Raw genomic sequence first — 57,671 nt, forward strand, 5'->3', positions numbered from 1 at the left:
TTTTTAGCACCGGCATTATGTTGATGGGCTTTGACCGATGTCGAATCAATGCTCAAGTTTTCAAAGTCAGGTTCGACCTGAAGAGTTTGGAAGATCGCGACAAGCAGTCCGGTATCTCGCCACTTGCAAAAGCGACTGTAGACCGTTTTCCATGGACCATAGCGTTCTCCGGTAAATCGAGCCAAGCAGCACCACTTCGAGCGATCCATAGAAAAGCGTTAAACATGGTTCGTTCACTTAATTTTGACGGACGTCCTGTTCGGTAGAGTGGAAACATCCCCTTAATTTGATCCCACTGTTCATCGCTTATTTCGTACCGTCTTTGAATCATACTTGACGCTCCATTCATTTTTCCCAAATCTTACCATGTTATTTAGTTTTCAGACACATTCTAATCACCTCTGCATGTATTTTAGTGTTACCGCTCGATTATAGAAAGGACAGGAAGAATTTCTTCCCGATTGCTGATTATCCCGCACTGTTGACCGGGCTCGAGCGAACTTACTGCAGGCGGCTTATTGAAATTGGTCCGGGTGAGGAGTAACCTAAAAGAAAGACGGAATCAAGAGAATTACAATCCGCACGAGTACTATGCCATCTCTTTTTACACAAATTCTGTATGCTGAAGATAACAACGATCAGAGGGGTGAAATGAATGCCTAACATTTGGATGCATCTGGAGTATGGGCAACAGCTAGCGGAAGAGTTCAGCGGTGAGTTCCCTTTTCTTGCGGAGATGAAGTCCCGTCCTGAGCTGTACCAGCTTGGCTGCCAGGGACCGGATTTCCTGCTGTACCACAGCTTTCTGCCCTGGAAAAAAGATACCCGGGCGCTTCAGCTCGGCGATCTCATGCATACGGAGAATTGCGGTCCGGTGCTGGTCGAATTCTGGCAGAGAGCCCGGGCGCTTCCCGCCGCCGAGCTGAAGGAGGCGCAGCAATATTTTCTCGGCTTCCTTACCCACCATCTGCTGGACCGTAACCTTCATCCCTACATCAACTGGAAAGCGGGCTACAAGCACCGTAATCACCAGCGTTTTGAGATTGTCCTCGACACCTTATTCATGAAGCGGCTGAGACAGTTGGATACATGGCGGCATGCCGCCTGGAAAAAAATCAATGTGGGCTCCCATTTGCCTATCCCCATCCACACGATTCTGCATGAAACCGCAGCTGACTGGTATCCCGAAACCCGGCGACTTCCCGCTGAAATCTGGCATGAAGCGTACCTGGACATGATTTTGGCGCATAAATGCTTATTCGATCCCAAGGGCTGGAAGAAATCCCTGCTGAGAGGCAAAGCCCGCCGCCTGTTTTCACAACAGCTGTCCCCTGCCGAGGAGAAGCTCGATTATCTGAACGAAAAACACGGGGAGTGGCGGCATTCGGCGCTCTACTCCGAAGTCCGGACCGAAAGTGTCTGGGACCTGTGGGAGGAGGCGCTTGCTGAAGGACGGACGGTGCTGCGGGCTCTGGCTTCGTGGCTGAACAGCACGGTGCCGGCTGAAGGCGCCCGGGCGCTGGAGCAGTTCAAGCTGGTGCTGGGTGACCGTTCTTATGATACCGGCAAAGAGTGCAGCAGCAATCTTAAGAACAGGTATGCCGAACCGATCTGGGAAGCAGGAATTATTTCCTGAAAATCAAAGCAGCCTCCGATTTCCTTAAGGCATATCCCCGGAGAGCAAAGCAGCGCTTCTTCTATTAAAGAAAAGCTGCTTTGCTTTTTTGGTTTGTTTATCCAAACTAAAACCCGTCCCATTCACCTTACACCATTCATCCTGCCTCTTCATGCTCTATAACCACGCATGCTCCACCTCCGGGTGTGTTGCTCAACCGGATCTCGCCGCCCAGCTTCGCGGCCAGCTGCTTTGCAATATACAGACCAAGCCCGGAATGCCCGTCCCTGCTGCCCCTGGCATCATCCCCCCGGTAGAATTTCTGAACAGCCTTCTCCAGGTCTCTCCGGCTAAATCCAGGCCCGGTATCACAGATCTCGTAAGAAATGCGGCTGCCTTGCACGGTAACCGAAACAGAAATGGTGCCACCGCCAGGCGTATATTCCAGACTGTTCATCACCACATTGTCGAGAATACGCTCCAGAAGCTCCGGGTCGGTGTGCAAAGATACCCCTGCCGCCTCCCCCATCCTCAGAACGATTTCAACACCCTTCCGGCCAGCCTCCAACGAGTAAGCCGTGATTTTGCGATCCAGAAATGGTACCAGCTCAAATGTCTCTGGATGGACTACGGAACCCGCCTTTTCCATATCCGATGTATACTGCATCTGCCGCACCCGTTCGCTGCTTTTGTCCGCATTCTCCCGGATCACGCCAAGATAGCGAAGAAGCTTCCCGTCTTTCGGGTCCCCCGAGTCGATTAATGCTTCGGCATAGCTTCGAATGATGGAGAGCGGAGCCTTGAGATCATGTGCCAGCGCTTCGACCATCTCCACCCGTTCCTGCTCCATCCGCCATTGTGCCGACAGGGAGCTCGCAAGCTCCGTTTTCATCTCGGCAAAAGCACTGCTGAGCTGGCCCAGCTCATTATCCGAATGATAGCTGATTTCGAAGTCGAGATCCTTCTCTTTAATCTTGCGGGCGGCCTCCATCAGCAGGCGCAGCGGCTTATTGATATTGCCGGCAACAAGGCGCGAGAATAACAGCGAGAATAAGAGAATATAGAGAAATGGCGACACTAATGCACCGATAAAAATCACCGTCATCCACATGTTGCCGGATTCATTCACATAAGTAGGCTTCAGCGCGTAGGACAGCAGTACCGCACCTTTGACTGCGCCTTCCGTATCGATGACCGGCACCGTGTGCACATATCTGCTTTGGATACCCGTGGTAGTATTCAACAGCTTGTACAGTTCCGTTCGGCCGTGAATTTGCACATTATCCAGTGTGCCATATAAGATGTGTGCATTCCCGTCCACCACCTGGTAAGTGATGCCCTCACCCGGAATCGCCGCTTCCAGCGCCGGTCTGGCGGATAAGGCAAGCAGCGCTGTTTGTTCCTGCAGAATATAGCTTTCGATGGCAGGCAAGCGCTTCTCATAATGATTGGCGGGATACACCAGCTTATTCTCCACCCGCATAAAGAGCAGCACAGCCAGAGCATAAGTGATCACCGTCGCTACCACGCTGGACAGGATAATATAGGTGAAAGCCAGTTGAAACTGGGTCTTAAGCGGTTTTTTATTCATATGGCAGCTCCTAGCTTAGTGAATGGTCCATTTGTAGCCGATTCCCCATACGGTAGAGATATAATCGCCGGAAGGATCGGCCGCGGCCAGCTTGGCCCGAATCTTCTTGATATGCTCAACTACGGTCGATGCATCTCCTTCGGCATCATAACCCCAGACTTTCTCATAAATATGCTCGCGTGAAAAAACCTGGCCGCCATGCAGCGCCAGCAGCTCAGTGATATCATATTCCCGCCGCGTCAGTGTGAGAGGCTCCCCTGCTACGCTGACCAGCCGTTCCTTCAGACTCAGCTCCAGCTTGCCAAACCGCAGCCGGTTGTACTGCTGCGGCTTTTGCCGTGACCGTTCTTCCCTCCGCAGATTGCCCTCGATCCGGGCCATCAGCTCGCGGAGGCCAAACGGCTTGATCACATAATCATCTCCGCCCAGCGTCAGCCCGCGGACCCGGTCCGCTTCCGACTGCCTGGCACTCAGGAAGATAATCGGACAGCTTACCTGGTCGCGGATGCTGCGGCAGACTTCAAAACCATTCATCTCCGGCATCATAATGTCGAGAATAATTAGATCCGGTTCACGCTCCACCAGCCGGACGCCTTCGATTCCGTCAGCAGCGGACAGCACCTCATGCCCCTTGGCCTCCAGCTCATCTGTGAGCAGTTGAACCAAGGCCTCTTCATCATCAATGATCAAAATTCTGCTCAATTTATCCCTCCTGCCCTTCGCTATTCGTAGCTGTCACGGCCTTCCCATCTACAAAACCATAGTATACTACAAGCGGTCACAAGCATGAACACCATACAGGCTGGAACGAGACCCCGAACCAGATTGTCCCGCAGGAATCCGGATAACTGGAAGCCATCCGGCAGTGATACCCCTTGCATAGCGAGGCCAGGAAGACCGGCAAGCCGGGCAGGCCAGGACCAGGGTACGAAGGGCCATATGGCATCACCTATGGAAGTGGTGCCTATGATGGCAGCAACCAGCAGACCCGCTCCCCCTGCTCCAACAGAAGCGCCCAGCCCGAAAGCCAGCGCCAGGTACAGATGCAGTGCGCACAAGGCCAGGCTGCCCGCAAGCGCAAGCAGACCGCTGAGCAGGAAGATTCCTGCTCCAGGATGCTCCAATTGAAGAATATACCGCATCCCGGGGAGCATCACCAGCATGGAACCAAAAAGGAATGCTGCAACCAGCAGAATCAGCTGCAGCAGCTTGCCAAGATAGATCAGCGTTCTGGGCGCACTCTGCCCCAGCAGGCCGTTGAAATGGCCGGCATTCTCCTCCTGGGCAGCAAGCAGTCCGGCCAACAAACCTATACCGACAGGCAGAACTATACTAGCCGACTGAAAAAAGGCGTGGTGGATCTCATATGGAAGCCCCGCTGTACGGACAGGACGGGCGAAGTACCATAATAGAAGCGCAGGATAGCCCAGAACTGCCATCCCTGTCAACCAGCGGACTGGTGTCCGCTTTGTTTTGAGCCAATCCGAGGCCATTAATCGCAGCAGCATTTCTATTTCACCTCTTTCCGGTCAAACCATACTCCTGTTAGCCAGGAACTGGCCGCAAAAAATAGCAGTGAAACGGCAATCCCTGCTGGAATAACCGAGGTGTCCAGCAGGGGGTCCCCGGTTTCAAGTGGGACGCCGTTTGGATGAACTCCGGCTACCGGACACATCAGCCGCAGTGCCCAGCTCCAGGGCACATAGAGCCAATGGGGACCAGGTGCGGCAAGGACACCAGCGAACATGCCTGCAACACCCAGCCCGATAGATGCGGCCATTCCTTTCCAGGCAGCAGCCATGAGCTGCAAAGGAATCAGGCTTAATGAGACCAGCCAAGTGAGCAGGCTGGCATACACTACCTTTTCCACAGGAAGGGTTCCATCCGTTATCAGCAGACCTGCAAGCAGAGCAGCAGCAATGGTTCCCAATGATGACAGGAGCATATAGTAAGCAAGCACCATGATTTTGCCGATCCACAGTAATCCGGGACGGATATTGTGCAGGCGTAAGCCGCGGTAATGGCCGGCCTTACGTTCCCTAACCTCGGCCAGTGCACAGAGCAGCGCCGTGCCGAGCGGCACGAAAATAAACGGCCACCAGTTGAAAACCATACTGAGGAACAGCTCCCCTGGTAAGCTCTGTCCTTTGGGAATGTACAGTAAGGCAATGAGCGCGAACAGTACAAAGAACGACGGGGCAGCCCAAACCAGCTTCAACGAAAAGCTGCGTTTGTATTTCAAATGCTCTGATTGAAGGATACTAAACATGCTGCACACCACCTGCCTGTTCCCGGTTTCGGGCAACGACCTGCATAAACAGCGCTTCCAGATCCTCGCCTGTATGGATTTCGCTCTCATAGCCCAGCCGTCCACCGCTAATAATGCCGATATGATCGGCGATCTGCTCCACCTCAGACAGAATGTGGCTGGAGAGAATCACGGTGATACCCTGCCCAGGGAAGGAACGGATCAGTTCCCTGAGCTCTTGAATGCCCAGCGGGTCGAGTCCGTTCGTCGGTTCATCCAGAATCAGCAGCTCCGGCTGGTTCAGCAGGGCAATCGCTATACCGAGTCTTTGTTTCATCCCGAGCGAGAACTGGGACGCCTTTTTGGAGCGTGTCTCCTGCAGATCCACTGTGCGCAGCACCTCTTCGATCCTTTGCGCAGGCAGTCTCAACAGCATCGCATGAACCATCAAGTTCTCCCTTGCCGTAAGGTTGCCGTACAGCGCAGGAGCTTCAATCAGAGCCCCGATCCGCTCCAGATGCCGTCTCTCCCAAGGCTTCCCCCCAACCAGAATCTCCCCTTCACTTGGACGCAGAAGTCCTGTAATCATTTTTAGTGTAGTCGTTTTACCTGCCCCATTGGGTCCAAGAAGTCCGTATACTGTGCCTTTCGGTATCTTCAGCGACACATCTGCCACGGCCTGCTGCCGCTTGAACCGTTTACTTAAATGTCTTGTTTCCAGAATATATGGCCCCATCTAATCCCTTCCTCTCGTTACTGTGTGGAGACAGATTAACAAGAGAAAATAAAGATTTGATAATGTTTACCCGAATACTATTTGTCCGCTGTTATTGTTTAACCTCCGGTTAACTCCCTTGTAATATTCGGCTGTTACGATCAGGGCAAGAAGACCATAGGGAGGGATTCCATGCGCCTGGCCTTATTTACGGACACGTTTCTTCCGCAAACCAACGGTGTCGCCCGCACGCTTGGCCGGTTGACCAGTCACCTGAACCGCCGGGGGATTGAGCATCTGCTGTTTACACCCAAATCCGCCATTGAAGGCAGCTACCCCGATCCGGTTCGTCCTGTCGCCAGCATTCCTTTTTTTCTGTATCCGGAGTGCAGGCTGGCTCTGCCCAGCATGTCGTCGATTCAGAGCCAGCTGAATTCCTTCCAGCCAGATCTGCTGCATATGGCCACCCCGTTCAACATTGGCCTCTGCGGCCTCCGTTATGCGCATAGGCAAGGCCTTCCTCATGTTGCCTCCTACCATACCCATTTCGACCGTTACCTGGAATACTACCGGGTACGCCGAATTGTCCCCCTTTATTGGAAATACATGAAATGGTTCCACCGCTCTTGCGATGCTACGTTTGCCCCATCCCGGGAAACGATACGCACACTGCAGGAGCAAGGCTTCGAGCGGCTGCAGCTCTGGTCGAGAGGCATTGATTACCGCCAGTATTCTCCGGACAAACGCAATGCCGCTGAAGTACGGGAGCGTTATGGAATCACCGAACCGCTGATACTGCTCTATGTAGGCCGGATTGCTCCGGAAAAAGATATCTCCACCCTCCTGCAAGCTGTACGGCATCTCCCCGAATCTGTTGCTGCCGGGGTTCACCTGCTAGTGGTCGGTGACGGCCCCTTGCTGCCCGAACTGCGGTCCCAGGCACCCCGGAATGTGACCTTCACCGGTGTGAAGCACGGCGAGGAACTCGCAGAGCTATACGCTTCTGCCGATCTGTTCGTGTTCCCTTCCTGCACGGAAACCTTTGGCAACGTGGTACTGGAGGCTATGGCCTCAGGGTTGCCTGTCATTGCCGCCGGTGCAGGCGGGTCTATGGAACTGGTGATGCCCGGGATTAACGGCGAGCTGTTTCAGCCGAATGATCCGGGAGCGCTGGTTGAGGAGATATGCCGCATGGCCAACAATTCGATTCTGCGGGACATCATGGGGATGGAAGGACGGAGACAGGCGCTTGGCCGTTCCTGGGAACACATTTTTGACGGCCTGATCCGCGATTATGAAGAAGTGATCGACAGCAGACGCATCAAAACCAGGGCGAAGATAATCACAGCCTGAGGGAGCAACGGAAGAATCCTGCCCCGGTTCCACTAGGAGATGTAACGAATGTATGTCTGCTGTAAGGTTTTATGTGTATCACGCATGTAGAAACGGCTGCGCCGTCCTTCACTGGACAGCACAGCCGTTTTGGATTGGGGATACCGGGGTACATGGCTTTTCCCGTCCGGCGGGTAAACCGGTGCTTCCCCTATCATCCATTCCTCCTTGAACCGTATGGCAGAGGCAGACCTAAGCGGAAAAAGTGAATTTAGATCTTAGGCTCACGCTCTCCCGAAAGCGCTAGTTGGAGAAAGTAGACTTAAATAGGCCTATTTTCCTCCTTACAGCGGAATTCGCTTCGTTTAAGTCTACTAATTCCCACTAACACCTCTGCAGCAGGCTTTGAGCATATTTAAGTTCACTAATTCCACTTCACTCCCCTCAGTACTAGAGTCCCATGCGGTCCTGCGGAGCCAGCTGTCCTTGCTCCAGTAAGTCATATTTGGACAGCTTCATATTCACAATGGCAAAAGCCCGGTCCAGCTCCTGCTGTTGACGCACCAGATCCTGCTTGTATTCCCGTAAAATGACCGTACGCTGCGGAATCGTCGAATCGCCCTGAAGCGTAAGGTCTACCATTTGCTTCAATGTGGCCACCGGTAAACCGGTTACCCGAAAACAGTTCAGGAGCGAGATAGACTCCAGATCCTTTTCCTCAAATATCCGATTCCCGTATTCGTCCCGCTGAAGCGCTGGAAGCAGCCCTTCCTTTTCATAATAGCGGATGGTATGCGGAGCCAGCCCCAGCTTCTCCGAAGCCTCTTTGATGGAGATTCCCAAGTAAGCCACTTCCCTCTGACCACTACAGTGATCCAGTTTCCCCCTAGTATACGGTGTAAAGTATACTTTACGTCAAGTCGGCTCAGATATTGAACTTCACTCCGGTCATCTGCTCACTGAGCACCCACAGCCGCCCGGCAGACTCCCGGTCAACGGCCCACGGCCAGACTCCCGAGCCCTGCACACTGTCTGCCGGAACAGCTTCGGCAATATCGGCATCCTCGCAGTAGACGCCTCCCAGGCCATCAAGTTGTTCACTAACCGCACACCATACGCTGGTTGCAGCTCCCTGCTCTGTAGTCTTCATGAAATCAGGCTGCTTCATGCCAGATGACAGTTTCTCCTCCTCTTTGGCGGGTTGAGCAGTCTGAATCGGCTTCACACCCCCCTCCTCTGACTCCAGGAAACGGCCAATTCCCGAGGAAGGAATGAGGCCCGGATGGACAGCGAAAGCCCGGACTCCGTACGCTTTGGCTTTATCATCCAGAGCTACTGCAAACAGTACGTTCGCACTTTTGGACTGGGCATAAGCTTTCCATTTGTCATATTCCCGCCGTTCAAAGCTCGGATCACTGAGATCAACACCACCCAGGCGATGCGCCCGGGAGGAGACCGAGATGACCCGGGCCAGACCCGCCTGTTTCAATGCAGGCCAGAGACGGGCCGTTAGCTGAAAATGCCCCAGATGATTGGTAGCGAATTGCGACTCATAGCCGCGCGTATCACGTGCCAGGGGTGCAGCCATTATGCCTGCACTGTTGATGAGATAGTGAAGCGGCCGGCCTGAAAGGATGAACCGCTGGGCGAAGCCGTCAATAGAAGCGGGGTCCATCAAATCAAGGGCTTCCAGCTCCAGACCGGGAATGCCGGATACTGCAGCTTTAGCCTTTTCCGGTGTCCGCGCCGGCACAATTACAGTGGCTCCCGCTTCGGCTAACACACGTGAGGTTTCCAGGCCAATTCCGGAATATCCGCCCGTAACTATTGCTACTTTACCAGTCAGGTTCAGACCGCCGATTACTTCTTTGGCTGTTGTCTGGACGTCGAATCCCGTTGCTAGCGGTGCTTGTAATGTTCGATGATGATGTTTTTGTGCTTCCATGTATTATCCCTCCATTTCGTTTGTTCGGGATCATCATATTCCTTAAAGTTCACTTTAAGGCAAGCCATAATTTTATTAATAACGGATTCAGCTTCCTCACATAACAAAAGCACATGAATTCTCCAAGGAGAACGTTCATGTGCTTTTGTTATTCTCAATGTAATTTTCCGCTTAGACGGGCAATCAATCGATATCACGCTGAATGGTGCGCTGCGACACTTCGAATTTCTCAGCCAGCACCGGGCACTGACTGTTTCCCGGTTCAGCAGATAGATTACAATCCCCAGCAGACGGCCCCTTTTCATCCCGCTATGCCTGCTGCTTGTCCGAAGCCGCCTGCTGGATGCTTAGCCATTCGCTTCCAAGCAGACCGTAGGCATAGGTATCATGATAGAGCGGATGTCCTTCAATATCGTTTTTGAAGTACCCCGTCTGAAGCAAATGCCCTTCCCGGCGCAGCTGCAGCCGCTCCAGCAATTGCCAGGAGGGATGGTTGCGGGGATCACAGTGAGCAGTTACTCTGCGGATCTGCAAGTCACTGAATGCATATTCCAGCAGCCTTAGGCACGCCTCTGTTGCATAGCCCTGGCCCTGGAATCCACTCCCGAAGACATAGCCGAGCTCCCAAGTCTGGAACGCCTGCGGCTCTTGCTGCTGAAAATAGAGATTGCCTATCATTTTACCGGACTCCTTCAGGCATACCGCCCAAAAAGCATGGTCCGTAGAGCGTCTAAGCGCCTCCGCCTTACTCGCCTCCTCATCAAAAACCCCATAAGGCTCGTACCTCACCACCTCTTCCCGGGACAGATAATCATGCAAATCCTCCCAGTCTTCCGGTTTGAAGCCTCTCATCGTTAACCGCTGTGTTTCCAAAACTCCCATAGTTTTGTCCCCTTCATCCTACTTCACCGTATTAGAACTCCCCACAATAGTAGCAATGGCGATCCAATATATTCAATATATTTTCTTTCTAAATCCATATTTTACCGAAACATTCCCGCGGAGGAGCCGTCTATATGAACAATTGCACACGCTGAAGCCAGTTCCCCACCTTATTCAACCATTTTTTTGAAAGGAGAACATCATATATGGCCAGAAAAATGCTTCTACCCGCCGCAATTGCCTTACTGCTGTTATCGGGTGCATCCCCTTCTCCGGCATCCGCCCAAAAAGCTGCAACCGTGCAAGTCGTGCTGACCTTCACCAATCAATCCACACTCGCAAGCGGCGAGACAGGGGATGGACAAATCAAGAATGGTGTCACCTATATGCCAGCTTCTATAATCACGCCTGCAGGATTTGCACTCAAGTGGGACAATTCCAGTAAACAAGCTGTTTTCAGCGGCTGGGAGAAAAGCTTCACCGTTCAGGTTGGCAGCCGCACCGGTGTGCTCGATGGCAAAAGAATCGACACCGGCGGCACTCCTTACCTCTTCAATCATCAGTTGTATGTGCCTGTAAAATTCATCGTATCCGCTCTTGAGGGTAAATCCGTCCGCTGGAATCCACAAACACAGCAACTCCTGGCAGACGGACTCCATATGTACCGTGCCTACTCCGAAAGCCACGCAGGTTCCGTTTATACCGTATCCCTCGATACCGGCGAACTATTCATCACCACTGGAGGCAGACCCAAGCGCAAACTTGCTTCACTGGGTAGCGGGCTGGATCTGGTCCACTTCAAATTTGAACAGACACCGGCTGGACTTACCATGCTGCGCATCAGCAATAGTTACGGGGAGCCTCATATTTATCGGGAATATTTCACCTACCTCCTCAAGAACGCTGCCCTTATCCGCCAGGCCCATACAGATTTCCATTCCACCTTCAGCGAGCCAGCCGTATGGTCCGGAGGCAATCTGCTGCTGAACGACGGCCGCTCCTTGCGGCTCATCGAGGATGGGACAGGGGATGTAATTGAAACCGTAGATCTGGCCCGGCTGATGGGCATAAGTAAAAACAGCCCTCCTACCGTCTACTATAACGTCGAAGGCTGGTATTCGGATGTGGCGGTAATCCGTCCTGGTGATACAGCATTCCTGACATTGGTGAACCGCAGCACCGGTGTACAAACCCCGCTCTACAAAGTGCTGGTGGATGCAGACCGGCAGCGGGTACTGGAGCAGGGCGATTCGATGTTCCCGGGAGACAATATCTTCCTGACCGGACGGACTGGCAACACCCTAACCTTTACCGGATATATTAACGGCGGCAAGGGTGAAGTGTATACCTACACCCTTCCGGGCGGAGAGTAACCGGATAGAAATCGGCAATCGCATATCCATTACCACAGCTCCATTCTGCAGCCTTGAACTCTTATGACCCGATATCAACAAAAACCACGGCAAGCGTCCGATACGCCTGCCGTGGTTCCCTTTAATTCCGTCACGCATTCCAACATTGATTCCGTACCGGATCAGGGTACAGTACTTCTCCCAAGCTTAAGCTCAGCGAAGTTTGTGCAGCCCGGCCAGAGGGGCTCCCTGTGCAAAAAAGCGTTCAATATTCCGCTCCACCGCCGCATCCGGGATCAGTGGAGGCGCTTGATGCGGCTTCACACGGGCGTCAATGATCACATTATCGCAGAACCAGTGTTTGTTCTCTACACCACTGTTCACCCCATAGATATCATGTGAGGGATTGCTGCGCGTAAAGGTTGCCCAGAGGAAGTTGTTTAACGTTTCACTCATGAAAGTACTATCGTCACACAGGATGATCATCGGGCAGCTATCAAGTACACCTTGTTCCTGAATCGCGATACTCAGCCTGTCTGTTTCCTCCCGCGCTGCCGCATAATCAATAAACTTCGGTCCCTGCAATGCCACGATTCCCGGTATAATCATTTTTGCTTGTCCGAACGTCTGCAGATTCTTCAGAATCCCCGGTACCTCCGTACACAAGGTTCGCTTCTGCTCCCCCACCGCTGCAAAAACCACTTTGCTGCCGCTGTTAATCCCCGTTCCGGAATAATCCAGAGTGTCTATCGTAGTATTGGTCTGAAAATGAATGTCCCGGTGCAAATTGATCCGCTCCAGAATATAGATCAGGAAATCCCCGATCTTGTGTGTGCTGACCGGCCGGTCTTCTTCCGCCGTAATGAACAGATACTTCGCCAGACTGAGCTGTCCTGTCCCAAGTATCCGGTTCGCGATGGTAAGCAGCTCCGCAGGCTGCTTCAGCTGCTGGTATGGGGTATAACGCTCGCTTCCTATGGCGAACAGCAGCGGATGCACACCAGCTGCATCGACCGCATGCACCTCTTTGACTCCAGGCACCTCCTGCTTCACAGCCCCGCCAGTCAGCTCATGGATCAATTCTCCGAAGGCTGTATCCTCCTGCGGCGGGCGTCCTACAACAGTAAACGGGAAGATGGCCCCTTTTTTGGCATAGACCTTATGCACTTTCATCACAGGGAACGGATGGGTCAGACTGTAGTAGCCCAAGTGGTCGCCAAAAGGCCCCTCCGGTCTGGTCTCCCCGGGATGAATCTCGCCGGTAATGACAAAGTCTGCATCACTGCTGATGCAGAAACCGTCTGCATAGCTGTAGCGGAAGTGGCGCCCCGCCAGAAGCCCTGCAAAGGTCATTTCGCTTAAGCCCTCGGGCAAGGGCATGACCGCAGATAAGGTATGTGCGGGAGGTCCCCCGATGAAGCAGCTAACCTTGAGCGGCTGGCCTTTCTTCGTTGCCTTGGTCTGGTGAATGCCGATGCCCCGGTGAATCTGGTAATGCACGCCGACTTCCTTATTGATCTCATACTCATTGCCGCTAAGCTGAATACGGTACATGCCAAGATTGGAATTCATAATGCCGGGCTTGTCCGGGTCCTCGGAATAGACCTGAGGCAGGGTGATGAACGCGCCGCCGTCCCCAGGCCAATGCTTAATTTGCGGCAGGTCGGATATTCGGATCTCCTCGAAGCCCGCCGGAACGCCACTCCCTTTTTTCAGCGGCAGGGCTTTTCTGGCCGCCAGCCCTGTGCCTACATATTTGAGCGGCTGCTTGAGCGCCTTCATCGGATCACTGCGCAGAGCAATCACATCCTGGGACGACTCCCAGGTATCGCGGAATATAAATTTACTGCGTTCTATCGTGCCGAACAGATTCGACACTGCGCGGTATTTCGAGCCTTTGACCTTCTCGAAGAGCAGGGCGGGACCGCCCGCTTCGTAGACCTTCAGATGAATCGCCGCCATCTCAAGGTTCGGGTCGACTTCCTCAGGAATACGGACCAGATGTCCATGTTTTTCCAAATCGGTAATACATTCTTCCATATTGCGGTATCTCATGGTCTTACTCCAATCTCCAGAAGAAATGTGAACTTCTTTTATTATCAATGAGGGGAGGCGTGAGGTCAACGCCAAGCGGTGTTCTGACAGGCGCTGATGTTCGAAATCAAAGGCAGAAATACCTTTGATTCCGCTCTCGCAGCGCTGGCCCACGAAATCAAAAAGAAGGCTCCTCCTCGCAGAACATTCTGCGGGAAGACAGCCTCCTACTGTAAAAATATACACTTGCGGTTTATCAGTCTTATCAGTCCAAAGTTTTCAAGGGCCACACTCCGGTAAATTCAACCTCATGATAGGCGTAAAAGGCACTCAGAATTTCCTCGCGGTCATCGGTGAACAGCTGATCGGCCACCCCGGCCACTAGCTTCGGTACCGCATTCTTCATGCCGGAGATGGCGGATGCCGACAGGCCGCAGCTGGCAAGCGCGGAATAGTTGAAGACGAACAGTCCGTGTACAAGCTGGCGTCCCTCTTCCGCACGGGGCTGGAGCGCAAAGCCCGGGCTCAGATACGGGTGCGCATCCAGCAGCGCATTCGCCTCTCCAGACGGTGCTTCGTAACGGTCGCTCCAGCGGGCGATATGGCTCTCAATCAATCGTAACTCCGGACGCAGGCCCGGATCGCTGAGCAGACCGGTGCTGACTATGAGAAAGTCAAAGGAAAATTCACCTTTCGGCGTGGTCACTACTGCCTTGTCGCCAATAGCTTCCACCTTCAGCCACGGCGAACCCAGATGAAGCTGGAAGCCCGGCCAAGCCGCTGCACGGGCAAAGGTATCATTCGTCGGCGGCTGATTGAATTTGAAGAAATGCGATATCACTGCATATTTCTCCGGGTCAGACAACGTATGGTACCGTTCAATCATACCTGAGACTTCCATCTGGCGGATCGGATTGACATTCGGAAGCTGCTCGCGGCGGACAAACACATGGGCTTCCGCTGCTCCCCCGGAGAGCAGATAATTCGCGTTGTCGAACGCTGAGGCTCCGCCGCCGAGAATGGCGATTCTTTTTCCCCGGAGGAACGTATAGTCCATATCCTCTGAGGTATGGGCATACATGGCTTTCGGCAGATGATCAGCTACCATCGGGGGAACATGCCATTCGCCTCCCCCCTGGATACCTGTAGCCAACACTACCTTACGCGCCAGCAATGGCTCCTTCGGCGCTCCAGCACCTGAGATATGCAGGCGGTGAATTCCATCGTCACCAGGTTCTATCAGCTCTAGCCGGACTTCATTGACCACGGGCAGGTCCAGAACCCTCCGGTACCAGCGCAGATAATCCATCCAGTCGCCGCGCGGGATTTTATCGACGGCCTCCCAGCTCTCAGCCCCGTTCTGCGCCTCCCACCAGGATCGGAAGGTTAATGAAGGAATCCCCAGATCAACCGAGGTTAAATGTTTCGGTGTTCGCAGCGTGACCATCCGGGCGTAAGTTTCCCAAGGTCCTTCCAGCCCTTCACTGTTCTCATCGATCAGCAGAATGTTCGATATCCGTTCACGGAGCAGTCCAAAAGCCGCTCCGAGGCCGCTTTGCCCACCGCCCACAATTACAACATCATATACATGGCCTGCCGGATGGCTCAGCGGCCGTACCCAGTCTGGGCCTCCATAGGCAAGATAGGAAAGATCCGTTTTCACTCGTTCATTTAAGGTTTCCAGGCTCATTCTTCCTCAGACCTTTCGGGTAGCATCTTTAGGCCATATTATAACGTGTAAGCCCCGTCTTTTGAATGGTTATGTCAGGTTTATTGTCATTGCATCCAAAATCCCTGAACCGGATTGTATCCAATCACTAACATTTGGAGTCTAACCCTACTATAATATTGACAAAAGTATAAATTTTGCTACCGAATGGTATCCGTGTTGGATTTCCCGCCACTGGCTGGACTGTTTCATTGTTCACTTACAACTCCGCTCTGATAAACTCCAGCAGCCTTTGCTTCTCTTCCTCGACGATAGAATCAACGTCCAATTTACGTGCAGCGAGCGGAACCAGCCACTGTTCCACCTCACGGTAAGCAATCCCCGTCAGCCGTTCGTATTCTTCGCTGAATACCCGGATGATATGTTCTCTTACGGAGTCAAAAAATTCCAGCACATCCGCAGGCAGACCCGGCGGCAGAACCGAATAGCGGATCATGATGATGTATTCACCGAGATCTGCTTCGGGGTTACCGGTCGAAGCATTCATCCAGTCGATTACTACAGGTTCACCATTCCGTATCAGGATATTTCCTGGGTTGGGATCTCCATGACAGAGCTGGTACTTCAAAGGCAGACGATCCAGCCGCTCAACGACCCGCTTCTTCTCATCTGAAGTCAGATAACGGGCTGAATGGATATTCCATTTCAGCGCTTCGCGCTGCGGTGGCATCGAAGGGATCCTCTGACTATGAATGTGGCTTAGGCTGCGGGCGGTGATGCGGATATTCTCATCGTCACTGTCCGTCCATTTCCTGTCTGCAGACACCTGCATGAACAGCTGTATGAACCGTTCCATTAGCGACTCCCCATAGATGCGCTCTGTCACCATCCCCTGACGGCCATCGACTTCGGTTAATTCGTAGGGGCGCGGCACAGTCAGTCCTTTTTTCCAAGCCGCTTGCGAATTGCTGAACTCTCTAGCCAGGGCATCCGTTCCGGTATTGCTCTTGGCAAGCTTAATAACCTTTGACGTATCTTCCCACTCGTAAATTTCCGCACACCCGCCTTCGCCAAGCTTCATTCCCAGTAATCCATTCACCGCTCAGATTCCTCCTTATTTGAAAAAGCGGTCTCACCGGATGAGTGCTCCACTATACGCCTGAGCTGCTCCTGTACATTCTCCGTACACAGCCCGCCATGATAGCAGACAATTTGGTCAATGTCGTAATCCAGCAATTTATTCAGGGAGTTGAACGCCGCCGGCAGGTCAGGTGTAGTTTGATTGGTTGGAGTTTGCAGATCCCCGTTTACAGAAGGCAATGCGTCTCCGGCAATCAGTATCCTGCTTGTCTGCAAATACAAACTGATATGTCCCGGGGTGTGTCCAGGAGTACAAATCACTTCTACACCACCACAAAAATCAAGCACATCCCCGTCATATAGCGTATGATTTACCTTTACATGATAAGGAAGGTCGAACATATGCTGAAGTTGTGGAGGCAATTCTCTTTTTAATAGCGGAACCGCCCCTTCGATGAAAGGCTGATCCAGCACGTGGGCATACACCGTCAGCGGTCTATCCGTTAATTCCATTAGGTCCTGCACACCGCCAATATGATCAATATCCTGATGGGTCAAAATCACGGCAGATAACCGCTCAGCAGCTACGCCGGCCCGCCTCATACCTTCAACTATCTGTGAGCCATGCCCGTAAAAACCCGCATCGATCAGGATCGCCCTGTGTTCGTCCCACACCAAAGTGGAATTCAAAATGATGCCCTCGATTTCTAACGGGATGATGGCTACGCCTTCTGCTATATTCATTTTTAGTTCCTCCTTACCGTTTGAAGGCCCTTTCAAGTTTAGAATGAGTAAAATACTTCTTTGCCTGCAATAAAATCCTTGCATAGGGTATCACAAAGCTTTGCCGCACTCTCTCTAATCCAGTTATTACGTGTGGAGTCATGGATAAAGAAAAGATAGCTGATAAAAGTATCCATAAATATCTGCCCCTCAATATACCTTATTTGCTCCCATGAAAAATCTGCTGCTGAAGCATAGCCCTGTAAAAAAAGCTGACGCAGCTCACCCGGAAGAACAGTCCCCGCGCTGCCCAGATCAAACAGATAATAGCCATACCCGCAAAAACCAAAGTCTATCAAACAAGGCCCGCTTTCGGTGATAATTACATTCCCAAGCTGCACATCCGCGTGTACAAGCCCCCATTGACCTGGAAGGGTCTCCAGCACTTGGAGCTGCCTTTTGATAATTCCGAGAACCTGGACAATGATCTCATATTGTTCTTGACTGTACAGATCGGACTCTACGCCGTATTTCAATTCTTCAACCGCAGTATCAATCCTTTCTGCATCATACACCGGTCGTTGAAGACCAGGAAGCTCAGTATGACGGGAGAAATGATGAAATGCCGCGAGCTTTTCCCCCAGCTGATAAGCGATTTGCTCCATATTGTCTTCATGTAAGGTGAGTGTAGCCCCCTCTATCCATTCCAGCAGGGTAGCATAACAAACATCGTTGCCATCGTTTACATATTCGGTTACCAGCCCTCCGGTCCGGTTGGCTACCGGCTTCTGCACATGAAGTGCCTGGTCCTTGGACAGTTCCTGCAGGATGTACATTTCTGATTCCAAGCCCTGCCGCGTATGCTGAATCCCGAGCAGGCCTGCTGTTGACGGACTATGAATACGCAGCAAGTATAGCTTGCCTTCCTTTAGATCCGTAACCTTAAACGTCATATTTTCATTATGTCTGATAAATTCAACCGCCGGCTCCTGAAGCGTATAGAATGAGAGCACTTCTTCTGCAGCTTGTATACTCAACGTGAACACCTCTCTTCTATTTTCTTCTTATCTATTTCACCCAGCATATATCTGGCAAAAGCGGTCAGTGAACCGGACTGCACCTGCCTATTTTCCGAAACTCCATTATATTGATTCAAACAAACCTGCACGAGTTCCCTGAACTCCGATGGCAAGTTCGCTATTCCCCATTCGCCGCCTTCCCGTTTCGAAGCGATCTGGCCTCCTTCTATGTAGTACAGCACCCGGCACAAATTCAATGTCATGTACATCGGCTTCTCCAAAATATCCGTTGCCGCATCCGCGATGTCGTGCAGAATAGAGGACAGGTAGACGCTATTGTTCACCCGGGGATAGTGCGTGGCAAGAGGTTCACCGTATAACGTCCTCCCCTTGTAATAAGCGACTGCAATTTGTGAGGCGAGGTCTTCATCCTCATAACCTCCGCATATATAATTCTCATCCGTGCGGTACCGCTCCAGGTGGTGATCGGAGAAATGCAGTTCACATGGTGTTGGGTAGCTCACGGGTGTGAGCGCAGCTTCATCGATCACACTAATTTCCAGGCCGTTTGCCAGTTCCTCACGGAGGAATACAAGTCTGCGCGCAATCTGTACTGCACTTGCACGCGGCAGCTTCCCGCGGATCACCACCAGGATGTCGATATCACTTCTGGCCGGATTGAAGCAGCCCATGGCCAAGGAGCCGTGCAGGTATATCCCTGCCAGATTTGCTTCTAACTCTTCACTCCAAATCGCTGTAAACCTGTTCAGAATCTGTTCCATTTGCATGTCCACTCTTTTTGTACCTCCTTGCAATCATTAGCTTCCATTATATGCAAATGACTGGCGGATTTATAGGTAAAGAATGAGTAGAAAACAATGCGTCCTCCATGCTGGAGCAGCCCGCAGAAATTCTGCGGGCTGCTGGCAAGTGTTATAACGACAAGGGGATATCACCGGGTTAATCCTGTTCCCGGATATCCTCCAGCTCCTGATTGATCCTATCGACTATGGACTGAATAGAATCCTGGTCATAAAAGAACCCGATATTTGCCGGGACCGGCTCTGCCGTTTCATGATTGAAGTCGTTAAAATTCATGCTTTCCTTCAGCCAATAGGCCTGTTTCTCTGTAAGCTCTTGCCAATTGCTCACCGGATACTGTCCGCTTAGATCAATTGCATACACGACCCTATAGCCCATATCCACATATAAATGGCTGTCCTTTCGCCGTGGAGGCTGGGGACGTGCCGAATTCAGCAGGACCTTACGGGCGAATTCCTTGCCGGACATCTGAAGCAGGATGACCTCACCAGTGTCTTCATCCACCCCAAGCATCAGATGGGGGACAAATCCGGCAAAAAAGCGAAGCGCCTCAGAATACCGCAAATTCTCATCAAAGAGCCAGCCGAGCGGCATCACGCTATATTCTACATCCGGCAGGTCTAGATACGAACTCAGCAGGGCTTGAAGTGTTTCGGTGTCCGGCACTTCATAAGGCTCCAAGGCATCCTTATTTACCATATAGTTGATGATCGTCCGCTTAACCCCATTAAATCTGTCACTTATATCATGATGCCTGTAGAGATCTTCCAGCACCGGCAGAATTCCGGTTTGCGTTTCGCCGAAGCGCTGCCGTGATTCCGTCTTCAGCTCTTGCAGATATATCATTTCAACGCTTCCTTCACGGACACATTGCCTTACATTTGCAAAATGAGGTGCAATTTCTGCGAGAATCAACTCGCGGATATTCTCGTTATGTGCAGGAATGTTTTGCCGGAAATCATCAGACAGCCATGCATTCTGGGCAATAAAATACTGCGCGGCTGCAGTCATACCGGAAGGCGATGATTCCAGCTCCATTTTCTCCATTCGGAAGCTTGAATCCTTGCCGAAATCAAGCCTCTCTGCCTGCTCACTGTATTCCACCCGGCTATAACCCTTGATCCACTCAACCATCGGCCAGCCCCCTCTCATAAAGAAACAAAATGACTTCAGCAATATATTTCTGCTGCTCCTCGTCAGGAATCATATGCCCGGAGTGAAGAAATTCCACAACGTGAAACGGGGAAAGGTACTGCTTGTACTTGTCCAAGGTCTCTTCAGAGATATCAGATGGAATCTCTGCCGCCCTATCTCTTCCGGCAAACAAGGTTACTGGAAGCTTAAGCTGAGCCAGCTGTGAAGTGAAGTCCAGCTCCTCTGCTTCACGTCCCAGCCCCTCCAGCGCTTCCCGCCGCATATAATTGAGTATAGGCACCTGCTGATAAGTCAGACCGCACCAGAAATCCACGGTTTCCGGTGATACACTTCGATGGATTGGCGGCTGGTCTACAAGAATAAGGCCTTTTATCTGTTCTTGATTCTGTAGGCTCCAGCCAAGCGCGTAGGAAGCTCCCCTGGAAAATCCCAGCACGCAGTAATGTTCAATTCCGGTGTGGGCAACGATAGCGGCAATATCCGATAAATGATCCTCTAGATCATAACCGCCATAAGGTGTTGAGCTGAGTCCGCGTCCCCGGAAGCTGAAGGATACGGTGTGTCCCGGTAAATTCGACAATAGCGGAATGGCCCGCTCTGCAGGCTCCCACAGTCCGCCTATCACAAGCAGTGATGGCATCGTGGAAGAAGGCTCTCCATTTTCCAGCACATGCAGCACCACACCTCCGTTATGTACAAAATAGCTTATCAATTCTACATCTCCTCAGGCACTGGATAAATTTAGGTTTCGTATTCGTTAAGAATACCATGGTGGCTGATATTTTTAAAATGCTATAGGTCTTGACGGCTCATTCACTAGATGATCACACGAACTCCCTGTACGAATGCCTATTAAGCGTACCAAAAAGCACGTACCATCTGGTACGCGCCGTTTGGGCTCATTTCAATGCGTCGTCAGGATTAGAATCTGGCAACAAAAAACTCGCGGTTGGCAGAGACGCTTTTGGTAGTTAAGAGATTACCTGCTTCATCTCTGATTCTCAGCACATAGGATACAGTTGTCAACGTACTGATTGTAGGGAATCTGGCAACACCAAAATCGTCAAAATCAGTAGTTACCGTAGTTGCGCCACTTGTCAAAGAGGCTGTCCAACCCGTGGAATCCTTATTTACATTGCCCAGGCTTGTAGCAAGCACTACGAATCTGTCAAAGGTCTGTCTGATTCTGCGTCTCTTCACTACCTTTTTTGCATTTGCCTTACGGGCCATCATTGCTTTTTTGGCCAGCAACGCTTTTCGGGCCAGGATTGCTTTCTTGTCAGGAGCTTTCATTTGCTTCACCACTTTCTGATAGGATACAGTAATAGATGCAATTTGCGCTTGCAGTGAACCGCGTTCTTGCCTACTACTCTTCCAGAAATGTGGTATTGTCTCAGATTTATAGAAATGTACCCATCATCCCTTTCCGCGCATACCCTGTATCGGAGAGGTGACACGATAGCCATGGGCAAAAAAATATGGATGAAGCAGTATGCTTCCAAAATGAACCGTCCGCTGAGGAGCCGTATTCGCAAAACGGTTCATTCCAGTAAGGGATCAGCGGCGCTGCCTGTTATTATTCAATTCAATCACAAGTTAACCCAGAGCAGGATGCAAGCCTTACACAAGCATTTAGGCTCACACGTTATGTCTGTCAAACATCGAATTCCAATGCTCAATGCGGTTTCCTCACATATTTCAATGAAATGCCTGGAACGGATGTGTTGCTGGGAGGGCGTTCATAAGATATACCTGGATGACATTAAAAGCATATCGCTGGATATTGCCACCCCATCCATCGGTGCAACTGCTGTGAAGCGCTCAAGGGGGCTTACCGGAAAAGGGATCAACATTGCGGTGCTTGACACCGGAGTATTCCCTCATCCCGATCTGGTCCGGCCCGTGAACCGCATCGTGGCGTTCAAGGATTTCATCAATCACCGCAAGCGCCCCTATGACGACAACGGTCATGGCACTCATATTACCGGGGATGCGGCGGGTAACGGCTGGCTCAGCAAAGGGAAATATAGAGGTCCTGCACCTGAAGCGGGGATTGTAGGTGTTAAAGTACTGGATATTAACGGAGATGGCTACGACTCAACCATTATTAAGGGGATCGAATGGTGTGTTGCGCAGCGTAAACGTCTGAAGCTGCGCATTCTATCGATGTCTTTCGGCGGACCTGTAACCACATCATGCAAGGACGACCTGCTCTGCCAGGCTGTAGAAAAAGCAGTCAAAGCCGGACTTATTGTTGTAATCGCCGCTGGCAACAGCGGACCCGGACGCAAAACCATAGAGTCACCGGGCATCAGTCCGTCCGCTATTACCGTAGGAGCTGTAGATGACCGCCGGACCCTCACCCCAAAAGATGACCGCATTACCTTCTATTCCAGCCGTGGCCCGGCACCCTGCGGCAAGATCAAACCGGATATTGTCGCCCCGGGGGAATCTGTCATTTCGCTTCGTGCCCCCGGCTCCCAGTTGGCCCGTAATTTCCCGTACCTGCGGTTTGGCCAACAATATTTCGTGTTGTCCGGCACCAGCATCTCTACCCCCATTGTCTCCGGTGCAGCCGCCCAGCTGCTGCAGAGCTGTCCTTCGCTCTCGCCTTGCCAGGTCAAAGCCAGATTGAAGAAAAACGCCATCCGCCTGGGCCTTAGGCCAAACATCGCAGGCAGCGGCGAGATCAATATGCGGTTTCTGCTACGAAAGTGACAAATTTTCAAAATTTAATAACAGCGGGCTTTCGTTTATCCGTAAATAACTTCCAAATGTCCTGCAATCTCCTGCGCCTAAGCCAGAAGTGCTTCATCTTCCCCATAACGCCCGATGCATTGAAAGCCAAGCGGCAGGTTGTTAATACTTGCAGATGGCAGGCTGACGGTAGGACAACCCGCGAAGGTCCAGATAGCGGTCATCCCGGACCACCCGGTGCCCTCACCGATCTTAGGTGCTGTTCCACCCTGAGCTGGCGATACCCAGAGGTCCACTCCCTGTGCTGCTTGGACGGTCTCCAGCTCCCTGCGCAGCCTGTACTGCTTCCTGCGGTACATCCCCAGCTCCGAATCAGAGATTTCCCGGCCCCGAAGAATAGCCTCCCTTACGGGATTGCCATAGCACTCTGCGTAACGACCGAACCACCGGGCATGCTCCCGGGCCATTTCACCCTCCAGAAACCGCAGCATGGCATTTCCGTAGATAAACTCATCCTCCCACGGCATACTCACTTGCTTTACCTCATAGCCTTGCTGCTGAAGACTTAAGATTTGTGCGTTAAAAGCTCCTTTCACCTCACTGCTCATCAGCTCCATGTATCCCCCTTGGGGGATGCCAAGTACCGGTTTGCTGCGGGCTTGCTGAGGCTGGTTCCTCCAGTCGGGGAGAAGCGAAGCTGCAGCAACCTGCATATCCGGTACATTCTGTGTGAAGAACCCCACGGTATCAAAAGAAGGGGCCAGCAAAACAACTCCATCCAGCGGCACTCTGCCATAGCTTGGCTTGAAGCCCACCACACCGCAAAAGGACGCGGGTGCGATCACAGAACGGAGGGTCTGGGTGCCAATTGCCAGCGGGCATAATCCTGCAGCAACCGCTGCTGCTGACCCTGCACTTGAACCACCCGGGGTATGATCCGTATGATGGGGATTACGCGTGGCAATTGGGCCATTATAGGCAAATTCCTCGGTAACCGTCTTACCTGCGATCAGCGCACCCAGCGAGCGGAGGCGCCGGATCAACGACCCTTCCAGGCCGGTCAACACCTCAGCCGGCAGACCGGACCCGGCCCGGGTAGGCAATCCCTCCACATGCAGCAAGTCTTTGATGCCTACAGGAACTCCGTATAAAACAGGCTTCACTGCAGTTCCGGCATAGCTCTTAAGCAAGCCTTCCGCATCACGGGCCAACCGTTCCCCAGCATTTTCCTCAGCCACTAAGGCGTGAATTTGAGGTTCAAGCCACTCATAACGCTGCCGGAACAGGTCCCAGGAAGGAGGAAGTGCGTTCTCCTGGGAATTCGAAGCCCCAAGAGGTATTAAAGAAGTTTGATTGAGAAGCATATCATCATCTCCGTAGGTAGGTATATGTCTCTCTACTTACGTACGGAGTTCTGATTAGGTCGCAGACACTCCTTCATAAATTGTTACCGCCGCTCTGATACTCGCTCAGCTTTTCATTCAGCTGCTTGGCTTCCTTCTTCCCATCGATGTGCAGCATTGCGTACACCATACCCTTAATCACCAGGATGGTAATCACGAAGGGAAGCAGCAGCCCTTTTTCCCTGAACGGTCCGGAACTGAAGAGCCACAGCCATAGGATTACAAAAACATCGCCAAGCACAAAACAGATATAAAAGCTCAGTGTTTGCGCATTTTTACTAAGTCCTTGTGTACTTACCAAAGCGTATTTGAAGCAGGTAAACGCCGCAGCCGCCATAATAATCTGCCATAATATTGATGTACTGACGGAACTGGTCGAGTTCAAGGTCAGCACAATCGCCACCAGAATCGTCACACATCCACATGCTGCGAACAAATCCTTCAAGATACAGGATACGAATTTGCCGGTTTTCATCATGGATCCTCCTCAGAGTCCTAGTTTTTGTTTCAGTAGCGGAACATATTGCCGTGAAATGAAGACCTTTTCGCTATTGTGCAGCAAAGCTTCGAATCTTCCGTAAAGGACCGGGCTGACGGACTTGATTTTGGCAATATTCAGGATGGTTGATTTGGAGGCTCTAAAAAAATCCCTGTGCGCATAGGCCAGCTCAATCTCATACAGCTTCAACCTGGATTCATAAACCTTCTTGGCACAATAGATAAACACCTTGTGATCCACAGCCTCGAAATAATACACCTCATTCGGGTCGATGATATGCATTTGAAGATCGGTCATGCCGATCAGCTTCTTGGATACCGTCATGGATGGAATGGAATGCAGCAGCTTCAGCACCTCTTCATCTGGATCATTGCACCTCAAAATAATCTCAGGCTCGCTGTCTTCCGGTATGCTCTCAATGGTGATTTTCATCTGCGTCCCTCCCGCCCTTCTGCCTGCAATTACAGTATATTTTTGTAAAAGCGCATCTTCAATAGGCTTTGCGTAAGCTGCATCCAGGGGGCATTATGCTGCTTCTTAAGAGGGGCAGATGACTATATCGATGCATAGGCTTCAATTCACAGCTCTGCGAATACCCAGCCCGGATTCATTCCACTAACTATAGCTTTTACCGCGATGTTGCCGCATGCAGCTCTGTGATCATTGAACTCTCCCCCAGTAAACCCATTTACATCAGTGCTGACAGAATAGCATCACACAGCTCCATGGTCTTCACATTATCCCGTCCGCTGGAGACAGGGGTCAACCCTTCCCGGCAGCATTTCATGAAGTGCGCCATTTCGCCAACAAAGCCTCGCAGGTATAGATCTCTGTAACCGCCGGACATTGCGGATGCCGAAGGGGTGAACATGATATCCTGCTCCGCAAGAGATTGCCAGGGCAGGCCGCTGGCTGACAGAGAATGATGAACCGATAGCTTCACCACTTCATCCGCACAGGCAAACCCGTGATCGAAGGTAACCGTCAGGCTCTCACTTTCTCTGGACCAGGCACTCATCCCGGCAAAATAAACACTGCCCACAATGCCATTTGCGAATTTCAGTGAAATGCTCTGGGAGATCTGTGCTTTGTCATTGTTTGTAAATCCCGAAATCTGTACTGCTTCACCAAACAAAAAACGCAGTAAATCTACAATATGGATGGCAGCGAGCTTTATGAATTGCTCCTCGTCTTTACAGAAAGGTGTGCTGTCTACTGCGAACCGTGCCTGGAAGGAGCGGGCGCCGCCCAATGTCCCTCCTGTAATTAGCTCCTTCAGCTTCATATAGACGGGGGCATAACGTTTCATGAATCCCACCATCAGTACCACTCCGGCCTGTTCGGCTGCATCTGCTAGCTGAAGAGCCTCCGGACCATTCCAGCCTAGCGGTTTGTCCACATATACATTTTTTCCGGCATGGATGCAGTCCAGCACCAATGCGCTTTGATCCTGCGGCTGCGCGACTACCACCACCCCATCGCTTTCTTCATCCCGGAGCATTTTCCGGTAATCGTCATAAGGCTTGCCCCTGCTGCCAAACCGCTGAAGCGCGGCCCTCGAACGCTCCAGATCACGGGTCGATATCGCGGCAATTTCAGCCCCTGCTTGGATAGCAGAAGGGTAAATATTGGTAGATGCATGAAATCCCGCACCGATAAAACTGAGCTTTACTGTATTCAAGTTGGATCTCTCCCCTGTATCAGAATTCCTGTTCATCATATTAGAGTAATGTAGAGAACAATAAAAGGACACCTGTCCTGCATACTGAATTCCACAGTGGAACCCCTGCTGAATATCCCCTATACTAATTCAAGGAAGCGATTGCAAGACTCTGATAGGACGGAAGGAGTTCATTTATGAAAATATCTGTGTTTTTCAACCATATTGTTACCGCAAGTAAGCAAACTGGGCTGTCGGTACCGGAAGTGCTAAGCCGGGCGCGCGAATGGGGCATTCAGGCGGTTGAACTGGATTTGGACGAGGTACAACCCAGCCGCGTGGCCATGAAAAATCAGCTGGAGCAAGCTGGAATTTCGGTAGCTTCAATGTACGCTTTTTTTGATTTTGGCAATGCTCCCGATGTGCATCCCGGACTGGATTTCATTGACACGGCCGAGTTTTTGGGTGCGGACAAGGTACTTGTGATTCCAGGTTTCATTGAAGAATCAGCCGACGAGGAGCTGCGGAACAGCTCGCTGCAGCGAATGGTTGCAGCGCTCCGGGAGATGTGTGAGTACGCGGAGTCGAAAGGTATGGTCATCACCTTGGAGGATTTCGATGACAGCCGTGCGCCATTTTCCACTTCCGAAGAATTACTATGGTTTATGGATAAGGTTCCGAAGCTGGGCTGTACCTTCGACACCGGCAACTTCATCTATCAGGGTGAGGATGCGCTGACAGCCTTCGGGAAGCTGGAGTCGAGAATTGTTCATGTCCACTGCAAAGACCGCTCACTGGAGGAGCACCGTGTTGAAACGCCGAAGATCAGCACAAACGGGACGAAGCTGTTCCCGGCCCCTGTAGGCTCCGGCTGCATTCCTATATTAGAAATCCTGGAGCGGCTAAAGTCCATCGGGTACAGGGATACGGTAGCGATCGAGCATTTCGATGCTGCGGATCAGCTAGGTTACATGCAGCTGTCGGCAGAATGGCTTCAGGCCCAATTCAAATAGGATAATAACTGCGTAAGGCTAACGTGTCTTGCCTTGGGTCCTGACCGCAAAACATCAGCCATAGCTGTCAATTGATTTGAAGAAGACGTTGAACAATTAGCTGAGTATTGAAAAGTAGAATTGGAGTGCCTTCTAAAATGGATAGAAAGATAAACGAAAGGTTATTCGAGGCAGACATTTCTTCGTTACAAGCAGAGATGGAATTAGGGACGTTAACAGCAGTGGATTGCGTTCGCTGGTATTTGGAGAGAATTGAACGGTTTAACCCTATATTGAAGGCAGTGCTGGAAGTGAATCCGGACGTGATTGCTGTCGCAAAGTCGCTAGACGAAGAACGACAGCAAGTCGGATCTCGCGGACCGCTTCACGGCATCCCGATCTTGCTCAAGGACAATATCGATACAAATGACCGTATGCATACTAGTGCCGGTTCGGTCGCATTGGCGAACCATTTCGCACCGGGGGATTCGTCCGTAGCCGCGCAATTAAGGGCTGCAGGAGCAGTATTCTTGGGAAAGGCTAATATGACCGAATGGGCGAATTTTATGTCGTCTACGATGTGGGCAGGGTATAGCTCCAGAGGGGGCCTGACACTAAATCCTTATGGGCCCGGTGAGTTGTTCGTAGGTGGATCGAGTTCGGGGCCCGGTGTTGCAGTTGCTGCGAATTTGTGTACCGCAGCCATCGGAACAGAAACATCCGGTTCAATCATCAACCCGTCCTCGCAGAACTACCTCGTCGGCTTGAAGCCCACAATCGGGCTCGTCAGTCGTTCGGGCATCATCCCGATTACTCAGAGCCAGGATTCAGCCGGCCCAATGACTCGGACAGTCAGGGACGCCGCGATCTTACTCGGTGCTATGGCAGCAATAGACCCGGAAGATGCAGCCATGTTATCTAATGAGCGGATAGCGCACAAGGATTATACACAGTTTTTGGATCTTAAAGGTTTACGTGCTGCGAGAATCGGTGTACCACGTCATTATTATCGAGAACTGGACCAAGCCCGGTTAGCGATTATCGAACGGGCGATCGCCTTGTGCAAGGAATGCGGGGCGACTATCATCGATCCGGTATCGTTACCTTGCGAGAGTGCTAAGTGGGATTGGGACGTGATGCGCTTCGAGTTCAAGAAAGGGCTGAACGATTATCTAGCCAAAGCAGGTACCGGTGCTTCGGTTAGAACGTTAGATGAACTCATAGCCTATAACGAAACGCATCGTGATTCCGCGCTGAAATACGGCCAAGATACGCTAATCTGGTCTAACGAAACGACTGGTATGTTAACTGAAACGGCGTACATCGAGAGTTTACACCTTAACCGAGAGGTAGCCCGAGGCCAGGGGATCGACCACGCGATTCGCGAATATCAATTGGACGCGTTGCTGTTTCTTGGTAACGAGGATGGGCTCGATTTATCCGCACGTGCGGGGTATCCTGCCATTACTGTGCCGGGAGGATATGCAGAGACAGGCATCATCGCAGAAGGAGGATATACAACTAAGGGGCCGCAGGGGATAACTTTTGTGGGAACCGCATACAGTGAACCTTCGCTATTCAGACTTGCCTATGCGTACGAGCAAGCGAGTAATAACCGCACTGCCCCTCCCGATCCGGTGTAATCGAGAACTCAATCAAAGAACAGAGAACTACTTGCGTTGCCCACTAAGCCGCTCTAACGGAGACCATAAGTTGAATGATACATGCGCTACAAAACCCCACTATAATATGTATGGCATTGCAGGTGGGAATTCAGAAACGTTTACGTATTCGTATAAAGAGAAGATTATATTCTCCTTGTACTACGGAATACCTGTACCAACGGATTATTTAAGAAGCATCCGTGTTTCCGGCGATGTACGCGAGGTATTGACCAGTTCTGGAGAAGTTCAACGCAGTGATCCGGAACTGTTTCCGGCGATTTTCGAGATTCCTATCGAGGCTGGGAGCAAGCTCACGATAACCATCGAGGGGGACTAAAAAATATTGAATGTTGGGTATAGGAAAATGAAATATTTTTGGAACTGAATCCATAGATAGACTCAACTAACGGGAAACCTAGCTCAAACACGATAAGGCAGCCGGTCAGTAAATGCGATCGGCTGCCTTTATTTTCAACGGGTAGGATAGTTGAATGATTCCGCGAATAACTTAGGTCATGACGAATTTACGAAGTTCACAAAAAATACGTTAGCCGAAAGAAGTTCTTAGTTTAGGAGGAGTCTATATGATATTAGAAAAAGTTATAAATAGAATTGTAATACAAAGTGAATATAAGGATTTTGTTGATAAGTATATAGATAATATACTTACCGAATTTAAAGGTAAGATTCATAGCATTTATATGTGTGGCTCGATTCCAAAAGGAACTGCTAAACCTTTTAAGTCAGATGCAGACTTTACTATTGTATGTGTAAATCCTAAAGATATTGATTACGAAAGATTGTCAAATATTAAAGACAAGCTTTTGGAAGAATATCCAGTAGTAACTAAGATTGATACGATAATTTGCTCGATTGACGATGTATTAAGTAAACCAAATGAGTGGGGTTTTTGGGTAAAGATAATTTGTATTTGCGTATATGGTCATGACATTGGTGAAAAAGTACCACCGATAATTATTTCTCCAGAGTTCATTTTAGACTTAAATACAGAGACCAAGGAGGAAGTAGATCGTATACATAGTTTACTTTCTAATGCTAGTGATAACACAATGAAAACTAGATATATTAAAGGTTACTCTAAGAGATTAATTCGTGCATTATACTCTTTAGTTTTAGAAGATACAGGTGTATGGCAAGATGACATTATTAAGATGAAAAATGCCATATTAAACTATTGTGAGATTGACTCTGCTTTAGTTGATTATCTGTATGCTTGTTACTTGGATAGTAATGTACTTGTTGAAGAGTTTCTGGGAATTGCAGATGAAGTATATAGCTATTTTGAGAACGCCTTAAATGCAATGGCTGCTTCCAGAACTTCCTTCGGCTAAAACCATATTGACGCTCCGGGTCATTCTGAGAAAGCGAGTTACCACATCCAGCCCCCTAAGCCCGTCGGGACGTCACTGTATTAGGTGTTCGGCAAGCCTCACAACTATAAGCAGCGACTCTAATTAAAACATAAAACTATTAAGCTACGGGGAAACGTTAGCATCATGACGAACAGGTTGTCGGTATTATTGGCTACTGTCCAACTATCAGGCAAGATAGCTCAATAAATTCGCGTAATTCATTAGCAAACAAGAAATTTAAATGAATAGGGGTTAATAAATGATAAAGATCCGAAATATGTCAGAAAATGAATTTGAAAAATTTAAAGAGTGGTCTGTTAATGACTATGCAAAAGATTTAATCAAATCTAAAATGTGTAGCGATAAAGATGCTTATAAATGTGCTGAAAAAGAATTCAATGAACTACTTCCGATGGGTTTATTAACAAAAAATAATTATATATATGTAATAATAAATCATAGTTTAGAGGAAATTGGTTTTATTTGGTATGAAAAAGAGAATACATCAGGATTCATTTGTGATTTTTTGGTTATGCAAAATTATAGAAATAAGGGATATGGATTTGAAACTATGAAATTGATAGAGCAGGATGCCAAAGATAAAGGAATTAGAAAACTCAGCCTTAGTGTATTTAATTTCAATGAACCTGCCTACAATTTATATAAAAAACTAAAATATAAAGAAGTTGAGAACAATGATGGAAATGCGATAATGGAAAAATACTTGATAAGTAATATATGATGAAACTCAAATGATCCTTGTGTACTGAATCAGTAAATGATCATTAAGCTCTTGATTTGTATACCTAGGATCCAGTTGATTCATATAATTGAGATCCTGACGGTTTTGTCCGAAAGGTCTATCTTTCAGTCCTTCTGCCATACCTCAAACTCCACATCCATCTGAAATCCGATACGCTGGTAAAATGGCTGCATGGGACCTGTATATCCCTTAACCATGCCGAGGAACCGCAGACGGTTCAGCGCTTCATAGATTACAGCCTGGCCCAGCCCCCTCAGTCTGTAATCCACATGGGTTCCCACCGGTTCAAGAATTCCTATCCGGTTCACCTCATCCACAAAAGCATTACAAAACGCCACGACCTCACCCTGCTCATTAACCAGAGATAAGTCCAAATCCGGACGATAACCCGGTGCTTGGCGGATGCCCCCGTATAACCGCAGCATCTGCTCTGCATGTGCAGTTCCCGGGTAGTTAAACGCCATTATGTGGCCTTGCGCTTTAGCCTGGTCTGACACCTCTTCCCCGCATTGAAGCAAAAAGCCCACAGGAATATTCACCGGAAAATCCTTCTCCAGCGTGATGGAGATGATATTATCGCTCTCGTTCGGGAGATGCACATATCCCCTGCCCTGGACCAACTCTTCCAGCTTTGACATCCCCTTTGGCACTGCAAGCTTCACGGCAGCCGGAGCAGACTTCGCTTCGATGAATTCTAACATCTCACACAGCAGCTCCTCCTGCGGATGATCTGTATCCAATTGAAAGTAGAAATCCCCATCCCTGCAAACCACAGCGGCCAGTTCCCCATTGTCGCGTTCCCACAGTCCGATATTTTGTTCCCACTCGGGAAGCAAGCCCGCCCTCAACTGATAGAAAAAAATTTCGAATTCAAAACGGGCAATCGTCCAGCTGCTCGGCCGATTTAATTGTGAATGGGCATGTGACAAGAACCGGCTCACTTTCATCATGTCATCTGATGTATAGTCTCTATAACGAGTCCCCATATGTATCCTTCTCCCTTGGCATTGTCTTTCCTTAATTGTAAGTGATTCACTGTACAAGACGTATGCCAAGTTCAACTGAAAAATGTTTTTGCCCACAGAACATTCTGTCTCCAATTCATTCATATTCCAATGTATACACGATTTCATGATCTATAATCCGGCCATCCTGGGTAAACCCCAAATTGCGGTAGAGCATCTCTGCTCTTCTATTCTCAGGTTCAAAACTTATGTAGATGACATGATGACTCTTGTCCTGCTGAATGAGAGAGACCAGCTTCTTCATCGCATGTTGTCCGTATCCCTTGGACTGATATCTTTGGTCGATCATCAATCTGTATATCCAGTACTTGTTATCCTCCGTATCGATGCAATACATGACAAATCCGACGGGGGTCTCCCCGTCATACACGGCAAGCGGGATACACTCGGGCTGGACCTTGGATTGTGCAATGGATACTGCATTCGAAGCCACAAAACTCTTCTGCTCTTCACCAACACTAAGATTAATAATCGTCAAGAAATTCTCCTTATCAATCACTCTAAGATCAATCATCCGTAGGTTCTCTCCTCCAATAAAAGCAACTGTTTACCCAAAATCATACCATATCCTGGATCGCGGACGGACCGAAACCTGCCTTCCCTTAAGTGAGTTTCGCCCGTGACATATCCATATTCCAGGAGTACAATGGAAGGAACGCTTGTTCCTACAAGGAGGATATCGTGCCATATATTCAATTGAGTGACTTAGAGTTGTTTTATGAAAAGATGGGTACCGGAGAGCCTGTTATCTTTCTGCACAGCGCTTATTCAAGGGGGATATTGGCATTTGCGAGTCAAATCCTTGATTTTCAGAATACGTACACCTGTTATTTCCCGGATTTCAGGGGACATGGCAGAACCCGGTGCGCGAATCTGAGCTGGAGCACCCCACAGCTGGCGGATGATATTGCTGCGTTTATGGAGCAGTTGTCCATCTCCAAAGCGCATTTGATCGGTTATAGCCTGGGTGCAGGAGTGGCCATGTATGTCGCGTTAAATGCGCCGGAGCGTGTATTTTCAATGACGACCATCGGCTCCAGCGGATTCAAAGAGCCGTCCGGTGCGGATGAATATGAGCCGGAATGGCTTGCTGCACACGGCAAGGACGTCATCATCCAACAAATGCTCGAACGGCATGAGGAGGCGCACCGCGGAAACTGGCAGGAATTCATGCGGCAGAGCGCCGCAGACTGGCGGTTATTCCCGCAACTAACCGAAGAGCAGATCCACAGCATCGGTTGCCCTTCCCTATTCATCGCCGGGGAGCATGATCCCTTTGTACAGGAATTCCAGCTCCAGCACTTGACTGCTCTGGTAAAGAACTCTCAGTATCTTGTTGTTCCTGGAGGCAGCCACCGGCCGCACATGCTGAGAGAGAACCCCGTAATGGTAAATGATGCGATCCTGCATTTTTTGAAACAGCAGCCTATAGTTTAGATCCGCTAGTTCTTCTTAGCCCTATTCACTTCGGCCTCAACCATTCGAACATACTCATCCACAGTAATCTTGCTGCTCAGCTGTGCAATAAGATCATACGGAATGCTGTTTGTTTTTTTGAACCGCATACAGGATTTCCCCATATCGAGCCTGGTTTGAACATGCTTCGGATATTCTTCCTTGAACCAAGCCAGCAGCCCGGGTACCATGTAGAGCCCCATATGGTAGAGTGCAATGAAATTCTTCTGCGAGGCTATACTGACAAAAGGGAGCGGCTGATCGGGATTAACATGATAACCAGGCGGATAAATCTGATGGGGAACAACATAGGTTATCATTCCATAAGACATGGTTTCCTGAAACCCCGCAGGCAAGTTGTCCTTGAGTATCTGTCTCAGCTTCATTATGACTTCCTTCCGTTCCTCAGGCAGCTGGCTGATATAATCCTCAGGACTGGCCGATTCGTATTTCATCTGTTCTCCTCCTATCTGATATCCACAGGATTACCTTCACATGGAATTACAAGCATAAATTAGTGATTTAATTTCTTCCAGATACTATAATAAAAACGATATGTTTCTCAAAATTACCCGAAGGGATGTTGATGATTACATGAAATTTAGCGAATACCCGTACGAACGGCCGGATGTAGAGAAGCTAAAGGCCGGCTTTACAGAGCTTCTTAAAGGTCTTAGTGCTGATAGTCTGGAAGAGCAGCGAGCCGCTTTTGCCGCGATTAATAAGCTGCGTAATGAATTTGGCACCATGGAGACATTGGCCAGCATCAGACATTCGATCAACACAGAGGATGAATTCTACAAAGCTGAACAAGATTACATGGATGAAGTGGGACCAGTGATTCAGGAGTACATAACGGACTACTTCAGAGCCCTCGTGAACTCTAAGTTCAGAGCAGAGTTTGAACAGGAATGGGGAACACAGCTGCTGCAGATTGCCGAAATCTCGCTGCGGACATTCAGCCCGGACATCATAGAGGACCTCCAGCTCGAGAATAAGCTGTCCACGGAGTATTCCCAGCTTATCGCTTCCGCCAAAATCCAGTTCGAAGGGGAAGAACGGACGTTGTCCCAGCTCGCCCCATTCGAGTTGTCAACAGACCGGGATATGCGCAAGCGTGCATCTGCGGCCAGATACCACTTTATGGCTGAACATGAGCCGGAATTTGACCGTATCTTCGACGAGCTTGTCCAGGTACGGACCCGTATTGCCAAAAAGCTCGGGTACCATAGCTTCGTTGAACTCGGCTATGACCGGATGATGCGTACAGACTACAACGCTGAAATGGTCGCTAATTTCCGCAAGCAGGTGCAGGAGCATATCGTGCCTGCTTCCCGGAAGCTGAAGGAACGCCAGGCTGAGCGTCTGGGTCTTGCGGAGCTGAAATTTTATGATGAAAGTCTAAATTTCAACAACGGCAACGCCACACCCAAAGGCGATCCCGATTGGATCATCGCAAACGGTGCCAAAATGTACAAAGAGCTCTCCCCTGAGTCCGATCAGTTTTTCAGCTTCATGCTGGAGAATGAACTGATGGATCTGGTCAGCAAAAAAGGCAAACAATCTGGCGGTTACTGCACCTATCTCAGCCAGTATGAGGCTCCATTTATTTTCTCCAACTTCAACGGAACCTCCGGGGATATCGATGTGCTGACCCACGAAGTGGGGCATGCATTCCAAGTATATCAGAGCCGTCATATCCAATTACCTGAGTATGCTTTTCCAACCTATGAAGCGGCGGAAATCCACTCCATGAGCATGGAGTTTTTCGCATGGCCATGGATGGACCTGTTCTTCGAGGAGGATGCTGCCAAATACCGTTTCAACCATCTCGGTGACAGTTTGCAGTTCATCCCCTATGGGGTTGCGGTAGATGAATTCCAGCATTTTGTCTATGCCAATCCGGATGCCACACCTGCCGAGCGCAAACTAGCCTGGCGTGAAATAGAGAAGAAGTACCTGCCCCTGCGCGACTATGACGGCAATGAATATCTGGAGCAAGGCGGTTTCTGGCACAAGCAGGCCCATATCTTCCGCTCTCCGTTCTACTATATTGACTACACATTGGCTCAGCTCTGCGCCTTCCAGTTCTGGAAACGGTCAAATGAAGATTTCAAGTCAGCATGGGCCGACTACCTGCGGCTCTGTCAGGCTGGCGGAAGCCTGTCTTTCCTTCAATTGGTCGAGCTGGCCGGACTGAAATCCCCCTTTGAAGACGGATGCATCAGCTCCGTGATTGGTGATATTGAAGGCTGGCTGAACAGCGTAGACGATAAGCAACTGTAAGTGCCGCTTCGGCTCCCTGTAAACTTACATTAGCAAAAAAGGAACCCAACTTGGGGGTTCCTTTTTTTGTCCGCTGCCGGTATGATCTGCCTCGTTTATTTCTTTGCCTTTGCCGCCGCCTTCTCCCTATTCTCGTCCGCTCTGAACTTCACAATCCGGCTGATCAGATCGAGTGGCAGCGGCTCATCCAGCGGAAACTGCACGGACCCCTTTGCCCCCTTGTACTGCGCCAGTTCCTCCTGAAAAGCCTCAATCCCGCGGGGTGCCGGATAAAATCCGATATGCTTCTTAAATGCTGCGAAGTGCACCAGATTCCCATGCAAGAAGAAGGTCGGCATCTGGTAGCTAATTTTCTCCTCAGCTTCCGGCGCAGACTCACGGATTACTTTTCTTACCGCTTCAAGCTTGTCCTGCACCTCAAAAGGGGCTTTGGCAATATAATCGTCTATCGACTCGTAGGTGATTTTTACGGGTTCCATAACCTGCTCCTCTCAGCTTCCCGAATTTATTCGTTGCAAATAGAATCCATATGACCGCTCACCACTCTAAGGATCTTCTGCTTATCCAGCCGCTCAGGCTCCAGCATCGCATGCAGAGCCAGCCCATCAACCAGCGCATACAGCCGCTCAAGTTCATTGTCCTTATCCAGGCCTTGTCTCAGCAGCCCCTGTTCATGCAGATACCCGACCAGCATGTGTATAGCGGAATATACCCCATCGTCTACTTCGTCATAGTGATCCCCCACATACTTACGATGAAAGACAAAAGCAAACCATACTTCCATCTCGGCCATGGTATGGTCATCTACAGGAATCAATTCCATCAGAATCTTCGTAATCAGCTGTTTAGGCGGGAGATCGAGGGTAAGCAGGGCATTGATTCTGACATCGACCCGTTCCTTTACAAGATTCATGGCAAAAGCAATCAGCTCATGCTGTGTTGAGAAGTAATGGCGCAGAGCTCCCAGCGAAACGCCTGCTTCCTGCGCAATGTTCCGTACTGTCGCCCCTTTCATCCCCTGATTCATGATGACGCGCCAGGTTGCTTCTGCAATATGCGATTTTCTCTCTGAATGATCTACAATTTTTGGCATGTCTATATTGTATCATGAAGAAAACTTCGAACGCAATTTAAATAATACAATTGTATTATTTAAATTCAGCTGTTATAATCCGATGTATCAAATACATGTTTATACACAAGGGGTGGATTATGAACTGGGTTGCCTGGGCGATTATCGCCTGCGAAGTTCTATTCTGGGTTGTCGTTCTTGCCGGTTTCTCGGCACGTTATTTATTCAAACGAAGAAAGCTGGGGCTGTTCTTTCTCGCCTTAACCCCGGTCCTGGACATCATTCTGCTAATTATTGCAGGAGTTGATTTGTACAAAGGTGCTGCTGCCACCACGGCACATGCGCTTGCTGCCATTTATATTTCCGTATCCATCGTGTTCGGCAAAAGCATGATCCACTGGGCAGATGAACGCTTCCGCTATTATGTAACCAAGCAGGGACCTGCTCCGGTCAAACGATATGGCATAGATCATGCCCGGCATTCCTTCAAAGGCTGGATGAAGCATGTGCTATCTTTTCTGTTGGGGGGAGGGATTCTATATGGTCTCATGATCTGGATTGACGACCCTGCCCGTACGGATGCGCTCTTAAGCATTGTATCCCTATGGTCAGTTGTGGTGGGTATTGATCTGATCATCACAAGCTCGTATTTCATTTGGCCTAGAAAAGCTAAAGGCTAAACATCCGATCCCACATTATCTTCAAAAAATGAACAGGCCACGCACTTTACCTTAAGCGTGCGGCCTGTTCTTCTTTGGCATATATGCTATTCTACAAAGCTGCCTTCAATCATCCGTTTCAAAACAGTGGCTACCTCGGCTCTGGTTGCAGTGCCTTTAGGATCAAAGATATTTCCTGTTTTGCCGCTGATAAGGCCATAGCCTTGAATCGCTTCGACGGCTTCACTGGCCCATACTGAAATCTTCCCATTGTCCGCAAAAGTAGCAGGAGTTCTTAAATTCCCCGCTGGCAGTTTCGAAAATTTTAGATAATTATTCAGGACGACCGCCAGTTCCTCCCTCGTAACGGCCCGGTCAGGGGCAAAGGTATGGTTCCCAGTACCCTGAACTATACCGTTCGATGCGGCCCAGGCCACATAAGGCGAATAATATTTCACTGCCGCAACATCGGTGAAGGCCGCTCCCATTGACAGCTCGGCACCCGACATTTTACCCAGAATTGCAGCAAGCATTCCCCGGGTTACCGTCTGATCCGGTGCAAAGGTGGTATGTCCAACTCCCGTTAACCATCCTCTCGCCGCTGTAAAATCAATGCTATCCTTTGCCCAGTGATTCAAGGTGTCGCTGAACCCGGCAGCATGATAGCCAATCGCAAAGGCGGAGAAATGACTGGTTCTAAAATCAACCGTTTGTGCAGCTTCATTATATTTACTGATTACAGGTATGGCATTTCCACTGTTGTCCAAATATAACACTACAACGGCATTAGCGTTCTCTGCTGTTCCTCGTGCATAGGGCATTTGGACCTTAACTGATTCACCTCCAAAGCTTGTGATGACAGTTGTCCCGCCAGTTATGGTAAAAGTATAAACCGGTCTGCTGCCGACCAGGTAACGGGTACTGCTGGTCCCATCCGTCCCTGAGGCCCGCGCAACACTGATCTTAATCGCTTGGCCTGAGGCTGCCTTGCTGATGGTTCCGATAACCTTGCTGCCAAAAGTAATGGATGCAAGCCCGCTGCTGATTTTCAGGTCAGCCCGGGTGTCAGCAGACAGCTGTGCCAGGAAGGTGCCGCTCAGCTCTAACGTTACTTTGGACGCTCCCTGCGAAGCTTCCCCGCGAATCTCCACCAAGGCTGGTTTACCCGCCTTCTCGCTCGACTTTACATTATCCAGCAGCTTCCGGGCAGCTTCGTCTGTCAATTTGCCTGCCGCTTCTCTTGTCTCTGCATTCATAGTCATAGCGGTCACAGCCACAGTATCCGTAACGGTTGCCGCTGCTTGCGGTGAAGCACTAGGGCTTACCGTTGCTTGTGCCGGTGCTGAGGTTGGTGCGGCCGTTGGCGTGGGTGCCGGCGTTGCCGAAGCTGCTGGTGACGCCGATGCTGATACTGTAGGGGTTGGAGATGCAGTTGCTACCGGTGTCGGGTTTGCCGGTGTCTCTGGTTCTTCGGGTGTGTACTTGCCTTCTGGAATCTCTACGATAGAGACCGTTCCCGAAACTTCATTAGCAACCAGCAATAGGGGATAACCCGTTGGGCTGTATTCTGCTGCAATGAAATTCTGGCCTTCAGGAGAGACATCCCCAGCAGCCAGGTAGGCCGGTTTGGCTCCGGAATAATCCACCGAATGCTCCAGATCTCTTGTATTCAGATAGTCGTAGAAGACCGGAGCGCTGATCTTTGACAGATCGTACATCATATTGCCGCCGACCCGCTCCAGGCCTATGAAAGCATAAGGCTTCCCGTCCACGACCCCAACCTTGACATCCTCCGGCTCAGGACCTTTTTTGGCGCTCCTTTTCTCAAAAACAAAGTCGTCATTAGACCAGTTGAAGCCTTTTGGAAGCAAGGTTGCCGTGATTTTCTCGAAATCCGCTCCACTATCGTAGACCAGGGACATGTCCTCCGCATTCCAGACCGAAAAGGAACGTGCGCCGAAAAGATAAGTCTTCCCGCTTACAAATCCGGCTCCCGCAGGTCCCACCTCATAATCGGAAGTGTCAAAAGTGGTCACCTTCATACTTTTGGTGGCATCGCCATCCTGACCTTTGCCTAGCGTAACATCCTTCTCATTGCTATAACCGCTCCAGTCCCGGGAATCCCCTTCATTCGCTGTGATTACATAGGTTTTACCTCCAGCGGTATAAGTGGCAATCCCATCCGGATTGTACATGCCGAGAATACCCGGTTCAGTTTTGATATTGATTTTGCCGTCTCTGCGCATATCGAGCTCGTTGCCGGGAATACTGTGGTCCTTAAAGCCCAGACCTTTGATGCTTGTAAAAGCACCCGTCTCCACATCCAGCGTTGCTAAGGCATTCGCCTCCTGCAGGGAAATGAACGCTTGCTTGCTGTCTGCGGACACGGCTATATATTCCGGCTCCAGATCCACAGAAGGTGCGGTTTGCTTTTTGAGAATCACGTTATCTGCTAAAAGACTACTCCGCGCTTCGCTGCTGTCGAAACCGGTGAAATCAATAACCTTGGCTGTTTTCGTCTGCAGATTGATTAGAGTAACAGAGCCTTGAGGGTCAACAGCCGGGGCGGCATAACCTTGTCTGGGTTCTCCTTCATCAGCGGCCAGCAAATAGTTGTGGTCAGGTGTGAAGGTGACCATATCCGGCTGAACACCTGCTGTATAGTGCGTGAGGTACTTCCCGTCATAGTCCAGCAGCAGTACTGCGCCGGATTTCTGATAGTCCGCTTCCTGCACGGCAATTGCAATCCTGTTCAGTTCTGTATCGATATCAATACTGGTAATATCTCCGAAGGTGAAGCCGTCAATCATCGAACTGACATCGATCCGTTTATCCAGCGTCAGCTGGGTTTCCCCTCCGGTCACCAGCGGCTTCAGGCTGACTATATCAATCTGTTTCTCCTTGCCGTTTATCAGATAGAACTTCTGATTGTCGCTGTTATATTTAACGATCTCCGCAACTCCGCCTTCCAAATCGGAATAACCTGTGGAGTAGCTGCCGATTTTATTCATACTCTTGCCATGCTCCCATACGTAAGTGGCGGGTGTCACTGTGATTGGGTCATAAACGGCACCTGTGGCGGTAAGGACGGCTACATTTGCGGAGGCATCAGATTCATCGACCCTTTCTCCGGTGGTTACGGCAGATGCTGCATGGACAGTATGGGATACCGGCAGCGTCATCAGCAGCATGACTGAACCCATGAATGCGCTTAATATCCGTTTTGGATGTTTGATTAACATATGTACCTCCCTGGTTTTTAATCTCTTTAACTTTAAGAGGCATATGTAAAAACACGGGCAGTATTTTGTTAAATTTTAAGATAGTTCATGTTAACAAAACCATCCTAACGGGTGAATCCAGCATCTCATTGCCGCAGGTAACGGTATTGCTCCCAAATCAGAGGTATTTCTACCTCCCATTCTGCACGCTAGCCCGTTTACAGTGAGATCAGAGGTATTTCTACCTCCCATTCTGCCCGCTAGCCCGTTTACAGTAAGATCAGAGGTATTTCTACCTCCCATTCTGCCCGCTAGCCCATTTACAGTGAGATCAGAGGTATTTCTACCTCCCATTCTGCCCGCTAGCCCGTCTACAGTAAGATCAGAGGTATTTCTACCTCCCATTCTGCCCAACTAGCCCATTTACAGTGAGATCAGAGGTATTTCTACATTCCATTCTGCCCGCTAGCCTGTTTACAGTGAGATCAGAGGTATTTCTACATTCCATTCTGCCCGCTAGCCCGTTTACAGTAAGATCAGAGGTATTTCTACCTCCCATTCTGCACGTTTAGTTCTTTTCGTTTCCTGCGGCCTGTTTCTTCATCGTTTATCCCTCTCACTTTTCAATTGGTGCGATCCACAGTTTTTAAACAGTAAATTCCCTAAATAAAGCACAAAAACAGACCGCAATCCGATACAGGATGCGGTCTGTTCTTCAAGAAGGATTTACAGAAAATACAGCATTGGGATTAATCCAATCCGTGTTCTTTCCGGATATTGTACAATCCCTGCAGCAGCAGTTCCGACGGATCGCGGTTCAGCTGCAGATGGATTAATAGCAAATGCAGCGGAATGGCACAGACGTTATTGCCTTCAGTTAGTGCCGGAAATCCGGCTTCAAACACTGGACCATGGGTTTCATTCCAGGCCAGCCCGGCGTGAACCTGCTCTGGAGCAAATTCTTCACGTACGGCTGCAATGCAATGCGGCACAAGTACATTATCGATCATGGCCTTGGCCTCTTCTTCACTGGTTGGCGGCGGTGTGAGGGCTTTGCCTCCCTTGACCTTCATCAAGTCGATGAAAAACGAAGCCATCCAGATATTCGGACTGTTGTTCGTCTGGAATCTGGCGATCAGCTCGCGCAGGAAAAACCCGCAGGAGTAAACATCCTTCGCCTCATCCATCACATGGAATACAAATACCGGACCGTAAGCCTCCAGATTCATCACTTGGCCCTGAACCTCATTGAAATGCATCTTCAGCGCAACCATACCATTATGGTGAACTGCCTGTACAAGCTCAGCCATTTGCTCATCAGTCATGGGTTGCGGTTCGCTGGTTGTTTCTTCGCTGGTTGCTTCTTCGCCGGTTTCTACCTCGTTCATTGCTTCATCAGTCGTTGACTTATTGTTCATTTTCATATTCACCCCACTTCCTATCATACCATCCCAAGGCTGGAAGCGACATCATGTTATGGACAAGACATGTAATAGACAATATTGTAAATAAAAATGTTAAAAAACAATGCTTAGGGCAGCCGCCCCAGTGCATCACGGACAGCCTGCTTTTCCTTTTTCAGCACAGCTTCTTCCAGTGCCTGTTCCAGCAGGCTGCGGATCTGCAGCAATTCTGCACGCCCGAAGCTCCCGGCTCCCTTGTCATACAAGGCAGGGAACGCAGCAATGACGATCTGGCGCTGAACATCACTGCCCCCAAGCCACTGCACAATGTCAGACGGTGCGGGCTGTGAGTGAACATACAATGCATCCCACCCGCCATAAGGAAAAGCGATCTTGTCCTCCATCCATACCAGCACCCTTCGGCTGTGAAAATTCTGCAATAGCGAGTTCGCCATATACCCGCTAGGCTTCGCCGGTGTCGCAGACACCTCCAGCATGCGGAAGACATGCTCCAGCCCTTCATCGCCTGGTAGACACTGAGCAGACAGATAAGCCAGCGTACTCCGGCTTACCTTAACGGATGAAGTCTCTGACCACAGGGAACGCACAAAGTCTGCTGCCTGTTCCTTAAGCACATCGCCGGCAAGACAAAGGATAGCCTCTTTATTCTGGCTGTTACGTTCCTGTTCTGCCCGGTTCAAAAAAGCCTGCAGTACCTCACCGGCGTAATATTGACCAAAGGCTTCAGCAATCTCCTGATCCGTTCCGAACATCTCAGCATAGCGAAGTAGTAAAGGCAGCTCCTTCTGTGCCTGCCCCAGAGTCAATGTCAAATATTCATGCAACCAGGCTCTCCATTGTCTGCTGGCCTGCTTTTCCAGGTCCAACCCTGACTCACTGCAAAATTCCGGGTATTGCCATTCCTCTGCACCTACACAGCCGAGCGCCGTAATCTTGTCGACGAACTCTGTGACCGACAGTGCAAGCAGCAGATATTCTGCCGTCTCATGTGCCCAATGGACGACTGCGGTTCCAGAAGCGCTATGCAAATCCAGCAGCAGCTCATCCCCGTTGCCTGCCAGATGAAAGCTCAGATAACGCTGTTGCTCCCCGGTATATTCTTCTTCGTTAGAAACAAAAAAATCCAGCTGGTCCACATCCCAGCCCAGCCCTCCGCTCACCTCAAAGGGAAGAATTGCAGCGTCCGGCAGACTCCAATACACATAAGCTTGGCCTGCCCCCTCCTTCAGCAGAGAGCGCAGCTCGTGCGGGAGCCGGATTCCGAGCCTCGACTCCACTTCAGCAAGCCCGCTTTCTGCCACAGGAGAACCCACACTGAATTGAGTGTCTGCACCCTTTTGCTCAAGCGCCTGAATAAGCTCCTGCCATTGCCGTTTCCAGACATTCATTTGCTCTCTTATCAGAGCCGCCACCTCCCCAGGTTGCTTAACTACCATTTCATTTGCCATATCTTACAGATTGTTCTTCTCCCAAAGCGCTACTTCCTCACGGACACGGGGAGCTACTTCGGTACCGAACAGCCTGATCGCTTCCATCACCTCAGCATGGGGCATCGTGCCGTGCGGAACATGCAGCAGGAATCTCGTGATGCCCACATGCTTACGCAGATGAATGATCTTCTCTGCTACAGTTTCAGGGTCTCCCACATATAAAGCTCCGCTGAAGCTGCATGCCGCATCATAATCTGAACGGTGATATGGCGGAAGACCTTTCTCCACCGCCCTGACATTGGTCCGGGCATAAGTGGAAGGAAAGAATTGTTCAATCGCCTTCTGCCTATTCTCTGCGATAAAACCATGCGCATGGGCCGCAATCGGCAGCCGCGAGCTGTCATGGCCTGCATGGGCAGAAGCTTCTTGATAGAGCTTGACCTGTGACGCAAAATCCAGGGGCTGCACCGGTCCAATCATAGCCAGCGCAAATGGCAGCCCGAGTTCACCTGCACGGACCGCAGACTCCGGACTTCCCGCGCTGGCTATCCATACGGGCAAAGGCTGCTGCACCGGACGCGGATAAATCCCCAGGTTATGTATGGCAGGTCTATGCTGGCCTTCCCAGCTCACCTTCTCAGATTGCTGGAGCTTCATCAGCAGATCCAATTTCTCTTCGAATAAGGTTTCATAGTCTTTCAGATCACAGCCGAATAATGGAAAGGACTCTGTGAAGGAACCACGGCCCACCATAATCTCAGCCCGCCCGTTTGACAGACCGTCCAGTGTGGCGAAATCCTGAAAAACACGCACCGGATCGGCTGATGACAGAATCATTACAGCACTGGTCAACCGGATTCTGGACGTCAGGGATGCAGCCGCTGCCATTACAACCGCAGGTGAAGAAGCGGCAAAATCCGGACGGTGATGTTCACCCACCCCGTATACATCCAATCCCACCTGATCCGCGAGTACAATTTCTTCCACCACTTCGCGTAGACGCTCTGCGTGGCTCATCGTTTCCCCTGTGATTACATCGGGTGTTGTTTCGACAAAAGTACTAATTCCAAGTTCCACTATTTTGTTCCCCCAAGCTGTTGTCAATTCAATTACTATATTCTATATCTTTATAGTTGAATATTCAAAATTAAAAAATAATAGATTGAGTTTTAAAAATTTCTAATAAGGATCGGGGCGTAACTACAGAGAATGTTTGGACTTCCGGCCGCTGTTGTCTGCAGATTTCTTGATTTATACCGCTGTTCGCGGTGGAAATCCGCAGACAAAGGCGGACGCTTCCGCTCCTACAGTTCCAAACTTCTCCTCCGTCACTTTTCCTTATTGGTAATTTTAAAGATCAATCTATACAGGCAGCAAAAAGCAGATCGAACCGTCACATGGATGACGGCCCAATCTGCTTTTAGTATGCGGATTTCTCTACTACTCTTATTTATTAGCGGTTATTTCGGATGCCAGCTTCTCAGCTCCATCAAAAATCGAGTAGCTGTAGCCCCAGAACTGGTTGAAGTCGATCGGATAAATCGTCTTATTCTTGACAGCATTCAGACTTTGCAGCGACGGATCGGCGTAGAATGCCTTCAACGTCTGCTCCGGATCCACACCTCCGGTATATACCGAAAGCAGCAGGACATCCGGATTAGTTGCAATCAGCTGTTCTTTGCTGATATCTCCGGTAACTGTACCAAAGCTGTTTTTGAGTCCCAGCAAACCGAGTACATCACCTGCAAACGTGTCAACATTTCCGCTGTAAATAGCAATGGCCCCATTGCCGCCGTCGGATACATATGCAAAGGTCTTCTCTCCGCTGACAGCTGACTTGTCCTTAAGCGTTTGCGCACGCTCTTTCAATTCAGCGATGTAGGCAGCAGCGTTCTCCTGCACATCAAAGATCTGGCCAATCTGTTCTATATCCTTGTACAGGCTGTCCAGTGTAGATCCCTTAACGCTGGTATTCTGAACGAATGTCTTGATGCCCAGTTCGTTCAATCCTTCTACCGTCCCAACGCCCCAATCTGCATCGGCATACAGGTCGCTGCGCCCCAGAACGAGGTCAGGACTTGCCCCTACAACCAGCTCTTTACTGGCATATTCCTTCGAGATCACAGGAATCTTCTTGAATTCTTCCTGCACCGACGGATCACCTGCACCGTAAAGGGCCGCAACACCGACCATTTTATCGGTCAAGCCCAGCTTGATCAGCAGCTCAGCGGCTCCCTGGGTATTGGCCACCACTTTTTCAGGCGCCTTATCAAAAGTCTGTGATTTGGCTTTCCATTCCGTTCCTTCACCATTATTGGTGTAGTTCTCAATGGTAAGCGGATATACGGTTTTGGTACTTGGAGCAGCTTCCTCTGTGGCAGCTGGACTGCTTGAAGGCGCAGCCGATTCCGCCGCTTTATTTGCGTTCTTCGTGTCGGAAGAACATGCTGCTATCATTACCGCCATTACCAAAACCGCGAGCAGCGGCGCATATCTTTTGAATACATTCTTCATTGCCTTAATCCCCTTTTCTATATGTACATTTGTGTATCCTGCATACTATTGTGTCAAGCCGATATCTGGCAGGTGATACAACCGTAGAATATAGAATGTGAGAACCGTTGTCAATGATAATAATTCTCATTGACAACGGTTCTCAGTATGGATTATATTTTAAATTAAACATATATTAAGGAGCCCAATGAATGCCATGCAAACCGATCTAGCTGCACAATCTGAACCTAAGAAGTCTATTATCCACACCCGTTACGGCTTTATGACCGTCATTGGCATTCTGCTTATTATTACAATATTGTCTGCCGGGGCTGCGGTCTCCTTTGGGCAGGTTGACATTCCCGTCTCCCAATCCTACCGGATCCTGCTCCACCACCTCACGGGTATTCAAATCGGAGATGTACAGGAACTGACTTCTGGTTCCTTCGTCGATATTATCTGGAAAATCCGCTTTCCCCGCGTTCTGATGGCTTTGTTCATCGGAGCCGGACTCACGTTATGCGGAACCATCATGCAGGCGGCGGTTCAGAATCCTCTCGCTGATCCATACATACTGGGTATTTCATCCGGCGCTTCCCTCGGAGCTACATTTGCTATTCTGATCGGCTTTGGTTCGATGGGATTACTGGGCCAGACAGGAGTTGCCTTCTGGGCCTTCGCCGGTGCGGTCGGCGCTTCCCTGCTGGTCCTGATTCTGGCAAGCGCGGGCGGCAAAATGACCTCCGTCAAGCTCGTCCTGGCGGGTATGGTTATTAACGCCTTGTGCACCGCCTTTGCCAATTTCATCGTTTATTTTGCCAACAACGCAGAAGGCATCAAGACCGTTACATTCTGGACGATGGGCAGCCTAGCCGCTGCGAGCTGGGACAAACTTCCGCTAATTTCGATAGCCGTCCTTCTTGCCACTTTCTTTTTTCTGATACAATTCCGGGTCTTGAACGCTATGATGCTGGGCGATGAAGCTGCGGTCACCCTGGGCATTCATCTGGGCGCTTACCGCAAAGCCTATATGATGATTACTGCGCTGATTACAGGGGTGATGGTGGCAAGCTGCGGCATGATCGGATTCGTGGGTCTGATCATCCCCCATTTAGTTAGAGGACTGGTTGGCTCGGATCACCGGAGACTACTGCCCGCGTCCATTCTGTTCGGTGCGATCTTTCTGATCTGGACAGATGTCATTGCGCGGACGATTGTGCCCAATGTAGAGCTCCCTATAGGGATCATTACCGCCTTAATCGGCGCTCCGATGTTCATGTACATGCTGATCAAAAAAGGCTATGCATTTGGAGGGAAAAGCTAATGAACTTGAACGTTGATCACCTGAGCGTCTCTTTTGCCGATGCGAATATTGTAAAAGATGTATCCCTGAAGGTCAGAAACAAGCAATTTGTCGGCCTCATTGGTCCGAACGGCTGTGGCAAATCCACACTCCTTAAGAGTATTTATAAAGTGATCAAGCCCCGCCAAGGCGATGTATTCCTGTCTGAAATGAACGTAATGAAATCAAGCCCCCGAATTGTGGCGCAAAAGCTGGGTGTAGTCGGCCAGTTCAACGAACTCAGCTTTGACTTCACCGTACGGGAAATGGTTGCTATGGGGAGAACCCCGCATAAAGGAATGCTGGAGACCGATAATCAAGAGGACTTCAGCATTGTCTCAGGCGCTCTGCGCAAGGTCAACCTGGAAGGCCATGCAGGCCGCAGCTACAATTCACTATCCGGTGGTGAAAAACAACGTGTCATCCTCGCCCGGGTTCTGGCCCAGCAGCCCGAATTCATGATTCTGGATGAGCCCACTAACCATCTCGATATTAAATACCAGCTGCAAATCCTAAATATCGTTAAAAGGCTCGGCATCGGTATTCTCGCTGCACTCCATGACCTCACCCTTGCTGCGGAATACTGTGATTATCTGTACGTCATGAAACAGGGCCAAGTGGCCGCCTGCGGGAAGCCGGAGGATATATTGACGAAGGAATTAATCGGCCAGGTATTTGATGTGGCCTGCGAGACCTACCGCAACCCCGTGACCGGGGCGCTTGGCATTGCTTATCTGGAGACACGCTAGTAACGATCGCAACCTTTTTAGCCCTTTCGCTTCCCTATCAGAAGTCAGAAGGGCTTATTCGTGTTATGGGGCAGGTCCAAACCAGGAGCTTACCTAGATCATTCGAACTGAATCACTGTCTTAATAACGATAAGCGCTATATGGGTTGTAAGTTCTCAATCTTATCAGCCCCATTTCTGAAATAAGCTCTTTGGAGACAAAAAAAAGAAACGGCATTTCTGCCGTTTCTTCTGTGATGGACTCTCAGGGGCTCGAACCCTGGACAAATAGATTAAGAGTCTACTGCTCTACCAACTGAGCTAAGAGTCCACATCATCGGTCGAATCATACCGCCTTCAGCTCATTCATAGAAGATCGGAATAAATCTCTCGTATAAAAGATTATATCATGATACAAAACACAGATCAAGGTTTATTTTTCAGGTTTTTTAATAAGAATAATTTACGGCGGATCATAATGTTCGTCTTGCTTGAGCAGTAAAATAGACTGACCTCATCCAAGAATGAAGTACAGTCTATTCCAGCAGATCACAGCACCGAACGCAAAAACCTGCCCGTGTGGGAAGTTTCCACTTCAGCTACCTGCTCCGGTGTGCCTTCGGCAACTACATACCCTCCGTCATGGCCTCCTTCCGGGCCCATATCAATAATATAGTCGGCGGACTTCATGACATCCAGATGATGTTCAACAACGATAACCGTATGCCCGCTATCCACCAGTTTGCCCAGAGACAGCAGCAGCTTTTGGATATCCGACAGATGCAGCCCTGTGGTAGGCTCATCAAGGATATACAAATTGCGGGCTCCCCTCTTGATTTTGGACAGCTCATACACCAGCTTGACACGCTGTGCCTCTCCGCCGGATAAGGTGGTCGAGCTTTGACCTAACCGCATGTAGCCAAGTCCGAGCTCATCCATAATCTCCAGCTTATGCTTCAGGTACTTATGGCCGCTGAAGAATTCACGGGCTTCCTCCACCGTCATCTCCAGCACATCGGCGATACTTTTACCGTGGACCTTAATTTCCAGCCCCTCCTCCGAGAACCGCTGCCCCTTGCACACTGGGCAAATCGTTTCGATATCGGCCATAAACTGCAGATTGGTGACGATTACTCCGTCTCCGGCGCATTGCTCACAGCGGGTGCCTCCTGCATGGGTCAGACTGAAGTCAATCGCCTGGTATCCCCTGTCCACCGCCTCCGGCTGCATGGCGAAGAGATCCCGGATTTTATCATAGATGCCTATGTAGGTTGCCGGGTTCGATTTGCTGTTCCTTCCAATAGGGGTCTGGTCAATATTAATGACATTGTTCAGCAGATCCGCACCGAACAGAAAATCATGCTCGCCTGCAACAATCCGTGCAGCCGTTTTGTCGATCTTCAATTGCTTGAACAGAATCTCGTTAATCAATGAGCTTTTCCCTGAACCGGATACTCCGGTAATACAGATGAACACACCCAGTGGAATATCCAGATCCACGTTCTTCAGGTTGTTTTCCCGGGCGCCTTGAATGCTTAGAAAATCATCTCCCAGGCTTCTGCGCTTGCCGGGGACGGGAATGCTGGCTTTTCCAGAGAGATATTGGCCTGTCACTGACTGGGGCTCACTTATAATATCCTCGATGGTCCCGCATGCTACAACCTGGCCCCCATGAATTCCCGGACCCGGGCCGATTTCGATAATATGATCCGCACTCTGTATGGTATCCATATCATGCTCAACCACAATTACGGTATTGCCGATATCCCGCAGCTTCTTCATGGTATCTATCACGCGGCTGGAATCCCGGGGATGCAGGCCAATACTTGGCTCGTCCATGACGTACAGCATTCCCATCAGCTCACTGCTGATCTGGGTCGACATTTTGATCCGCTGCATCTCACCGCCCGAAATACTGTCGCTTCTCCGGCTAAGACTGATATAGTGCAGCCCGATATCAACGAGCAGGGACACCCTGGTGCGGATCTCGTGAATGATCGAGGAGGCCACATCCTGAATCTCTGCCCCAAACGTCAATGCTTCCAGCGAATGTAGCAGCTCAGGCAGCTGTTTGCGGCTTAGCTGGTCAATGTTTTCTTCTCCGAGGGTAACCTGTAGGCGCTGTTTCTTGAGCCTTGCTCCATGGCATTCCGGGCAGATCTTCTCAATCATACAATCCTTGATGAACGTCGGTTCGAAGGCTTCCGAGGTAGAACTTTTCCGTATGTAATGCTTGTACCAGCTCTCCATCTCGTGAACGAACCCCCAGAAAGGACGGTCCCGTCCGATCATCCAGTTCTTCTTCGTTGAATTAGGGGGCTGGAGCATGGGGAGCACCTCGCCTTTGGTCCCGTAGAAGAGAAGCTCATGAATTTCCTTCGGCAGATCGCAGAAAGGAGTGTCGAGATCGAAATGATACTTCTGGGACAAGCTGTACATCAGTACAGAACGGTAGCTGTCCTTGCCCGCAGGGTTGAAAACTGTACTTTTGAGCGCACCCTTGTTGATGCTTCTCTCCGGTGCCACTACCAGAAAACGGGGTTCCACCACATAAGACATCCCTACCCCGAGGCAGGTATGGCAGGCGCTTACAGGCGTGTTGAAGGAGAAATGAAAAGGCTGCATGTCACACAGGAAGAAATGATGCTCCGGGCAGCCGAAATCCTGGTAAAAGGTCGGGTCAACGCCTCCCGGAACCACCACTTTAATCATAATATCCTCTTCCAGTGCCAGCATTGCAGCTTCGATGGATTTGGTCAATTGAATATAAGTATCTTTCTTCAGCTGAAAGCGGTCAATGACCATTTCAATGTGGTAATCCTGTGCTTCATCCAGTTCTCTTTTTTCCGCCAGTGAAAATGGCTCGCCATCCACCAGCAGATTCTTGTACCCCTTATCCCGGAGTTGCTGGAATGTGAAGCTGTAGTCTTCTCCGTATACTTTATAGACGGGAGCCCGCAGCTCTACCACGGTTCCGAAAGGCAGGGAGGAAATACGCTCGGCGATCTGGGCGGCAGACAGCTGCTTCAGGGAATGGCTGCATTCCGGACATTTGCCTACACCCGCCGTGGAATACAGCAGACGAAGATAATCGTTGATATCCGTGACCGTGCCGACGGTTGAACGCGGATTGTTATTGCTTTTTTTCTGTTCAATCGCGATGACCGGTGACAAGCCGCGCACATAGTCGACCTTTGCCTTTTTGAGCTGGCTGATCCGGCTTTTGGCGAAGGTGGAGATGGAATCCAGAAACCTCCGTTGCCCCTCTCCGTAAATGACGTCAAAAGCGAGTGAGGACTTTCCCGAGCCGGATACCCCGGTGATCACCGTTAACTGGTCCCGCGGGATTTCAACCGAGATGTTCTTCAGGTTGTTCTGCTTGGCCCCGGAGATCTCGATAGTTGTTCTAATGGACATGCTTCAAGCTCCCTTCTGCAATCGTATTTACGGAATGTATAGATAACCTGCTTCCTCAACAGCCGGCTTGCTTTTGGGCGTGATCCGAATCGTTTGGGTGACCTTTTCGATAATACCTTGCTGAACCAGATAGTCCATAACACCAAGCAGCTGGTCACTCTGCACATGAAAATGCTTATTGATCACCGTTACGGTTTTGATCTCCTGATCCCTCATGAATTCAAGCACCGGCCTAGAAAAGATGGGGAGATGCCGCTCCAGCACCTTGTCCAAACATTCTAATCCGCTCTCAATTTCCGCTACGCTCATATGATGGGACATCGCATCTTGATAAAATGGAACAAGAACCTCTGGATTCAAGAGTTGCGCTCTCTGAATAGCCTCCCTGGATATGGCTTCACCGCGGATACATAGCTCCATATGAGCAACTGACTCTGCAGCTTTTAACAAGTAATACTGCGCATACAGCAGATCCTGCCGGACTGTCAGCCACTTCCGGGTTTTGTCGCTCAAAAATACAAGCTGACTTGCAATATGAAGGGCGGAAATCGCAATATCATCACTGCCTATGATCTTGAGGTCTTCGAAGTATTCGATCAGACTGTCATCCGTTGAATAGACCATCTTACCCTTGGAGTAGTAGGATTGGGCAAAGGACCCGCCCAGCGCCCGTTCCATTCCCCGCTTGAAATCGCTGCGGACCACAAGATACACATTAATAAGAATACCGTCTTCGTCGATACAATAGGTTGTTGTGGCAAGGGACTGGTCCCGGACAACCATAGTCATATCAATATCGCTTTTTTCCCAAATCACATCATAGGCCAGACTCCCGCTGATAATAATAGCAATCACATTCGGATCGCTGCTGACCTTGCCGATAAAGCTGTTCTGTGCGGCTATGTAGCGTGCTTTCAGCTCTGCCTGCGCTGCAAATTCCATCCTTCCAGCTCTCCTCCTACTTCTTATAAAAATTCCCTTATGGTGTTTTCCGTTTATGGTAGAATCATACTACACTGAGATTTAAAGAACCGGACAAAAATTGCTGGGTTATCATTCAACAAGTTCAACTTGCAAAGGAGCAAATATGGAACTTCATCTCCTGGAAACGATCAACCATACCACGGAATTTATCGAAGATCATCTGCTCGAAGAGCTAAGCCTGGACCGTATCTCTGAGCAGGTAAACATCTCCAAATTTCATTTACTCCGCATCTGGAAAGGGGCCACGGCAACCGGCCTGATGGAATATGTGCGCAGAAGGCGGATCGCCTTGTCGCTGGGAGATCTGATCCATGAACGGAACAGCATCGAGTTCATCTCGTACAAATACTCCTTCGGATGTGAACGCACCTATTCCAGAGTCTTCAAGGAGGAATTCAACATCAGCCCGGCCAAATGGCGGCGAAGTCCTTCTCCACTGCAGATCATGGACAGGTTCAATGCCGATTTTCTGCACCGCGCCGGAGAAGGGCTTGTCTATTTTCATTCCACAAGCGTATTGCCGCCCTTTTCCATTGCAGGACCTGAATATCAGGTGGATGTAAATGACAACATGGCAAACCAGACGTCCAACCGGCTGGGTGTCGCCTTCTTCTATAAAGACCGTCCAAGAATCATTAATCCAGTTAACAAAGATACGTATATCGGGTATACCACCGTTCCGGAGCCGTTTCAGGGCTATACCTGGTACCAGCCCTCTGTCGAAGTGAATCAGAGCAGCATCATTCCGCCGGATATGTCACTCAAGCATGTTGCTCCCCACAGATACGGTGTATTTACTTATATGGGCCCTCATCGGCCTGAGGAGATCAACTCGAAGTCACTAAGCCTCATCTGGAAGCACATCTTTGACACATGGATGCCCACTGTACAATTCGATCTGGAAGAGAAATTCAGCTTCGAGCTCATCAATTATGCCAGATGTAATAAGAAGTACTGTGAATGTAATTTGTATTATCCGATTTCGAAGATATGAACACAGCCGCGGAGCTGCTAGAGCGCAGCCTTCACAATGCGGTGATAATAACCCTCAGTAAGCACAGCGAACACGAAGTAGATCAGCGTGTAGGTTATCATGGCAACCGCGGCTAATCCTCTCCTTGCTACTTTCAAATTTGGGGTTACCCCCATCAGAACGAACAAGTCCGTTCCAACACACTAATTGTATGGCCCGGAACCCATACTGTCGTGCGATTCAGATGATAAGCATGAGCGGGATCGTGACATTGTTGTCACTTTGGAATACGCGTTGGATGATTATGTATTTATCCCGGGTCGTCCATTTAGTCCGTCCTGTTATTCACTGCGGTTTTCTTATAAAGATTATCAAACGGGGTCTCTGTGCATAGCTTCCCCAGCTCATAACCGCTCTCCCCTTGCCCCCGCATGTTCTCAGCAAATTTGGCGACCGTACTCAGGGCTCTTGTGCTCTGCACCGGATAATCGCCCACAGAGCTTTCTGCTGACAGCATCACAGCATCAGTCCCGTCGATTACTGCCTGAGAGACATCGGTTACCTCTGCACGTGTTGGAACCGGATGTTCGACCATGGATTGCAGCATTTGGGTAGCAGTGATTACATAGGTCTTCGATTGCTTGCACTCGCGGAGAATAGCTTTCTGAATGAAGGGGATTCGTTCAAAAGGCAGCTCTACGCCAAGATCTCCGCGCGCAATCATGATACCGTCGGATGCTTCCATGATGGATGAGAAATTCTGAATCGCTTGAACGGTTTCGATTTTGGAAACAAGGCCCGGCTGGCTATATTCCCCCAGTCCAGCAACAAACGCACGGATTTCCTCCAGATGCGACGCTTCCCGGATAAAAGAACAAGCGATCCAATCCACATGATGCTCCAGCAGGAACTCAAGATCCTGTTTGTCTTTTTCAGTTATGGCCGGCAAGCGGATGTTCGTTCCCGGAAGGTTGACGCCTTTATGGCTGCCGATCGTTCCACCCACGATAACCTTTGTAGTTATCCTTCCCGGAAGCTTATCTGTCACCTCAAGCTTCACTTCACCGTCATTGATCAAGATGGAAGCACCTTGTACAATATCCTCCATCACAACAGGATGATCGAGCGCTGCCCGCGCTTGCCCTCCGGGTTCATTTGACAGATCAAGGATAAACGTGTGGCCCTCTTCCAATCGAACGGACTCCTCCTTCACGCTCATCAGACGGATTTTCGGTCCCTGCAGGTCACCCATAATCCGCACGGATTGACCCGATTCGGCGGCGGCGGCCCTCAATACTTCAATGACCCGTCCATGCTCTTCATGGCTCCCGTGTGACATATTCAGCCGTGCGATGGTCATACCGCTCAGGAGTAATTCCTTAAGAACAGCGGGGGAGGAACTAGCCGGGCCTATTGTGCAGATCAAATCGATACTCAAATGAATTCAACTCCCATATCATATTGGCATTCATACCTCATTCTCTAGTTTGCATTGTTCGTTTTTTCTAACTAAACTATACATGATTGCACACCACTGCCATTCACTTTACGAAGGAGAGGGGACACATTCATGAATACGAAACAATTGGACCGGATTCACACAGGAAAGGGTTTTATTGCAGCCTTGGATCAAAGCGGAGGCAGTACTCCAAAAGCTCTGCTGCAATATGGCATTCAGGAAGACCGCTATTCCAATGAAGAAGAGATGTTTGCATTGGTGCACGAGATGAGAACACGTATTATCAAGAGCCCTGCATTTGATTCCAAGTACATTTTGGGAGCTATTCTTTTTGAGAACACGATGGATCGTTTCATTGACGGACAAGCCACTGCCGATTATCTATGGGAACAGAAAGGTATCGTGCCTTTTTTGAAAATCGACCAGGGCCTGGCCGAGCCTGATAACGGGGTTCAGCTCATGAAACCCATTCCCGGTCTGGATGACCTTCTGAAGCGCGCTGTCCAGAAAAATATCTTTGGAACCAAGATGCGCTCACTGATTAAGGAAGCGAACCCGGCCGGCATACAAAAAGTTGTAGAGCAGCAGTTTGCCGTCGCCCGCCAAATTGCCAGTGTTGGCCTGGTGCCGATTATCGAACCGGAAGTGGATATCCATAGTAAGGATAAGCAACAAGCGGAGAAGCTTTTAAAACAAGAGATCTCTACCCAACTAGCCGCTCTGGATAAAGACGTGAAGGTTATGCTTAAGCTTTCCATACCGACGGAGGACAATTTCTACAGTGATTTCATTGAAGATCCGCATGTGGTACGGGTCGTTGCTTTGTCAGGCGGCTACACCCAATCGGAGGCCAATGACAAGCTGGCCCGTAACCATGGACTGATTGCCAGCTTCTCCCGGGCATTATCACAAGGACTCAGCGATCAGCAAACCGACGAAGAGTTTAGCACCATGCTCGCACAATCCACCCAGGCCATCTACGAAGCATCTATTACTTAAGGGAGACTTTCAATATGAAATTGAGCCTGAATTGGATTACGCTTAGGGTACACGATCTGGAAGCTTCCCTTGATTTCTATCACAGGATTCTGGGTCTTCCGGTTGAACGCAGGTTTGAGAGCAGAGGAAGACCAATTGTCATGCTAGGTACAGGAGAGGGACAACCGAAGATCGAGCTGATTCAGGGAGATGAGACGGTTCTGAAGCCCGAGGGCGGTGTCTCCGTTGGTTTCGAGGTGGTGTCGCTGGATGAGGCAATCGATCATTTGACGAGCCAGGGCATCCCGTTAGCACGCGGACCGATCATGCCTAACCCTCACCTAAGGTTCTTGTATGTTCTTGATCCGGACGGCTTCGAGGTACAGCTAGCGGAGCACATCTAGAGCAGCGGCCCTTTACTTATTGATTTCCATTACATTCTAAAAGAAATAGACCGCCTTCTCACAATGAAGTGCGGTCTTTTTCCAAGCGATTTAGCACTGCTCATAGTGTTAACTCTCAAATAAGGTTTCGAACCGTTTCTGCATTTCTTCCGGGTTTACGACTTCCACAGTAGTGTAGATCATCCAATAATGTCCGAACGGATCCTTTACACTTCCCGCTCGATCACCATAGAATTGATCTGTCATCGGATTAACAATAATCGCTCCAGCCGCAACCGCCTGTTGAAATACCGTATCTGCATCGTCGACCTGCAGTTGGATACCCACCGTTGTGTTCCCCATAGTTTCCGGACCGAAAATTCCATATTCAGGGTATTCCCCTGCAAGTGATATTTTAGCACCGCCGATTGTAATTTCAGCATGAGCCACTTTACCTCCCGGCTCCGTCAAGCGATAATGCTCCACTGCACCAAAAGCTTCCTTATAAAACCCAATCGCCTCAGCAGTATTCTTAATCCATAGGAATGGAGTTGCTGTATTCATTATTGACGCCTTCCTTTTCTCTAAATATGCAACGAATCTATCTCAATGAATATCCTAACGGACCTGTTCATATGCGTATAGTAAAAAATTGAACCTTTATTTAATGATTGACCGGCCTTCCGCTATTAGATAAGTATCCCAACATGATTATGATGCCTGTCAAGTCTTGAGAAATAATCTGTTGGATTGAGGCTGGAGAACGCTTGAAAATCTTTAATAAAATGCATCTGATCATAATATCCGCAAGCCATAGCGACGTCTAGCCAATTAACATTCTTAGCCTGGTCTATTCGGTTTAATACCTCCTGAAAGCGGCGAAGACGACAGAAGAGCTTAGGAGTCAACCCCACTTCTTCTTTAAAAATCTGAATAAATCTCCTATGGCTTATACCCATTTGTCCAATCACATCCGAGAGGGGTCTTTTTAAAGGCAATCTCAGAAATTCGTTAAGCGCAAAGTGAACTGCCGGATGCTGTATCAAAGGTTGTGAAGCCAGCTTAATAAGGCTTTTCTCCAACTGCTGGAACTTATCATCCACCGTTTTG

General features: G+C 49.8%; 54 protein-coding genes, 1 tRNA gene and 1 pseudogene (1 of these 56 running past the window's edge). 17 read left to right on the top strand and 39 right to left on the bottom strand.

Features of this window, described 5'->3' with window-relative positions:
* Positions 1-331, bottom strand: a pseudogene (locus A3849_RS10890) (IS5 family transposase); the annotation flags it as partial.
* A 324-nt stretch (positions 332-655) separates the two neighbouring features.
* On the opposite strand from A3849_RS10890, the gene A3849_RS10895 reads away from it, so the two are divergent.
* Complete coding sequence (locus A3849_RS10895; RefSeq protein WP_074111435.1) at positions 656-1,636, top strand: zinc dependent phospholipase C family protein; 981 nt, start codon at positions 656-658, stop codon at positions 1,634-1,636.
* 136 nt (positions 1,637-1,772) lie between these two features.
* Here A3849_RS10895 and A3849_RS10900 read toward each other — a convergent pair whose 3' ends face one another.
* Genes A3849_RS10900 through A3849_RS10920 form a run of 5 tightly spaced genes read right to left on the bottom strand, consistent with a single transcriptional unit; the run spans position 1,773 to position 6,190 of the window.
* Positions 1,773-3,206 carry a HAMP domain-containing sensor histidine kinase gene (locus A3849_RS10900; RefSeq protein WP_074111436.1) on the bottom strand — a complete coding sequence of 478 codons (1,434 nt, stop codon included), beginning with the start codon at positions 3,204-3,206 and terminating at the stop codon, positions 1,773-1,775.
* 15 nt (positions 3,207-3,221) lie between these two features.
* A complete protein-coding gene (locus tag A3849_RS10905; protein ID WP_074111437.1) occupies positions 3,222-3,908 on the bottom strand; it encodes a response regulator transcription factor in 687 nt (228 codons plus the stop codon).
* A gap of 20 nt (positions 3,909-3,928) precedes the next feature.
* Positions 3,929-4,714, bottom strand: coding sequence for a lantibiotic immunity ABC transporter MutG family permease subunit (locus A3849_RS10910; protein ID WP_074111438.1), 786 nt, complete (start codon positions 4,712-4,714; stop codon positions 3,929-3,931).
* Between the two features lie 2 nt (positions 4,715-4,716).
* Positions 4,717-5,475 carry a lantibiotic immunity ABC transporter MutE/EpiE family permease subunit gene (locus A3849_RS10915; protein ID WP_074111439.1) on the bottom strand — a complete coding sequence of 253 codons (759 nt, stop codon included), beginning with the start codon at positions 5,473-5,475 and terminating at the stop codon, positions 4,717-4,719.
* Positions 5,468-6,190, bottom strand: coding sequence for a lantibiotic protection ABC transporter ATP-binding protein (locus A3849_RS10920; RefSeq protein ID WP_074111440.1), 723 nt, complete (start codon positions 6,188-6,190; stop codon positions 5,468-5,470). Before A3849_RS10920 ends, A3849_RS10915 begins: the two co-directional genes overlap by 8 nt.
* 171 nt (positions 6,191-6,361) lie before the next feature.
* Here A3849_RS10920 and A3849_RS10925 point away from each other — a divergent pair, with 171 nt between their 5' ends.
* Positions 6,362-7,522: a glycosyltransferase family 4 protein gene (locus A3849_RS10925; RefSeq protein ID WP_074111441.1), complete on the top strand. Its 1,161-nt coding sequence runs from the start codon at positions 6,362-6,364 to the stop codon at positions 7,520-7,522.
* A 32-nt stretch (positions 7,523-7,554) separates the two neighbouring features.
* Here A3849_RS10925 and A3849_RS32835 read toward each other — a convergent pair whose 3' ends face one another.
* From A3849_RS32835 to A3849_RS10945, 4 genes are all read right to left on the bottom strand, one after another.
* The gene (locus A3849_RS32835; protein WP_178382659.1) at positions 7,555-7,719 is read right to left on the bottom strand and encodes a hypothetical protein; all 165 of its coding nucleotides are present in this window, start codon (positions 7,717-7,719) and stop codon (positions 7,555-7,557) included.
* 232 nt (positions 7,720-7,951) lie between these two features.
* A complete protein-coding gene (locus A3849_RS10930) occupies positions 7,952-8,344 on the bottom strand; it encodes a MerR family transcriptional regulator (protein WP_074111442.1) in 393 nt (130 codons plus the stop codon).
* Between the two features lie 82 nt (positions 8,345-8,426).
* On the bottom strand, positions 8,427-9,446 hold the full coding sequence (locus A3849_RS10935; protein ID WP_074111443.1) for an SDR family NAD(P)-dependent oxidoreductase: 1,020 nt from the start codon (positions 9,444-9,446) through the stop codon (positions 8,427-8,429).
* A 309-nt stretch (positions 9,447-9,755) separates the two neighbouring features.
* Positions 9,756-10,328: a GNAT family N-acetyltransferase gene (locus A3849_RS10945; protein WP_074111445.1), complete on the bottom strand. Its 573-nt coding sequence runs from the start codon at positions 10,326-10,328 to the stop codon at positions 9,756-9,758.
* 206 nt (positions 10,329-10,534) lie between these two features.
* On the opposite strand from A3849_RS10945, the gene A3849_RS10950 reads away from it, so the two are divergent.
* On the top strand, positions 10,535-11,701 hold the full coding sequence (locus A3849_RS10950; RefSeq protein WP_074111446.1) for a copper amine oxidase N-terminal domain-containing protein: 1,167 nt from the start codon (positions 10,535-10,537) through the stop codon (positions 11,699-11,701).
* A 192-nt stretch (positions 11,702-11,893) separates the two neighbouring features.
* Here A3849_RS10950 and A3849_RS10955 read toward each other — a convergent pair whose 3' ends face one another.
* The 9 genes from A3849_RS10955 to A3849_RS10995 form a co-directional block, all read right to left on the bottom strand.
* Positions 11,894-13,735, bottom strand: coding sequence for a UbiD family decarboxylase (locus tag A3849_RS10955; protein WP_074111447.1), 1,842 nt, complete (start codon positions 13,733-13,735; stop codon positions 11,894-11,896).
* Positions 13,736-13,979: 244 nt separating this feature from the next.
* Positions 13,980-15,404: an FAD/NAD(P)-binding protein gene (locus A3849_RS10960; protein WP_074111448.1), complete on the bottom strand. Its 1,425-nt coding sequence runs from the start codon at positions 15,402-15,404 to the stop codon at positions 13,980-13,982.
* 238 nt (positions 15,405-15,642) lie between these two features.
* Positions 15,643-16,482 carry a phosphotransferase gene (locus A3849_RS10965; protein WP_143191786.1) on the bottom strand — a complete coding sequence of 280 codons (840 nt, stop codon included), beginning with the start codon at positions 16,480-16,482 and terminating at the stop codon, positions 15,643-15,645.
* Positions 16,479-17,207 carry an MBL fold metallo-hydrolase gene (locus tag A3849_RS10970; RefSeq protein WP_074111449.1) on the bottom strand — a complete coding sequence of 243 codons (729 nt, stop codon included), beginning with the start codon at positions 17,205-17,207 and terminating at the stop codon, positions 16,479-16,481. The genes A3849_RS10965 and A3849_RS10970 overlap by 4 nt, the downstream gene beginning before the upstream one ends.
* Before the next feature lie 38 nt (positions 17,208-17,245).
* On the bottom strand, positions 17,246-18,223 hold the full coding sequence (locus A3849_RS10975; RefSeq protein ID WP_074111450.1) for a phosphotransferase enzyme family protein: 978 nt from the start codon (positions 18,221-18,223) through the stop codon (positions 17,246-17,248).
* A complete protein-coding gene (locus A3849_RS10980; RefSeq protein WP_074111535.1) occupies positions 18,220-18,993 on the bottom strand; it encodes an aminoglycoside adenylyltransferase domain-containing protein in 774 nt (257 codons plus the stop codon). The genes A3849_RS10975 and A3849_RS10980 overlap by 4 nt, the downstream gene beginning before the upstream one ends.
* Before the next feature lie 172 nt (positions 18,994-19,165).
* Complete coding sequence (locus tag A3849_RS10985; protein WP_074111451.1) at positions 19,166-20,161, bottom strand: hypothetical protein; 996 nt, start codon at positions 20,159-20,161, stop codon at positions 19,166-19,168.
* Entirely contained in the window at positions 20,154-20,894 is a 741-nt protein-coding gene (locus A3849_RS10990; RefSeq protein WP_074111452.1) for an alpha/beta fold hydrolase, read from the bottom strand. The genes A3849_RS10985 and A3849_RS10990 overlap by 8 nt, the downstream gene beginning before the upstream one ends.
* 209 nt (positions 20,895-21,103) lie before the next feature.
* Positions 21,104-21,475: a hypothetical protein gene (locus A3849_RS10995; RefSeq protein WP_074111453.1), complete on the bottom strand. Its 372-nt coding sequence runs from the start codon at positions 21,473-21,475 to the stop codon at positions 21,104-21,106.
* 171 nt (positions 21,476-21,646) lie between these two features.
* On the opposite strand from A3849_RS10995, the gene A3849_RS11000 reads away from it, so the two are divergent.
* Positions 21,647-22,900, top strand: coding sequence for a S8 family peptidase (locus tag A3849_RS11000; RefSeq protein ID WP_074111454.1), 1,254 nt, complete (start codon positions 21,647-21,649; stop codon positions 22,898-22,900).
* Positions 22,901-22,977: 77 nt separating this feature from the next.
* On the opposite strand, the gene A3849_RS11005 is transcribed toward A3849_RS11000, so the two are convergent.
* The 4 genes from A3849_RS11005 to A3849_RS11020 form a co-directional block, all read right to left on the bottom strand.
* Complete coding sequence (locus tag A3849_RS11005) at positions 22,978-24,243, bottom strand: amidase (RefSeq protein WP_074111455.1); 1,266 nt, start codon at positions 24,241-24,243, stop codon at positions 22,978-22,980.
* 73 nt (positions 24,244-24,316) lie between these two features.
* Positions 24,317-24,757 (bottom strand): DUF3021 family protein, encoded by a 441-nt coding sequence (locus A3849_RS11010; protein ID WP_074111456.1) that lies wholly within the window; start codon positions 24,755-24,757, stop codon positions 24,317-24,319.
* 12 nt (positions 24,758-24,769) lie between these two features.
* Positions 24,770-25,213: a LytTR family DNA-binding domain-containing protein gene (locus A3849_RS11015; RefSeq protein ID WP_074111457.1), complete on the bottom strand. Its 444-nt coding sequence runs from the start codon at positions 25,211-25,213 to the stop codon at positions 24,770-24,772.
* 256 nt (positions 25,214-25,469) lie between these two features.
* Entirely contained in the window at positions 25,470-26,462 is a 993-nt protein-coding gene (locus tag A3849_RS11020) for a Gfo/Idh/MocA family protein (RefSeq protein WP_074111458.1), read from the bottom strand.
* A 176-nt stretch (positions 26,463-26,638) separates the two neighbouring features.
* Here A3849_RS11020 and A3849_RS11025 point away from each other — a divergent pair, with 176 nt between their 5' ends.
* From A3849_RS11025 to A3849_RS11045, 5 genes are all read left to right on the top strand, one after another.
* Positions 26,639-27,454, top strand: a complete 816-nt coding sequence (locus A3849_RS11025) for a sugar phosphate isomerase/epimerase family protein (protein WP_074111459.1) — start codon at positions 26,639-26,641, stop codon at positions 27,452-27,454.
* Between the two features lie 137 nt (positions 27,455-27,591).
* On the top strand, positions 27,592-29,076 hold the full coding sequence (locus A3849_RS11030) for an amidase family protein (protein ID WP_074111460.1): 1,485 nt from the start codon (positions 27,592-27,594) through the stop codon (positions 29,074-29,076).
* A 70-nt stretch (positions 29,077-29,146) separates the two neighbouring features.
* A complete protein-coding gene (locus A3849_RS11035; protein WP_178382661.1) occupies positions 29,147-29,434 on the top strand; it encodes a hypothetical protein in 288 nt (95 codons plus the stop codon).
* Between the two features lie 247 nt (positions 29,435-29,681).
* Positions 29,682-30,449: a nucleotidyltransferase domain-containing protein gene (locus A3849_RS11040; RefSeq protein WP_074111461.1), complete on the top strand. Its 768-nt coding sequence runs from the start codon at positions 29,682-29,684 to the stop codon at positions 30,447-30,449.
* 280 nt (positions 30,450-30,729) lie between these two features.
* Positions 30,730-31,212, top strand: coding sequence for a GNAT family N-acetyltransferase (locus A3849_RS11045; RefSeq protein ID WP_074111462.1), 483 nt, complete (start codon positions 30,730-30,732; stop codon positions 31,210-31,212).
* 125 nt (positions 31,213-31,337) lie between these two features.
* On the opposite strand, the gene A3849_RS11050 is transcribed toward A3849_RS11045, so the two are convergent.
* A complete protein-coding gene (locus A3849_RS11050; protein ID WP_074111463.1) occupies positions 31,338-32,219 on the bottom strand; it encodes a GNAT family N-acetyltransferase in 882 nt (293 codons plus the stop codon).
* Between the two features lie 115 nt (positions 32,220-32,334).
* Entirely contained in the window at positions 32,335-32,772 is a 438-nt protein-coding gene (locus tag A3849_RS11055; RefSeq protein ID WP_074111464.1) for a GNAT family N-acetyltransferase, read from the bottom strand.
* Positions 32,773-32,939: 167 nt separating this feature from the next.
* On the opposite strand from A3849_RS11055, the gene A3849_RS11060 reads away from it, so the two are divergent.
* The gene (locus tag A3849_RS11060; RefSeq protein ID WP_074111465.1) at positions 32,940-33,695 is read left to right on the top strand and encodes an alpha/beta fold hydrolase; all 756 of its coding nucleotides are present in this window, start codon (positions 32,940-32,942) and stop codon (positions 33,693-33,695) included.
* 5 nt (positions 33,696-33,700) lie between these two features.
* Here A3849_RS11060 and A3849_RS11065 read toward each other — a convergent pair whose 3' ends face one another.
* Positions 33,701-34,168 carry a DUF1801 domain-containing protein gene (locus tag A3849_RS11065; protein ID WP_074111466.1) on the bottom strand — a complete coding sequence of 156 codons (468 nt, stop codon included), beginning with the start codon at positions 34,166-34,168 and terminating at the stop codon, positions 33,701-33,703.
* A gap of 139 nt (positions 34,169-34,307) precedes the next feature.
* Here A3849_RS11065 and A3849_RS11070 point away from each other — a divergent pair, with 139 nt between their 5' ends.
* Positions 34,308-35,999, top strand: a complete 1,692-nt coding sequence (locus A3849_RS11070; RefSeq protein WP_074111467.1) for a M3 family oligoendopeptidase — start codon at positions 34,308-34,310, stop codon at positions 35,997-35,999.
* A gap of 95 nt (positions 36,000-36,094) precedes the next feature.
* Here A3849_RS11070 and A3849_RS11075 read toward each other — a convergent pair whose 3' ends face one another.
* Together A3849_RS11075 and A3849_RS11080 are read right to left on the bottom strand one after the other, a co-directional pair.
* A complete protein-coding gene (locus A3849_RS11075; protein ID WP_074086351.1) occupies positions 36,095-36,478 on the bottom strand; it encodes an iron chaperone in 384 nt (127 codons plus the stop codon).
* 26 nt (positions 36,479-36,504) lie between these two features.
* Positions 36,505-37,092 carry a TetR/AcrR family transcriptional regulator gene (locus A3849_RS11080; protein ID WP_074111468.1) on the bottom strand — a complete coding sequence of 196 codons (588 nt, stop codon included), beginning with the start codon at positions 37,090-37,092 and terminating at the stop codon, positions 36,505-36,507.
* Positions 37,093-37,211: 119 nt separating this feature from the next.
* Here A3849_RS11080 and A3849_RS11085 point away from each other — a divergent pair, with 119 nt between their 5' ends.
* Complete coding sequence (locus A3849_RS11085) at positions 37,212-37,751, top strand: hypothetical protein (RefSeq protein WP_074111469.1); 540 nt, start codon at positions 37,212-37,214, stop codon at positions 37,749-37,751.
* A gap of 86 nt (positions 37,752-37,837) precedes the next feature.
* On the opposite strand, the gene A3849_RS11090 is transcribed toward A3849_RS11085, so the two are convergent.
* The 5 genes from A3849_RS11090 to A3849_RS11110 form a co-directional block, all read right to left on the bottom strand.
* Entirely contained in the window at positions 37,838-40,972 is a 3,135-nt protein-coding gene (locus tag A3849_RS11090; RefSeq protein ID WP_074111470.1) for a choice-of-anchor I family protein, read from the bottom strand.
* Between the two features lie 728 nt (positions 40,973-41,700).
* The gene (locus tag A3849_RS11095) at positions 41,701-42,375 is read right to left on the bottom strand and encodes a hypothetical protein (protein WP_074111471.1); all 675 of its coding nucleotides are present in this window, start codon (positions 42,373-42,375) and stop codon (positions 41,701-41,703) included.
* 107 nt (positions 42,376-42,482) lie between these two features.
* Complete coding sequence (locus A3849_RS11100) at positions 42,483-43,763, bottom strand: SMI1/KNR4 family protein (protein ID WP_218619225.1); 1,281 nt, start codon at positions 43,761-43,763, stop codon at positions 42,483-42,485.
* A 63-nt stretch (positions 43,764-43,826) separates the two neighbouring features.
* On the bottom strand, positions 43,827-44,882 hold the full coding sequence (locus A3849_RS11105) for an LLM class flavin-dependent oxidoreductase (RefSeq protein WP_074111473.1): 1,056 nt from the start codon (positions 44,880-44,882) through the stop codon (positions 43,827-43,829).
* Positions 44,883-45,251: 369 nt separating this feature from the next.
* Positions 45,252-46,319, bottom strand: a complete 1,068-nt coding sequence (locus A3849_RS11110) for an ABC transporter substrate-binding protein (protein ID WP_074111474.1) — start codon at positions 46,317-46,319, stop codon at positions 45,252-45,254.
* A 196-nt stretch (positions 46,320-46,515) separates the two neighbouring features.
* Between A3849_RS11110 and A3849_RS11115 the strand changes: the two genes are divergently transcribed.
* Both A3849_RS11115 and A3849_RS11120 read left to right on the top strand, forming a co-directional pair.
* Positions 46,516-47,622, top strand: a complete 1,107-nt coding sequence (locus tag A3849_RS11115) for a FecCD family ABC transporter permease (RefSeq protein WP_074111536.1) — start codon at positions 46,516-46,518, stop codon at positions 47,620-47,622.
* Entirely contained in the window at positions 47,622-48,389 is a 768-nt protein-coding gene (locus tag A3849_RS11120; RefSeq protein WP_074111475.1) for an ABC transporter ATP-binding protein, read from the top strand. The genes A3849_RS11115 and A3849_RS11120 overlap by 1 nt, the downstream gene beginning before the upstream one ends.
* Positions 48,390-48,625: 236 nt before the next feature.
* Here the strand turns inward: A3849_RS11120 and A3849_RS11125 are convergent.
* The 3 genes from A3849_RS11125 to A3849_RS11135 form a co-directional block, all read right to left on the bottom strand.
* Positions 48,626-48,698, bottom strand: a tRNA-Lys gene (locus A3849_RS11125).
* A gap of 218 nt (positions 48,699-48,916) precedes the next feature.
* Positions 48,917-51,784, bottom strand: a complete 2,868-nt coding sequence (uvrA, locus tag A3849_RS11130) for an excinuclease ABC subunit UvrA (protein WP_074111476.1) — start codon at positions 51,782-51,784, stop codon at positions 48,917-48,919.
* Between the two features lie 27 nt (positions 51,785-51,811).
* Positions 51,812-52,726 (bottom strand): nucleotidyltransferase, encoded by a 915-nt coding sequence (locus tag A3849_RS11135; protein WP_074111477.1) that lies wholly within the window; start codon positions 52,724-52,726, stop codon positions 51,812-51,814.
* Positions 52,727-52,871: 145 nt separating this feature from the next.
* On the opposite strand from A3849_RS11135, the gene A3849_RS11140 reads away from it, so the two are divergent.
* Positions 52,872-53,762, top strand: coding sequence for an AraC family transcriptional regulator (locus A3849_RS11140; RefSeq protein ID WP_074111478.1), 891 nt, complete (start codon positions 52,872-52,874; stop codon positions 53,760-53,762).
* A gap of 307 nt (positions 53,763-54,069) precedes the next feature.
* On the opposite strand, the gene pyk is transcribed toward A3849_RS11140, so the two are convergent.
* Positions 54,070-55,179, bottom strand: coding sequence for a pyruvate kinase (gene pyk, locus A3849_RS11145; RefSeq protein WP_074111479.1), 1,110 nt, complete (start codon positions 55,177-55,179; stop codon positions 54,070-54,072).
* 132 nt (positions 55,180-55,311) lie between these two features.
* On the opposite strand from pyk, the gene A3849_RS11150 reads away from it, so the two are divergent.
* Positions 55,312-56,199, top strand: a complete 888-nt coding sequence (locus A3849_RS11150) for a fructose bisphosphate aldolase (RefSeq protein ID WP_074111480.1) — start codon at positions 55,312-55,314, stop codon at positions 56,197-56,199.
* 14 nt (positions 56,200-56,213) lie between these two features.
* Positions 56,214-56,582 (top strand): VOC family protein, encoded by a 369-nt coding sequence (locus tag A3849_RS11155; protein ID WP_074111481.1) that lies wholly within the window; start codon positions 56,214-56,216, stop codon positions 56,580-56,582.
* A gap of 108 nt (positions 56,583-56,690) precedes the next feature.
* On the opposite strand, the gene A3849_RS11160 is transcribed toward A3849_RS11155, so the two are convergent.
* Positions 56,691-57,125 (bottom strand): VOC family protein, encoded by a 435-nt coding sequence (locus A3849_RS11160; protein WP_074111482.1) that lies wholly within the window; start codon positions 57,123-57,125, stop codon positions 56,691-56,693.
* A 125-nt stretch (positions 57,126-57,250) separates the two neighbouring features.
* On the bottom strand, positions 57,251-57,671 hold the 3' portion of the coding sequence (locus A3849_RS11165; RefSeq protein WP_074111483.1) for a helix-turn-helix domain-containing protein. It continues 401 nt past the right edge of the window; only the last 421 of its 822 coding nucleotides appear in the window; the start codon falls outside the window, past its right edge — the gene reads right to left on this strand; its stop codon occupies positions 57,251-57,253.

Source organism: Paenibacillus sp. P46E, assembly GCF_001909095.1.
Lineage (GTDB): Bacteria > Bacillota > Bacilli > Paenibacillales > Paenibacillaceae > Paenibacillus_AQ > Paenibacillus_AQ helianthi.

Excerpts from the sequence above, each read along its gene's own strand:
- A3849_RS11045 (WP_074111462.1), top strand. The coding sequence starts at position 30,730 with ATGATAAAGATCCGAAATATGTCAGAAAATGAATTTGAAAAATTTAAA.
- A3849_RS11040 (WP_074111461.1), top strand. The coding sequence starts at position 29,682 with ATGATATTAGAAAAAGTTATAAATAGAATTGTAATACAAAGTGAATAT.
- A3849_RS11155 (WP_074111481.1), top strand. The coding sequence starts at position 56,214 with ATGAAATTGAGCCTGAATTGGATTACGCTTAGGGTACACGATCTGGAA.
- A3849_RS10945 (WP_074111445.1), bottom strand. The coding sequence starts at position 10,328 with ATGGGAGTTTTGGAAACACAGCGGTTAACGATGAGAGGCTTCAAACCG.
- A3849_RS11135 (WP_074111477.1), bottom strand. The coding sequence starts at position 52,726 with ATGGAATTTGCAGCGCAGGCAGAGCTGAAAGCACGCTACATAGCCGCA.
- A3849_RS11120 (WP_074111475.1), top strand. The coding sequence starts at position 47,622 with ATGAACTTGAACGTTGATCACCTGAGCGTCTCTTTTGCCGATGCGAAT.
- A3849_RS11095 (WP_074111471.1), bottom strand. The coding sequence starts at position 42,375 with ATGAAAATGAACAATAAGTCAACGACTGATGAAGCAATGAACGAGGTA.
- A3849_RS11010 (WP_074111456.1), bottom strand. The coding sequence starts at position 24,757 with ATGAAAACCGGCAAATTCGTATCCTGTATCTTGAAGGATTTGTTCGCA.
- A3849_RS10925 (WP_074111441.1), top strand. The coding sequence starts at position 6,362 with ATGCGCCTGGCCTTATTTACGGACACGTTTCTTCCGCAAACCAACGGT.
- A3849_RS11160 (WP_074111482.1), bottom strand. The coding sequence starts at position 57,125 with ATGAATACAGCAACTCCATTCCTATGGATTAAGAATACTGCTGAGGCG.
- uvrA (WP_074111476.1), bottom strand. The coding sequence starts at position 51,784 with ATGTCCATTAGAACAACTATCGAGATCTCCGGGGCCAAGCAGAACAAC.
- A3849_RS11050 (WP_074111463.1), bottom strand. The coding sequence starts at position 32,219 with ATGGGGACTCGTTATAGAGACTATACATCAGATGACATGATGAAAGTG.
- A3849_RS11115 (WP_074111536.1), top strand. The coding sequence starts at position 46,516 with ATGCAAACCGATCTAGCTGCACAATCTGAACCTAAGAAGTCTATTATC.
- A3849_RS11150 (WP_074111480.1), top strand. The coding sequence starts at position 55,312 with ATGAATACGAAACAATTGGACCGGATTCACACAGGAAAGGGTTTTATT.
- A3849_RS10980 (WP_074111535.1), bottom strand. The coding sequence starts at position 18,993 with ATGCAAATGGAACAGATTCTGAACAGGTTTACAGCGATTTGGAGTGAA.
- A3849_RS10955 (WP_074111447.1), bottom strand. The coding sequence starts at position 13,735 with ATGAGATACCGCAATATGGAAGAATGTATTACCGATTTGGAAAAACAT.
- A3849_RS11055 (WP_074111464.1), bottom strand. The coding sequence starts at position 32,772 with ATGATTGATCTTAGAGTGATTGATAAGGAGAATTTCTTGACGATTATT.
- A3849_RS11000 (WP_074111454.1), top strand. The coding sequence starts at position 21,647 with ATGGGCAAAAAAATATGGATGAAGCAGTATGCTTCCAAAATGAACCGT.
- A3849_RS11075 (WP_074086351.1), bottom strand. The coding sequence starts at position 36,478 with ATGGAACCCGTAAAAATCACCTACGAGTCGATAGACGATTATATTGCC.
- A3849_RS10920 (WP_074111440.1), bottom strand. The coding sequence starts at position 6,190 with ATGGGGCCATATATTCTGGAAACAAGACATTTAAGTAAACGGTTCAAG.
- A3849_RS11100 (WP_218619225.1), bottom strand. The coding sequence starts at position 43,763 with ATGAATGTCTGGAAACGGCAATGGCAGGAGCTTATTCAGGCGCTTGAG.
- A3849_RS10915 (WP_074111439.1), bottom strand. The coding sequence starts at position 5,475 with ATGTTTAGTATCCTTCAATCAGAGCATTTGAAATACAAACGCAGCTTT.
- A3849_RS32835 (WP_178382659.1), bottom strand. The coding sequence starts at position 7,719 with ATGATAGGGGAAGCACCGGTTTACCCGCCGGACGGGAAAAGCCATGTA.
- A3849_RS10900 (WP_074111436.1), bottom strand. The coding sequence starts at position 3,206 with ATGAATAAAAAACCGCTTAAGACCCAGTTTCAACTGGCTTTCACCTAT.
- A3849_RS10995 (WP_074111453.1), bottom strand. The coding sequence starts at position 21,475 with ATGAAAGCTCCTGACAAGAAAGCAATCCTGGCCCGAAAAGCGTTGCTG.
- A3849_RS10895 (WP_074111435.1), top strand. The coding sequence starts at position 656 with ATGCCTAACATTTGGATGCATCTGGAGTATGGGCAACAGCTAGCGGAA.
- A3849_RS11030 (WP_074111460.1), top strand. The coding sequence starts at position 27,592 with ATGGATAGAAAGATAAACGAAAGGTTATTCGAGGCAGACATTTCTTCG.
- A3849_RS11070 (WP_074111467.1), top strand. The coding sequence starts at position 34,308 with ATGAAATTTAGCGAATACCCGTACGAACGGCCGGATGTAGAGAAGCTA.
- A3849_RS10935 (WP_074111443.1), bottom strand. The coding sequence starts at position 9,446 with ATGGAAGCACAAAAACATCATCATCGAACATTACAAGCACCGCTAGCA.
- A3849_RS11005 (WP_074111455.1), bottom strand. The coding sequence starts at position 24,243 with ATGCTTCTCAATCAAACTTCTTTAATACCTCTTGGGGCTTCGAATTCC.
- A3849_RS11085 (WP_074111469.1), top strand. The coding sequence starts at position 37,212 with ATGAACTGGGTTGCCTGGGCGATTATCGCCTGCGAAGTTCTATTCTGG.
- A3849_RS11025 (WP_074111459.1), top strand. The coding sequence starts at position 26,639 with ATGAAAATATCTGTGTTTTTCAACCATATTGTTACCGCAAGTAAGCAA.
- A3849_RS11015 (WP_074111457.1), bottom strand. The coding sequence starts at position 25,213 with ATGAAAATCACCATTGAGAGCATACCGGAAGACAGCGAGCCTGAGATT.
- A3849_RS10970 (WP_074111449.1), bottom strand. The coding sequence starts at position 17,207 with ATGAATATAGCAGAAGGCGTAGCCATCATCCCGTTAGAAATCGAGGGC.
- A3849_RS10985 (WP_074111451.1), bottom strand. The coding sequence starts at position 20,161 with ATGGTTGAGTGGATCAAGGGTTATAGCCGGGTGGAATACAGTGAGCAG.
- A3849_RS11140 (WP_074111478.1), top strand. The coding sequence starts at position 52,872 with ATGGAACTTCATCTCCTGGAAACGATCAACCATACCACGGAATTTATC.
- A3849_RS10960 (WP_074111448.1), bottom strand. The coding sequence starts at position 15,404 with ATGAGCCTGGAAACCTTAAATGAACGAGTGAAAACGGATCTTTCCTAT.
- A3849_RS10910 (WP_074111438.1), bottom strand. The coding sequence starts at position 4,714 with ATGCTGCTGCGATTAATGGCCTCGGATTGGCTCAAAACAAAGCGGACA.
- A3849_RS11090 (WP_074111470.1), bottom strand. The coding sequence starts at position 40,972 with ATGTTAATCAAACATCCAAAACGGATATTAAGCGCATTCATGGGTTCA.
- A3849_RS11110 (WP_074111474.1), bottom strand. The coding sequence starts at position 46,319 with ATGAAGAATGTATTCAAAAGATATGCGCCGCTGCTCGCGGTTTTGGTA.
- A3849_RS11065 (WP_074111466.1), bottom strand. The coding sequence starts at position 34,168 with ATGAAATACGAATCGGCCAGTCCTGAGGATTATATCAGCCAGCTGCCT.
- A3849_RS10950 (WP_074111446.1), top strand. The coding sequence starts at position 10,535 with ATGGCCAGAAAAATGCTTCTACCCGCCGCAATTGCCTTACTGCTGTTA.
- A3849_RS11080 (WP_074111468.1), bottom strand. The coding sequence starts at position 37,092 with ATGCCAAAAATTGTAGATCATTCAGAGAGAAAATCGCATATTGCAGAA.